This window comes from Nocardia sp. NPDC060259 (assembly GCF_042728775.1).
Taxonomy (GTDB): Bacteria; Actinomycetota; Actinomycetes; order Mycobacteriales; family Mycobacteriaceae; genus Nocardia.
In genome coordinates this window covers 1-42,680 of the sequence record NZ_JBHXAY010000061.1, presented here as the reverse complement: position 1 = coordinate 42,680, position 42,680 = coordinate 1, and the positions used below count along the sequence as shown (strand labels likewise).

Annotated in this window: 39 protein-coding genes; 19 read left to right on the top strand and 20 right to left on the bottom strand. The window is 69.0% G+C overall.

Translation table 11 applies throughout. The features are described 5' to 3' along the window. Positions 1 to 2: 2 nt before the first annotated feature. The 4 genes from ACFWF2_RS21590 to ACFWF2_RS21575 all read right to left on the bottom strand — a co-directional run bounded on the left by ACFWF2_RS21590 (position 3) and on the right by ACFWF2_RS21575 (position 3,161). The gene (locus ACFWF2_RS21590) at positions 3 to 923 is read right to left on the bottom strand and encodes a DUF5926 family protein (protein ID WP_379309227.1); all 921 of its coding nucleotides are present in this window, start codon (positions 921 to 923) and stop codon (positions 3 to 5) included. Positions 924 to 977: 54 nt separating this feature from the next. Beyond that, positions 978 to 1,745 (bottom strand): glycerophosphodiester phosphodiesterase, encoded by a 768-nt coding sequence (locus ACFWF2_RS21585; RefSeq protein ID WP_378848681.1) that lies wholly within the window; start codon positions 1,743 to 1,745, stop codon positions 978 to 980. After that, the gene (locus tag ACFWF2_RS21580) at positions 1,742 to 2,719 is read right to left on the bottom strand and encodes a DUF4328 domain-containing protein (RefSeq protein WP_379309226.1); all 978 of its coding nucleotides are present in this window, start codon (positions 2,717 to 2,719) and stop codon (positions 1,742 to 1,744) included. Before ACFWF2_RS21580 ends, ACFWF2_RS21585 begins: the two co-directional genes overlap by 4 nt. Positions 2,720 to 2,801: 82 nt before the next feature. Continuing rightward, complete coding sequence (locus ACFWF2_RS21575; protein WP_379309225.1) at positions 2,802 to 3,161, bottom strand: rhodanese-like domain-containing protein; 360 nt, start codon at positions 3,159 to 3,161, stop codon at positions 2,802 to 2,804. Between the two features lie 368 nt (positions 3,162 to 3,529). On the opposite strand from ACFWF2_RS21575, the gene ACFWF2_RS21570 reads away from it, so the two are divergent. The 4 genes from ACFWF2_RS21570 to ACFWF2_RS21555 all read left to right on the top strand — a co-directional run bounded on the left by ACFWF2_RS21570 (position 3,530) and on the right by ACFWF2_RS21555 (position 6,682). Beyond that, positions 3,530 to 4,141, top strand: a complete 612-nt coding sequence (locus ACFWF2_RS21570) for a hypothetical protein (protein ID WP_379309224.1) — start codon at positions 3,530 to 3,532, stop codon at positions 4,139 to 4,141. Between the two features lie 141 nt (positions 4,142 to 4,282). After that, positions 4,283 to 4,906 carry a superoxide dismutase gene (locus ACFWF2_RS21565; protein ID WP_189031919.1) on the top strand — a complete coding sequence of 208 codons (624 nt, stop codon included), beginning with the start codon at positions 4,283 to 4,285 and terminating at the stop codon, positions 4,904 to 4,906. Between the two features lie 177 nt (positions 4,907 to 5,083). After that, positions 5,084 to 5,611: a peptidase gene (locus tag ACFWF2_RS21560; RefSeq protein WP_379309223.1), complete on the top strand. Its 528-nt coding sequence runs from the start codon at positions 5,084 to 5,086 to the stop codon at positions 5,609 to 5,611. A gap of 360 nt (positions 5,612 to 5,971) precedes the next feature. Continuing rightward, on the top strand, positions 5,972 to 6,682 hold the full coding sequence (locus ACFWF2_RS21555) for a TMEM165/GDT1 family protein (protein WP_379309222.1): 711 nt from the start codon (positions 5,972 to 5,974) through the stop codon (positions 6,680 to 6,682). Here ACFWF2_RS21555 and ACFWF2_RS21550 read toward each other — a convergent pair. Together ACFWF2_RS21550 and ACFWF2_RS21545 are read right to left on the bottom strand one after the other, a co-directional pair. Further along, a complete protein-coding gene (locus ACFWF2_RS21550; RefSeq protein WP_379309221.1) occupies positions 6,658 to 7,302 on the bottom strand; it encodes a TetR/AcrR family transcriptional regulator in 645 nt (214 codons plus the stop codon). The two genes, ACFWF2_RS21555 and ACFWF2_RS21550, sit on opposite strands and share 25 nt — an antisense overlap. Positions 7,303 to 7,323: 21 nt before the next feature. Further along, positions 7,324 to 8,202, bottom strand: a complete 879-nt coding sequence (locus tag ACFWF2_RS21545; RefSeq protein ID WP_379309220.1) for an SDR family NAD(P)-dependent oxidoreductase — start codon at positions 8,200 to 8,202, stop codon at positions 7,324 to 7,326. A 151-nt stretch (positions 8,203 to 8,353) separates the two neighbouring features. On the opposite strand from ACFWF2_RS21545, the gene ACFWF2_RS21540 reads away from it, so the two are divergent. Then, a complete protein-coding gene (locus ACFWF2_RS21540; protein ID WP_379087222.1) occupies positions 8,354 to 9,121 on the top strand; it encodes an SDR family NAD(P)-dependent oxidoreductase in 768 nt (255 codons plus the stop codon). Positions 9,122 to 9,180: 59 nt separating this feature from the next. On the opposite strand, the gene ACFWF2_RS21535 is transcribed toward ACFWF2_RS21540, so the two are convergent. The 4 genes from ACFWF2_RS21535 to ACFWF2_RS21520 all read right to left on the bottom strand — a co-directional run bounded on the left by ACFWF2_RS21535 (position 9,181) and on the right by ACFWF2_RS21520 (position 14,276). Next, a complete protein-coding gene (locus tag ACFWF2_RS21535; RefSeq protein WP_379309218.1) occupies positions 9,181 to 9,999 on the bottom strand; it encodes a class I SAM-dependent methyltransferase in 819 nt (272 codons plus the stop codon). A 67-nt stretch (positions 10,000 to 10,066) separates the two neighbouring features. After that, entirely contained in the window at positions 10,067 to 10,516 is a 450-nt protein-coding gene (locus tag ACFWF2_RS21530) for a GNAT family N-acetyltransferase (protein WP_379309217.1), read from the bottom strand. Positions 10,517 to 10,633: 117 nt separating this feature from the next. Continuing rightward, complete coding sequence (gene htpG / locus ACFWF2_RS21525; protein ID WP_379309216.1) at positions 10,634 to 12,592, bottom strand: molecular chaperone HtpG; 1,959 nt, start codon at positions 12,590 to 12,592, stop codon at positions 10,634 to 10,636. A 52-nt stretch (positions 12,593 to 12,644) separates the two neighbouring features. Beyond that, positions 12,645 to 14,276: a TM0106 family RecB-like putative nuclease gene (locus ACFWF2_RS21520; protein ID WP_379309229.1), complete on the bottom strand. Its 1,632-nt coding sequence runs from the start codon at positions 14,274 to 14,276 to the stop codon at positions 12,645 to 12,647. A gap of 231 nt (positions 14,277 to 14,507) precedes the next feature. Here ACFWF2_RS21520 and ACFWF2_RS21515 point away from each other — a divergent pair, with 231 nt between their 5' ends. From ACFWF2_RS21515 to rraA, 7 genes are all read left to right on the top strand, one after another. Next, positions 14,508 to 15,182, top strand: a complete 675-nt coding sequence (locus tag ACFWF2_RS21515) for a DUF6474 family protein (RefSeq protein ID WP_379309215.1) — start codon at positions 14,508 to 14,510, stop codon at positions 15,180 to 15,182. Positions 15,183 to 15,190: 8 nt separating this feature from the next. Beyond that, positions 15,191 to 15,895 carry a hypothetical protein gene (locus ACFWF2_RS21510; RefSeq protein ID WP_379309214.1) on the top strand — a complete coding sequence of 235 codons (705 nt, stop codon included), beginning with the start codon at positions 15,191 to 15,193 and terminating at the stop codon, positions 15,893 to 15,895. Between the two features lie 40 nt (positions 15,896 to 15,935). Next, on the top strand, positions 15,936 to 16,586 hold the full coding sequence (locus ACFWF2_RS21505) for a YcnI family protein (RefSeq protein WP_379309213.1): 651 nt from the start codon (positions 15,936 to 15,938) through the stop codon (positions 16,584 to 16,586). A gap of 134 nt (positions 16,587 to 16,720) precedes the next feature. Then, complete coding sequence (locus ACFWF2_RS21500; protein WP_379309228.1) at positions 16,721 to 17,248, top strand: copper resistance protein CopC; 528 nt, start codon at positions 16,721 to 16,723, stop codon at positions 17,246 to 17,248. 6 nt (positions 17,249 to 17,254) lie between these two features. After that, a complete protein-coding gene (locus ACFWF2_RS21495; RefSeq protein WP_379309212.1) occupies positions 17,255 to 18,199 on the top strand; it encodes a copper resistance D family protein in 945 nt (314 codons plus the stop codon). A gap of 56 nt (positions 18,200 to 18,255) precedes the next feature. After that, on the top strand, positions 18,256 to 18,711 hold the full coding sequence (locus ACFWF2_RS21490; RefSeq protein ID WP_379309211.1) for an SRPBCC family protein: 456 nt from the start codon (positions 18,256 to 18,258) through the stop codon (positions 18,709 to 18,711). Positions 18,712 to 18,724: 13 nt separating this feature from the next. Beyond that, the gene (gene rraA, locus ACFWF2_RS21485) at positions 18,725 to 19,213 is read left to right on the top strand and encodes a ribonuclease E activity regulator RraA (protein ID WP_379309210.1); all 489 of its coding nucleotides are present in this window, start codon (positions 18,725 to 18,727) and stop codon (positions 19,211 to 19,213) included. A 23-nt stretch (positions 19,214 to 19,236) separates the two neighbouring features. Here the strand turns inward: rraA and ACFWF2_RS21480 are convergent, their stop codons facing one another. Then, on the bottom strand, positions 19,237 to 19,458 hold the full coding sequence (locus tag ACFWF2_RS21480; protein ID WP_379309209.1) for an RNA-binding S4 domain-containing protein: 222 nt from the start codon (positions 19,456 to 19,458) through the stop codon (positions 19,237 to 19,239). A gap of 120 nt (positions 19,459 to 19,578) precedes the next feature. On the opposite strand from ACFWF2_RS21480, the gene lysX reads away from it, so the two are divergent. The 3 genes from lysX to ACFWF2_RS21465 all read left to right on the top strand — a co-directional run bounded on the left by lysX (position 19,579) and on the right by ACFWF2_RS21465 (position 24,085). Continuing rightward, the gene (gene lysX, locus ACFWF2_RS21475; protein WP_379309208.1) at positions 19,579 to 22,896 is read left to right on the top strand and encodes a bifunctional lysylphosphatidylglycerol synthetase/lysine--tRNA ligase LysX; all 3,318 of its coding nucleotides are present in this window, start codon (positions 19,579 to 19,581) and stop codon (positions 22,894 to 22,896) included. Positions 22,897 to 23,063: 167 nt separating this feature from the next. Then, on the top strand, positions 23,064 to 23,375 hold the full coding sequence (locus ACFWF2_RS21470) for a hypothetical protein (protein ID WP_378849053.1): 312 nt from the start codon (positions 23,064 to 23,066) through the stop codon (positions 23,373 to 23,375). Between the two features lie 89 nt (positions 23,376 to 23,464). Continuing rightward, the gene (locus tag ACFWF2_RS21465) at positions 23,465 to 24,085 is read left to right on the top strand and encodes a histidine phosphatase family protein (RefSeq protein WP_379309207.1); all 621 of its coding nucleotides are present in this window, start codon (positions 23,465 to 23,467) and stop codon (positions 24,083 to 24,085) included. A gap of 52 nt (positions 24,086 to 24,137) precedes the next feature. Here ACFWF2_RS21465 and ACFWF2_RS21460 read toward each other — a convergent pair whose 3' ends face one another. After that, positions 24,138 to 25,037, bottom strand: coding sequence for a cutinase family protein (locus ACFWF2_RS21460; RefSeq protein WP_379309206.1), 900 nt, complete (start codon positions 25,035 to 25,037; stop codon positions 24,138 to 24,140). Between the two features lie 281 nt (positions 25,038 to 25,318). Between ACFWF2_RS21460 and ACFWF2_RS21455 the strand changes: the two genes are divergently transcribed. Beyond that, positions 25,319 to 25,864: a dihydrofolate reductase family protein gene (locus ACFWF2_RS21455; protein WP_379309205.1), complete on the top strand. Its 546-nt coding sequence runs from the start codon at positions 25,319 to 25,321 to the stop codon at positions 25,862 to 25,864. Positions 25,865 to 25,924: 60 nt separating this feature from the next. On the opposite strand, the gene ACFWF2_RS21450 is transcribed toward ACFWF2_RS21455, so the two are convergent. From ACFWF2_RS21450 to gltB, 7 genes are all read right to left on the bottom strand, one after another. Next, positions 25,925 to 26,296, bottom strand: coding sequence for a hypothetical protein (locus ACFWF2_RS21450; protein WP_355283797.1), 372 nt, complete (start codon positions 26,294 to 26,296; stop codon positions 25,925 to 25,927). A 10-nt stretch (positions 26,297 to 26,306) separates the two neighbouring features. After that, positions 26,307 to 26,765, bottom strand: a complete 459-nt coding sequence (locus ACFWF2_RS21445) for a roadblock/LC7 domain-containing protein (RefSeq protein ID WP_379309204.1) — start codon at positions 26,763 to 26,765, stop codon at positions 26,307 to 26,309. Further along, complete coding sequence (locus tag ACFWF2_RS21440) at positions 26,762 to 27,799, bottom strand: hypothetical protein (protein WP_379309203.1); 1,038 nt, start codon at positions 27,797 to 27,799, stop codon at positions 26,762 to 26,764. Before ACFWF2_RS21440 ends, ACFWF2_RS21445 begins: the two co-directional genes overlap by 4 nt. Beyond that, positions 27,796 to 28,116: a hypothetical protein gene (locus ACFWF2_RS21435; RefSeq protein ID WP_379309202.1), complete on the bottom strand. Its 321-nt coding sequence runs from the start codon at positions 28,114 to 28,116 to the stop codon at positions 27,796 to 27,798. The genes ACFWF2_RS21440 and ACFWF2_RS21435 overlap by 4 nt, the downstream gene beginning before the upstream one ends. A 363-nt stretch (positions 28,117 to 28,479) precedes the next feature. Continuing rightward, on the bottom strand, positions 28,480 to 29,085 hold the full coding sequence (locus tag ACFWF2_RS21430) for a tetratricopeptide repeat protein (RefSeq protein WP_379309201.1): 606 nt from the start codon (positions 29,083 to 29,085) through the stop codon (positions 28,480 to 28,482). 217 nt (positions 29,086 to 29,302) lie between these two features. Continuing rightward, positions 29,303 to 30,772, bottom strand: coding sequence for a glutamate synthase subunit beta (locus ACFWF2_RS21425; RefSeq protein WP_379309200.1), 1,470 nt, complete (start codon positions 30,770 to 30,772; stop codon positions 29,303 to 29,305). Beyond that, the gene (gene gltB / locus ACFWF2_RS21420) at positions 30,765 to 35,417 is read right to left on the bottom strand and encodes a glutamate synthase large subunit (protein WP_379309199.1); all 4,653 of its coding nucleotides are present in this window, start codon (positions 35,415 to 35,417) and stop codon (positions 30,765 to 30,767) included. Before gltB ends, ACFWF2_RS21425 begins: the two co-directional genes overlap by 8 nt. Positions 35,418 to 36,372: 955 nt before the next feature. Here gltB and ACFWF2_RS21415 point away from each other — a divergent pair. Next, a complete protein-coding gene (locus tag ACFWF2_RS21415; protein WP_379309198.1) occupies positions 36,373 to 38,223 on the top strand; it encodes a DUF4407 domain-containing protein in 1,851 nt (616 codons plus the stop codon). Between the two features lie 261 nt (positions 38,224 to 38,484). On the opposite strand, the gene ACFWF2_RS21410 is transcribed toward ACFWF2_RS21415, so the two are convergent. Then, a complete protein-coding gene (locus tag ACFWF2_RS21410; protein WP_379309197.1) occupies positions 38,485 to 39,993 on the bottom strand; it encodes an MFS transporter in 1,509 nt (502 codons plus the stop codon). Positions 39,994 to 40,075: 82 nt separating this feature from the next. On the opposite strand from ACFWF2_RS21410, the gene ACFWF2_RS21405 reads away from it, so the two are divergent. Then, positions 40,076 to 40,621, top strand: a complete 546-nt coding sequence (locus ACFWF2_RS21405; protein ID WP_379309196.1) for a TetR/AcrR family transcriptional regulator — start codon at positions 40,076 to 40,078, stop codon at positions 40,619 to 40,621. A 177-nt stretch (positions 40,622 to 40,798) separates the two neighbouring features. Then, positions 40,799 to 42,412 carry an adenylate/guanylate cyclase domain-containing protein gene (locus tag ACFWF2_RS21400; RefSeq protein WP_379309195.1) on the top strand — a complete coding sequence of 538 codons (1,614 nt, stop codon included), beginning with the start codon at positions 40,799 to 40,801 and terminating at the stop codon, positions 42,410 to 42,412. Positions 42,413 to 42,680 lie beyond the last annotated feature (268 nt).

The window sequence follows — 42,680 nt, the reverse complement described above, 5'->3', positions numbered from 1 at the left end:
GTTCAGCGCAGGGTGACCTGACGCGAACGCAGGCCGTCGCGCGAACGGCGCTCCTCGCCCGTCATCGGGGCGTCCGAGGCCAGCGCCTCGGCCAGCCGCGCACCGAACTCGCGGGCGGGGGCCTCCCACTCGGTGGGGTGCCGCTCGGGATCGAGGTCGAACACCGGCACCAGCAGGCCGTGCGTACGGAACGAACCGGCGAAGCGCGAGCCCTCGCCCATGTGCAGGCCGCCCGCGGCGTGCACGCGAGCCAGCGCCAGCATCAGCGTGTCCTCGTCCTCGGGACGCACCCAGCGCACATGCGCCTTCTCGCCCGCGTCGACCCACCAGGCCGCGCCGACACCGTCGCCGCCCAGGTTCAGTCGCGCCGACGGCATGATGGCCTGCTTGGCCTGCTCGATCGTCGCCGCCACCTGCGGATCGGGGGTCACGCCCTCGGGCACCCACCAGTCGAAGTCCTGGTGCACGGTGAGCTCGAGGTCGGCGCCGGGATCGATGACGTCGGCCAGGCGCGGACCGCCGTCGACGGACTCGGCCGAGTTCAGCGACTCGCCGGGCTCGGCGGACTGCGTCCACAGGATCGCCGCGGCGATATCGGCCGACGGGTCGGTGCCCTGGTGCTGCATCTGGGTGCCGACGTAGCCGACCGGCTCGTCGCCGGCGCGGACCAGCGCGGCCACCGCACCGGGTAGCACCGTCGCCAGCGTCACCGAGCGCTCGGCGGCGACGCCGGGCACCAGCTTCAAGGTCGCGGTCGCCGACGGCACGAACTCCCGCAGCGCCACCAGATCACATTCGGCAGCAAGCCCCTCGAACGGCCGCGTCGGGGCCGCAGATGCCTGCTCCTGCGCCGCACGCCGCTCGGCGAGACGCTGAGCCCGATTACTGTCGGGCTTCGGACTGTTCCGCTTGCTTTTACCCACGGCGAGAGTTTATGGCCGGGTGGCGATGTCGTTGCGCGCGACCCGGCGGAAAACTCACACGCCGGCGAGCAGTGCCTTGGTGCGGCCGGGGTGATTGGTGGCGACCCAGCTGACGCCGAGGTCGGCGCACAATGTCACGTCGTCGGGATCGTCGACGGTCCAGCAGTAGGTGGCGCGGCCCGCGGCGGCGGCCTTGTCGACGAGTTCGGGATGCTCGCGCAGCGTCTTCACCGAAGGGCCGACCGCGGTCGCGCCGACGGTGGTCGCCGCGCCGCCACCGAGGAAGCGCGAGGATTCGCCGAGCAGCACGGTCGGCAGCAGCGGGGCGGCGCGGCGGATCCGCCAGACCGCGGTCGCGGCGAACGACATCACCACCGCACGGGAGTGGTCGGCCGAGGCGGGCGTTGCGATCCCGAAACGCTGGAGTTCGGCGAGCACCTTGTTCTCCACCAGCGCGCCGTAGCGCACGGGGTGCTTGGTCTCGATGAACAGTTTGGTCGGCCTGCTGCGCCAGTCGAGCACGAGACCGATCAGATCGCTGAGGGCGAGGACACCGGACGGCGCGTCGTCGGTGCCGAAGTTCATGTCGCGTAGTTCGGCCAGGGTCAGTTCGCTGACCAGGCCGGTGGCGTCGGAGGTGCGGTCGACGGTGCGGTCGTGCACGCAGACCAGGTGCCCGTCGCGGGTCAAGCGCACGTCGCATTCGACGCCGTCGGCACCCTGTTCGAGCGCCAGCTCGTAGGCGGCGAGGGTGTGCTCGGGGCGCGCCGCAGACGCACCACGGTGCGCGACAACGAATGGCGCGCGATTGCCCTGGCTCACTTGGCCACAACCTCCTCCTGCGTATTCTCGCCTGTTTCGGCGGGATGCGCGCGTTCAACCTCATCCTGCCCGGTCGCAGGTACACCGGGCTGGACGGGGGCGATGACGACCTCGGCGGGATCGGCGGCCATCACCCAGCGGTGTGCCGCGCGCGGCGCGCCACGCAGGTCGCGGCCTTCGAGCTGACGGACCGTCCACAGCGTGAGCACCGCGAAACCGGCCGCGCACAGATCGCTGAACGCGGTGAACGAGACACCGTCGGCCTCGGCCTGCAGGGTCGACGCGTCACGCCACAGCGTCGCGCCGACGAGGATCAGGCCGCTGAGCACCCAGGCCGCCCACCAGATCCGCACGGCCCGCAGGGCTCGCGGATCGGCTGCGGGCCCGAGCAGCTCGGTGAGGAAGACGCCCGGCCAGATCAGGTTCACACCGGGCACCAGGCAGCCGAGGATCAGCGACCACCGGCGCCGCGGATCGCGCCTGCCCTGCGCGGCGAACCGCGCGCGACGCGCTTCGATCAGCCACGCGACCAGCGCGAGCGCCGCGGCGAGGGCACACAGCGGCGCGATGGCGCCGAACACCCACACCGACATGTCCGAGATCCACAGCAGCCAGCTGGGGATGAGGGTGGTCCGGTTGCGCAGCAGGATCAGGTACCTGCCGTATTCGGCGAAGGCCGCGACCAGGAACGCCAGCGCGGTGACGACAAGCAGCAGATCGCGGTTGGCCGCGATGCCACGCAACGGCCGCTCCGGCGCGCGACCTGGCGCGGGCGGCGGATCGAGCAGGCCCCAGCGCGGAATCTCGGTGTAGCGCGGGGTCGGGCCGAGCGGTGCGGACGTGGTCGACGCCCCGGCCTTGCGGATGCGGTGATCCGGCCTGCGCGCGACCCAGCGGTAGTTGCGCTGGGAGGCGGGCGCGTCGACCTTGCCCGGCGAAAGCAGCACGCCACGGCAGCGGGGGCACCAGTGCATCGGCGCGCCCTGCACGGCCCACCGCGCGCCACAGCGTGCACATGGTTGCACCACCGAACTCACCCGCGCACCCCGTTCCGGACTAGTAGATCTTGGCTTCGTGCTCGCCGTCGGCGACCACCGGGCGGCCCGTCTGCTGCCAGGCCACCATTCCCCCCGCGACGTTCACTGCCTCGTACCCGACGTGGGCCAGGTACTTGACGACCTCGATCGAGCGCCCGCCCTGCCTGCACACGACGTACACCTCGGCGTCGATGTCGATCTCGTCGATCCTGGCGGGCACGTCGACCATCGGGATGTGGATCGCGCCCGGCGCGTGGCCGAGCTCCCACTCGTCGGGTTCGCGCACGTCGAGCAGCTGGGCGCCTGCCACCGGCTCGGCGTTGTCGAACGCGGCGGGTACCGCACCCACCGGCACCGTGGGGACATCGGAGCTCGTCACGCCTCGATCCTGCCATGTCGGAAGCGACGGGGGGCGAGGCTGTGCGCGGTCTGTGGATGGATGGGGGTTATCCACAGAATCCACAACTTGATCCACAGGTCTCAGCTATCGGTCAGCACACAATCGTGAGGCGTGGGCTATCAACCGACGTGGAGCCGGGGAAGCCAGTCGGCGAAACGGCCGATCCGGGACTCCCCTCCATGTCATCCCGGAGCGGCCGCTCGCCGCTGACGTCGGGATTCCGCGGTTGCATCGGTCCCGACATCTACTTGGACGCGAGCCGGGCCGTTTCGGTTCCATAAAAACGACATCACTAGAGAAAATCCTAAATCCTGGGATCTGGGCGGCCAGATCGGTAGCCTGAGCGCATGAACGTGAGCAGGGGGCTACTCGACAGTTTCGACATCAACGGCCTGAATACCGCTTTGTCCGAATCAACCTGTCTCGGAGTAGAGGTGGACGCCACGGCGGGGCGGCTGCAACTCGCTCTCGAGGTGCTGACGCTACCCGCCGAAGGACCAGCGCCGACCGAGGCGAAAGTCCTGCTCACCTTCACCGGAGTCACCCGGGTCGCCGCTTCCCTGCGCATCCAGCGCTGGGACGACATCGAGGCCAGGGTTCTCCCGCTGACCCTCGACCAACTCGACGAAGCCATCGAGAGTTTCGGCGGCGGTGGGCTGCACGGCTGGGAATTCATCGATCTCGACGACAGCGGCTGGACACTGTGGAGCGAGCTGCTCAGCTTCGACACGGTGCTCGACCAGCGCATCGCCGCGCACGTCATCGAGTTCTCCCAGGAAGAGGGCATCGATCCGCGGGAACTCGATGTCCGCGTCTGGTTCGACAAGATCACCGTCACCGACTTCGGTGGCAAGGAAATCCCCATCGCGGAGTTCATCGATGGCGGTCGCCGCTGGTGGGCCGCACACGATTCCGGCGACACCAGGGCTTCCAAGGCCGACGTCGCCCCTCCGCTGTAATCCGGGCCGATTCGGCACCACCCGCCCCGTCCCGGGAATGAGGGACCACACGCCTGCGGTTGCAGCGAGCGGGTGTACGAATGATGGTTGGTGTGCTCGACCGAATGGGCGCACACAGCCCGACACACGGAAAGGGACATCGTGGCCGTCTACACACTGCCCGAACTCGATTGGGACTTCAGCGCGCTGGAGCCGCACATCTCCGGACAGATCAACGAGATCCACTTCACCAAGCACCACGCCGCCTACGTCGCCGGCGCCAACGCGGCACTGGAGAAGCTGGAAGCCGCCCGTGAGGCCGGCGACCACGCCGCCATCTTCCTGAACGAGAAGAACCTGGCGTTCCACCTGGGTGGCCACACCAACCACTCCATCTGGTGGAAGAACCTCTCGCCCAACGGTGGCGACAAGCCGGTCGGTGACCTGGCCGCCGCGCTCGACGACCAGTTCGGTTCGTTCGACAAGTTCCGCGCGCAGTTCACCGCTGCCGCGAACGGCCTGCAGGGCTCCGGCTGGGCCGTCCTGGGTTACGACACCCTCGGCCAGAAGCTGCTGACCTTCCAGCTGTACGACCAGCAGGCCAATGTGCCGATCGGCATCATCCCGCTGCTGCAGGTCGACATGTGGGAGCACGCCTTCTACCTGCAGTACAAGAACGTCAAGGCCGACTACGTGACCGCGTTCTGGAACGTCGTCAACTGGGCCGACGTGCAGGAGCGCTTCGCCCGCGCCGTGACCCAGGGCAAGGGCCTCATCTTCGGCTGAGTGCCTGAGCCAGACGCAAGGCCCCTCGACGCTGTCGGGGGGCCTTCGCTGTTCCAGCAGGGTCTTTTGGGCGGATTGACCGGATTCCTGGCACTCAGTGGTACTTGTGTGCCAGATGGGTTCGGGGCTATTCCTGTTGTATACGGGCATCGCCGCCCCGGATATCGGGAGGCCATCATGACGACGCACGGTCCGATCGGGATCACGCCGTTTCAGGCGCGCGGTCATCTGCAGGGATTCGTGGTGTCGGGCCGGTGGCCGGATACCACCAAGGAGTGGGCGCAGGTGCTTGTCCTCGCGGTCCGGGTGGCCTCGATGCCCGGCCTGCTGGTGACCTCGACCGTGTTCGGCGTGCGCGAGGAGCTGCCCGACGATCCGGAGCCGGGCACCGTCGGCCTGGTGCTGGCGGAGGGGCCGGTGCTGGGCGAGGCGGCGGTCGAGCCGGGCCGGTTCGCCGATCACGTACCGGCCGCCCTGCTGATGCTGCATCCGCCGTCGGAGACCCGGCCGTCGCTGCCCGAATGCGTGGGCGCGGCCTCGGGCTGCGTGCTGCTGCCCGGCGTGCCGCATCTGGGTCTCGAGCATCGCGCGGCGTGGGCCGAGGCCGAGCTCGACGGGACCGTCACCTCGTTGGTGAGCCGGGTCGGGATGGATCTGATCAGCGATCCCGACACCGCCGTCCTGGCAATGTTGCTGGCGGCCTGAGACTTTCGCAGACCAGGCCTGGCGAATACCCGGCAACGGACGTCCGGCGCCCGTAAATCAGGGAAACCGAACTATCGCGGCCGCATCGCCAAACTTATTGCGCCCATTGCGATTTCGATTACACGGAGTTGGCATACCGGTAGCAATCGGGCTAGGGTGGACAGCAGCGAAGGGGAGTAGCCCGCAATCGCCCAGTCGACATACTGATCGGCGCCACATTCGGCGCGGTCCGGCTGCGCGAACCGGTCACCACCGGTGGGCGAGACCTTCGGCCACAAACCGATCCGTTGACCGGTGTGGCTGGAGGCGCACCCGTTTCTTCAGCCGCAGGCCGGAGTATCCACCTGGGAGCTGACTTTCATGATCGCCACGATCCTGCTGAGCTTCGGCGTGCTGTTCCTCGCCGAGCTGGGCGACAAATCGCAGCTGATGGCGCTGACGTTCTCGCTGCGCTATCGCTGGTGGGTGGTGCTGGCCGGAATCAGCGTCGCCAGCGTGGCCGTCAACCTCATCGCCGCCGGTGTCGGCCATTTCCTCGGTACCGCGCTGCCCGCGAACGCCATCGCCGTCGTCACCGCGCTCACGCTGCTGGTCGTCGGCCTGTGGACGCTGCGCGACGCGCTCGGCTCCGCCGATGAGGCCGAGGACGCGCCGCCGCCGAGCACCCGCAACGCCTTCCTCGTCGTGATCTCCGCCTTCATGCTCGCCGAACTCGGCGACCGCACCATGTTCGCCGCGGCCGCGCTGGCCTCGAAGAACGGCTGGCTCGCCGTCTGGATCGGTTCGACCGCCGGCATGGTCGCCGCCGGTGGCCTGGCGATCCTGGTCGGCAAGCTCGCGGGTAAGCACCTGCCCGAACGCGGCATCGCCTTCGCCTCCGGCCTGCTCTTCCTGTTCTTCGCCACGAAGACGGTGCTCGACGCGTTCGTCTCCGGCCTCGGCGGCTGGGGTTCGACCGGCCTGGCGCTGCTCGTCCCGGTCGCGGTCGGGCTCGGTATCGGCGCGTGGCGGTTCTACCGGCCGCGCGGGGACATGGCCGTGCCGGATCAGCCGGCGAACGCGGTGCCGTAGACCGGACCAGAACGGCGGGCCAGGTCGATCAGCGGTTCCTTCAGCGCGCGCAGGCCGTCCAGATCGTCGCCGGCGATCTTGCCGGTGACCATGGCGCCGATCGCGGCGGCCAGGGTCGCGCAGGCGAACTGCTGCTCGGCGGTCTGGGCGCCGAGCATCGCCGCCACCACCGCGACGAACCGGCTCTGCAATTCCATCCGCGCCTCGATCGCCGACGGCCCGACCGCGTACACCTCAACCAGGAACAACCGGGCCGAGGCAGGGTCGTCGACCATGTGGTCGAAGTAGGCGGTGAGGATGCGATCCATCCTGGTGAACGCGTCGGCATCGGCGGTTTCGGCGATCACGCCCTGTAGCCGCTCGGCCAGCAGGGCCGAGACCCGGTCGAAGGCGGCGGCGAAGCAGTCCTCCTTGGAGCGGAACAGCTCGTAGAACGTCTCGCGCGACACCCCGGCCCGTTTGAGCACGGCGGCCACCGGCGTTCCGACATAGCCGCCCTCGGTCATCGCCTCCCCCATCGCGACGAGGATGCGTTCCCGCTGGGAGGCCACCACTTCTTCGCGCGAGAGATGATGCCGTCCGCGCGGGAGCTGGCGCAGGGTGGATGCCGAATCGCTCATCGTCGAACTCCGTGCTCGAGGTCAGGCTTGCCGTTCCATTCTGCGTGGTCGGGCAGGCTGGGTGGTGGTGAAGGGGACGTCCTCGGTGCGCGCGATCTCGATCGCACGGGCGACCCGCTTGCCGAGCAACCGCTGCACCAGCAGCTGCGCCAAGGGTCGCACCGGCAGGACGAGCGAGACCCACCAGGGTGAGACGACGGACCTGCGCCTGCGCGCGATCGCCCGTTCCAGCGCGTCGACGGCGGGACCGATCGGAGACACGCCGGTCAGGCTGGTCTCGCCGAGGCCGGTGTGCGCGGCGGCCGTGCCGAAGCCGCGGCTGGTCATGTCCGTGTCGATCTCGGCGAAGTAGCTGATGCCGACGCGGGCGCCGGTCTGGCGCAGCTCACAGCGCAGGGTGCCTGCCAGCGACTCGACGGCCGCCGCCGACGCGCTGTACGCGCCTGCCAGTGGCAACTGCACGGCCGTGGAGATCGACGACATCATCAGGACATACCCACCGGGGCGGGCGAGATGCGGCCCGGCGGCCTGCACGGCGTAGGCGACGCCGAGCACGTTCACGGCGAGGGTCTCCTCCAGCACCGAGGGATCGCCGCCGATCATCGCCATCTGCTTGGCGATGCCCGCGTTGGCGACGAGCACGTCCAGGCCGCCGAGTTCGGCGACCAGCGCCTCGACCACCCGGTCGACCTGGGCGCGGTCGGCGACGTCGCAGTAGCGCCAGGGCGCGTCACCGCATTCGGCGGCCACCTCGGCCAGCAGTTCCGGCTCCAGGCCGAGCAGGGCGACGTGAGCGCCCCGCGCGGCCAGCCTCCTGGCCAATGCGGCGCCCATCCCGCGAGCGGCCCCGGTGATCAGGACCTTGCGTCCGGCCACCGACGGACCGGAGAACGATCTCATGAAGGCACGTTACCACCGGAAAACATGGGTGTTCGCTGGTATTTTCGCAGCGCATCCGAACGCGGCGGTAGGGGTGATGTGCGCCTCACCGGAACCCGCTAGGGTGCAATTGACGAAGTGCCAACTGGCTGTCACGAACGAGAGGACCATCGTGGAGATTTCGGGTTCCGCCGCCATCGTCACCGGAGGCGCATCCGGCCTCGGTGCCGCCACCGCCAAGCGTCTCGCCGACGCGGGCGCCACCGTCTTCGGCCTTGACGTCCCGGCGTCCATCGAGCGCGCAGGCGACAACGTCCCGGCCGGGGTCACCCTGATCGCGGCCGATGTGACCAGCAACGACGAGGTCGCGGCCGCCATCGCCCAGATCACCGAGGGCCCGGCGCCGCTGCGCATCGTGGTCAACTGCGCCGGTGTCGGCTGGGCGGGTCGCATCCTGTCCAAGAACGGCCCGCACGACCTGGAGCTGTTCCGCACCGTCATCACCGTGAACCTGCTCGGCACGTTCAACGTGATGCGCCTGGCCGCCGACGCCATCGCCAAGACCGAGCCGGTCGACGAGTACGGCCAGCGCGGCGTCGTCATCAACACCGCGTCCGTCGCCGCCTTCGAGGGCCAGATCGGCCAGATCGCCTACTCGGCGTCCAAGGGCGGCGTGCACGGCATGACCGTTCCGGCCGCGCGCGACCTGGCGCAGTTCGGCATCCGCGTGAACACCATCGCCCCCGGCATCATCGACACCCCGATGCTGGCCGGCGTCACCGAGGAGTACCGCAAGGGCCTCGAGGCCGGTGTGCCCTTCCCGTCGCGCCTGGGCCGCCCGGACGAGTACGCCCAGCTGGTCGAGTACATCGCCGGCCACGACTACCTCAACGGCGAGACCATCCGCATGGACGGCGCCCTGCGCATGGCGCCGCGGTAAGACGCACGCACCGGTCGACGGCGCCCTGTTCCCCGCGTGGACAGGGCGCCGTCGCCGTGTCAGGACGCGGGTACCGCGCCGACGCCGAAGAGGGCGGTGGTGTGCAGTGGGGTGTTCGGGCGGTAGGTGACGGTGAGGCGTTCGACGGCCGCGTCGGTGCGGCGCTGCCATTCCTCCTCGCCCACTTCGTGTCTGAGCACGGTCAGCGGGGCGCTGCTGCGGGTCATGGTGTCCCACAGGGCTTCCGCGCTCGGGAAACACACTTCGACCGTGTGGCTGCGGATTGTCACCTCGTCGAACCCCGCGGCGCGCATCTCGGCTTCGAAGACAGCGGGGTTTTCCAGGCTGCGCGCATCCGGCTGTGGCAGTGCGGCGTTCGGGTCGCCCGCCGTCAGGGCGCCGAAGAGCGCGCGCATGAGCGAGGAGTCGACGGCGGGCGCCCAGGAGGTGACCACGGCCGTGGCGCCCGGGCGCAGTACGCGCCGGAGTTCGGCGAAGCCTTTCGGGCGGTCGGCGAAGAACATGAGGCCGAACAGGGAAAAACCGGCGTCGAATCGCGCGTCTTCGTAGGGCAGGTCCTGGCCATCGCCCACCTGCGCGGTAATCGTGGTGTGCCCGGCGAGTTCGGCTGCTGCCGTGAGGTGTTTGATCATCGGCGCCGAGAGGTCGATGGCGTGTACTCGCGCACCCTGTTCGGCGGCCGCGAGGCCGAGCAGGCCGGTGCCCGCGGCGACGTCGACGATCTCGGAATCCTTTTCGAGACCGACGTATTCGAGGGCGTGCGCCGCGAATGGGCCGAGAACCGTCGCCCCCGCTTCGGCGTAGCCCTCGGCCACCAGATCCCACGGTTGTGCCGTGACCGGCGTCCCCTCCGACATACGCGGTCGTTCCTCTCACCCAGTCGTCGATATCGTGACCAGACTACGGAATTCGTGCCGAGTGGGGTCAGAGCGTCCGTTCGAAGGTGATCAGCGCGCGGCCGGGGCCGTTGTAGTCGGCGACCGGGCCCGCGACGGTGAAGCCCAGGCTGCGGTGGAAATCGATCGAGGTGAAATTGGCCGGGGAGGTGATCGCGGTGACCACTTTTCGGCCGTCGGCCCTGACTATCTCGAAGAACTCGTCGTAGAGGGTGCGGCCGAGCCCGACCTTGCGCGCGTCGGGGCGGACGGCGACGAAGTGGATGTAGGCGGCGTCGGCATCCGAGGGTGAGCCGAAACCCACCAGGAAGCCGGAGATTCCGTCCTCGTCGGTCGCGATCAGGCTGGTGCGGTGGAAATGGTCGAGGAACAGCCGGGGCAGGTTGTGCACGACTGTCCTGCCCCACCAATAGTCGACCACGGCGATCAGATCGTCGTAGTCGTCGGGACGTGCCCGCCGGATCTCGTGCCCATCCATATCTCTATGGTGACCGCAACCCGCCTCGTCGGCACGGGAAATGCCGGTGAACAGAAACTGCCCGCTGCCGAAATCGACAACGGGCAGTTCTGTGGACGACCGGGTAGTGGCCCGGGATCAGACCGTGCGGGTCAGCCGCTCGGTCAGCAGCTGGGCGAAGCGGGCCGGGTCCTTCAGTTCGCCGCCCTCGGCGAGAACCGCGGTGCCGTAGAGCAGTTCGGCGGTCTCGGCGAGCTCGGGCACCTTGCCCTCGTCGGCATCGGGCTTGCGGGCGTCGTAGGCGTCGCGCAGGCCGGTGACCAGCGGGTGGGTCGGGTTGAGCTCGAGGATGCGCTTGGATTCCGGCAGCGCCTGGCCCGAGGCGCGGTACATGCGCTCGAGCATCGGGGTGAAGTCGAAGACGTCACCGACCAGGCAGGCCGGGGAGGTGGTGAGCCGGTTGGTGAGGCGCACCTCCTTGGCGACCTCGTCGAGGGTCTTGCCGAGCCAGGTGAGCAGGTCTGCGAAGTCCTTGTCCTGCTGCTCGCGCAGCGCCTCGGTCTCCTTCTTCTCGTCCTCGGTCTCCAGGTCGACCTCGCCCTTGGCGATGGACTGGAACTTCTTGCCGTCGAACTCCGGCACCGAGCCGACCCACATCTCGTCGACCGGATCGGTGAGCACCAGCACCTCGCGGCCCTTGGCCTTGAACGCCTCCAGGTGCGGCGAGTTCTCCACCTGCGCACGGCTTTCGCCGGTCATGTAGTAGATCGCGTCCTGACCGTCCCGCATCCGCTCGACGTACTGCGCGAGCGTGGTGAGCTCGGAGTCCGAGGCGGTGGAGGCGAAAGACGAGACGGTGAGCAGGGTTTCGCGGTTGTCGGTGTCGGAGAGCAGGCCCTCCTTGAGAACCCGGCCGAACTGCGCCCAGAAGGTCTGGTACCTGGTCTGATCCTCGGCGCCCTGCATGTCCTTGACGGTGGACAGCACCTTCTTGACCAGACGCTTGCGGATCATCTGGATCTGGCGGTCCTGCTGCAGGATCTCGCGGGAGACATTGAGCGAGAGGTCCTGGGCGTCCACCACACCCTTGACGAAGCGCAGGTACTCCGGCATCAGCTCTTCGCAGTTGTCCATGATGAACACCCGGCGCACGTAGAGCTGCACGCCGCGCTTGTGCTCACGGGTGAACAGGTCGAACGGCGCGATCGACGGGATGAACAGCAGCGCCTGGTACTCGAAGGTGCCCTCGGCCTTCATCGGGATGATCTCGAGCGGCTCGTCCCAGGCGTGGCTGACGTGGTGGTAGAACTCCTTGTACTCCTCGTCGGAGACCTCGCTGCGCGGGCGCGTCCACAGCGCCTTCTGCGAGTTGAGGGTCTGGTCCTCGACGACGGTCTTCTCGACCTTGTCCTCGCCCTCCCCCTCCATCACGGTGCGCTCGACCTGCATACGGATCGGCCAGGCGATGAAGTCGGAGTACTTGCGGACGATCTCGCGCAGCTTCCATTCCTGCGTGTAATCGAAGAGGTGATCGTCCTCGTCGGCGGGCTTGAGCTCGAGGGTCACCGCGGTGCCCTGCGGCGCGTCGGCGACGGTGTCGATCGTGTAGCTGGAGCTGCCCGCCGCGGCCTCCCAGCGGGTGCCCTCGGTCTCGCCCGCCTTGCGGGTGGTGAGGACGACGCGGTCGGCGACCATGAAGGTGGAGTAGAAACCGATGCCGAACTGGCCGATCAGCTCCTCGGCGGCGGCATCGGACTTGACCTCGATCAGCTTGCGGCGCAGTTCGGCGGTACCGGACTTGGCGAGGGTGCCGATCAGGTCGATCACCTCGGCGCGGGACATGCCGATGCCGTTGTCGCGGACGGTCAGGACGCGCTTGTCCCCGTCGACCTCCAGCTCGATGTGCAGGTCGGAGGTGTCGGCGACCAGATCCTTGTCCTGGAACGAGGCCAGCTTCAGCTTGTCCAGTGCGTCGGAAGCGTTCGAGATCAGCTCCCGCAGGAACGTGTCTTTGTTGGAGTAGACCGAGTGGATCATCAGCTCCAGGAGCTGGTGTGTTTCGGCCTGGAACTCGAGAGTTTCGACGTGCTGAGTCACAGCACGATCGTATTACTGTGCACGCTGCGGTGCTCCCGAGGACCCTACGTGGTTACGCTCCGCTACCGCCTCCGAGCCCGCCGGTCGCACCGCGCCCGAAGTCGGACAGCGAGGGAACCTCGTCGACGGCCCGGTGCGTCATCCACTCGCGCAGCACCTGGGTGGCCCGGACGTCGTCCTCGTTGTATTCGAACAGGCGGGTGCGCTGGGACAGGTCCGGGTCGGCGTCGTAGCCGACGGCGCGGCGGTACCAGCCCATCGATGCCTCGCCGCCCGCTTCCGGGTCGCGCCAGCCGAAGCCGGCGACCGGGGCGATCTTCTTGAGGCCCTTGCCGTTCGGGCAGATGAACTGATCGGTGACGGCCTGGAACATGTCGACCCATTCGGATGAGTCGACGAAGGCGCGGACCTGCTCGGTGGTCGGCACGCCGGGCTTGCCCGCGAAGCGGCGGGCCGACTCGTAGAGCCACTTGTCCTCGGCGGTGCGTGAATAGCAGTAGGCCGCGAAGGTCTTGCCCGCGGCGTGCGCGTCGGCCCGCATCCGCATCAGCCAGGTCCAGAACTCGCCGAAGGAGCGGCCCTCGTCCTCGGTGGGCAGCGGGTCCCAGGTGACGAACGGGCGGTAGACGCCGTCGAGCAGGGTGCCCCACAGGTAGGCGCCGTCCTCCTGGTAGCTCTCCAGGTCGACGTCGACCTCGACGTCGGCGCGGCGCACGCTCACCGTGTCGAAGCGGCGCACCAGCGGGGCGCCCGCGATCCAGGCGCGGGCGGTGACCACCGTCTCGGAGAACGGGCCGTGCTGCCAGTCGTCGGGTTCGTCGCCTTCCCAGGCCGCCAGCTCGTCGACCGTCTGCACGCCGTGCACGCGCAGCACCTCGGCCCGCGAACCCGGCGCGACCAGGCTGACGTCACGCATCAGCGCCAGCTGACCCTCACAACTGGGATTACCGTCGGCCCCGCGCACCCACCACGGGCACTGCCTGCACTCGGGCACCTTCGACGGCTGGGTCGGCAGCTCGCCGCGCACCACCGCGATGCGGTCGCCGTAGCGCTGGTCGTAGTCGGCGAGGACATTGGTCAGGTCGTGCACGAGGATGCGGTCGAAGGCCAGGCCGATCGCGCCGCCGACCAGGGCGGGGCTGGCCATACCGTGGCGCTGCAGCATCCGGTACAGATGCGCCAGACGCTGCTGGTCGCGCGGCTGCGGGCGCAGCTTCACGTGCTTGTCGCGGCGGGGCTGCCAGCGGAACAGGTCCGAGGTCAGCGGGTGGAAATCGGCCGGATCGGGACGGCGCGGGTCGGTGACCTTGTGGTTGACCACGATGATCGGGATGTAGCCGCCGCGGTCGTCGTCACGCAGCAGGAACTCGGCGCCGCCGCGACGGCCGGTGTCGGGCTCCTGGGGCAGCAGGCCGCCCCAGATCCGCGATGCGCCCGCCTCCATCGCGGCCATGGTCGCCGCCGCCTTCTCCCCCGCGCGCAGCGCCGGGTCGATCACCACCCAGTCGGCGGGGGCCGCGGCGACGAGTTCGTCGCGCACCCTGGTGCGATGCGCGGTCGCGGCCTCCCTGCGCTGCTGTACCCCGGGATCTTCCCTGACCTCGGCGATGACCCCGGGATGCTCGGCGTCCAGGTGCAGGCGATGCCTGCAGCCGATCAGCGAGCGCGCGTCCAGGAAAGCGATCCGTGAAACGGTGGAATCGGCACCTCGATCGAGCGCAGCGGAAGCGGGGACCGGGCGAAGCACCGGCCCACCGTCGAAGTCGTCCTCGGCTGCACGCACGCAAGCAGTATGGTCCCTCCCCCCGACACAATGCCCAATCGCTACCCTGATCCCACTACGCTACGAAGTACGGCAGGCCGCTACTCCGGCACTGCCTCATGACTTGGCGAGCATGACGGAGGGCCTGATCTCATGGGGTTGTTCAGCAAGCGCAAGCGGCGCCCGAGCCGACGCGCTGAGGCGAAGGCACTCAAGCACAAAGCCGCGGTGGAGGCGAAGCTCGGCGCCAAGAACGAGCGCAAGGCGGCCAAGGCGAGCGAGCGCACCACCCGTCGCGCGGTGAAAGCACAGGCCAAGACCGAGGCCAAGGTGGCCAAGGCGCAGATCGCGACCCTGCACGCCGAGGAGAAGGCCGCCGAGAAGCTGGCGGCGAAGGCCGACCGCGAACTGTTCAGCGCGAGCCAGATCCGCAAGTACATCGGCGTCGCCCGCGTGCTGGTCCCGGTGCTCACGCCGCTGGCCTACCGCGGCGCGACCTACGTACGCGGCCAGCTCGACGCCCGCAAGGCACAGCAGCTCGGCATCGGCCTCGACCAGCTCGGCGAGTTCAGCGGCCACGGCGCCCGCCTGCAGGCCCGCATCACCAACACCGAGACCGCGCTGAACAAGGTCGCGGCCGACGCTCCCGGCGACGCCGACACCAAGAAGTTCGTCGACGCGGCCAGGTCCCGGCTGACCGACCTGACCGTCGCGGTGAACACCGCCGAGCAGATGCCCGCCGCGCGCCGCAAGGCCGTGCACGCCTCCATCTCTTCGGAGCTGTCCGTGCTCGAGACCGACGCGCTCGCCCGCCTGGGCGTGCGCTGAACCGTGCCGTGACCACGCCGCAGCTCACCGCCCGCCTACGCGGTGGTGGCTGCGGCGTACTCGTCGGTGCGCTGGCGGTCGCCGCGCACGGACTCGGCGGTGGTGGGGTGCCGCGGTCCGCGGAAATCGCTCTGCTGCTGGTGGTTTCGCTGGCGGCTGGGGCCTTCGCCACTGGCCACAGCACCGAACGTGCTGCGGCGCGACCGGGTTTCCGGTCCGGCCGCCAGGTAGTGCCCGGCGCGGAATACGCCCGCCGTGGATACTCCGATCGCACTGTGGCGCAACCTGGTTCGTTGCTGCGCCAAATCCCGGCGCCAACGGACCCACAGCGTGGGCGGGTTACTCGTGCCGTACGAACCTTCGCGGCCGTCCCGGCGGTGCGCGCGGCATCGGCGCTGATCGGCGGCCAGTGGGCAGGACATTTCGCCCTCACCGGCACGCTGGATCATCACGGCCGCGCCTTCGATCTGCTGCATCTGCCCAGCGCCCCGATGATCACCGCGCACTTCGTCGCGGCCTTCGTGTGTGCCGCACTGATTCTCGTAGCCGAGCGGCTCTATCTCGTTGCGTCGAGCGTGATTCGGGCGGTGCTCACCGCGCCCTCGCTCCCGATCCAGCAGCGCGCTGTCCGCTGGTCCGCCGCCGTCTCCACGGCCCGTGGCGACCGTCCGGAGGGTGTGCGCCGCCCGCGCGCACCGCCGCTGTTCGCCTGATTCCAGACGACTCAGAACTCTTCGGACAGAAGGCAATTCCATGCAGAACTTCATCACCCGCGGTACCGGCACCGCCGCACTCGCGGCCGGGCTGGTGCTCGCCGCCTGCGGTTCGGCGGCCGCGCACGTGACCGTCGACGCTCCCGGCGCCGCGCAGGGCAAGTACACCGTCGCCACGTTCAAGGTGCCGACCGAATCCGAGACCGCGTCGACCACCGGGCTGCGCGTCACCGTGCCGAACCTGAAAAGCGTGCGCACCGAACCGATGCCGGGCTGGACCGCGAAGGTCGAGCGCAACGACAAGGGCGAGACGGTCGCCGTCGCCTGGACCGCCGACCCGGGCAACGCGGGCGTCGGGCCGGGCCAGTTCCAGCGCTTCGTGCTCTCGCTCGGACCGCTGCCCGCCGAGGACACGGTGAACTTCCCCGCCCAGCAGACCTACAGCGACGGCAAGGTCGTCGCCTGGGATCAGCCGAGCACCGGCGGCGCCGAACCCGAACACCCGGCCCCCTCGCTCACCCTGAGCGCCAAGGGCGGCGCCGAGGGCGGCGACCACCAGGTCGCTTCCGCCGAAACCGCCGAGGCGGGCACCGATTCGGTGGCCCGCTGGCTGGGCGGCATCGGGCTCGCGCTCGGCCTGTTCGCGGCCGCGCTCGGCCTCGGCCTCGTCTTCCGTTCGCGGCGGTCGTGATGCGCGTCGATCACTGCAGGCAGGCGAACACGATCATCAACTCCGCAGGGCCCGCGCTGCCCTCGGACGCGCCGCACGGCGATGCTCCGGGCGATCGACTGGTCGCCGACATCAACAGGTCATCGCGTCGGCGCATGGCGCGCCGGGTGCTCGCCGTCCTGATCGCCGGACTGCTCGCCGTGTTCGCGGCGGCCGGTGTCGCGAGCGCGCACTCCGGTGCCGTGAGCAGCGTGCCCGAGGACGGGTCGACCATCGAGGTCGGGCCGGCGCGCGCCAGCATCACCTTCAACGAGGAACTGCAGCAGAACTTTCCGTCGCTGACCGTGGTCGGCCCGGACGGCAGGCTGTGGTCGAAGAGCAAGGCGCTCGTCGAAGGCCGCACCGTCAGTGTGGAATTGGGCGAACTCGGTCCGGTCGGTGAGTACACCCTCGCGTTCCGGGTGACCTCCGCGGACGGCCATCCCGTCAGCGGGACACGGCATTTCACGCTGAGCAAGGCCGGCACCGGGACGCCGGGCCCGCGTCCTGGTGAGGACAAGGCCGACGGCGGCGGCGACTCCGGCGGGGTGCCCGTGTGGGTGTTCATCGCCGGTGGCGTCGTGCTGTTCGGCGGCGGCCTCGCGGTGGCGCTGCTCGGCGGCCGCACCGGCCGCAAGAAGTAGCCATCCATGACGACCGGTCGCCGGGTACCCGGTACGACGCTGCGGCAGTGGCGGGTCCTGGTGCCGGTCGTGGTGGCCGCCCTGGCCGGGGTGGCGCTGGCGTGGGCGTTGCGCAGCGGGGGTGGTTTCCCGGGAGCGGCGTGCGCGCGCGTCGTCGCCGACGGTGCGGGCGCGGCGGTCTTCGGGCTGGCGGCACTCCCCCGGCTCAACGAGCGGCTGCACGTCGCCTGGCGGCCGCTGGCCGCGCTGGCGGGCGCCTGGTTCGCCGCCGAGTTCACCGTGCTGGTGTGTGAGGCGGCCGAGATCGTCGGCGTGCCGGTGACCGAGCTCGGCGCGGACGAGTTCGCCACGTTCCTCGGCAAGCTCAGCGGCGGCCAGATCGGCATCGCGATCCTGTTCTGCACCGGCGCGATCGCCTGCTACGCGGCGCTGGCCTTCCGCAGGCCCGACGCGGCGTCGGCCGATCTGGTGCTGGTGTTCGCCGCCGTCGCGCTGGCCCTGCGCCCGATCACCGGGCACATGTCCCAGCAGATGCTCGGTTCGGTGCTCGCCGCGGCGCACGCGCTGGCCGCCGCGTGCTGGTTCGGGCTGCTGCTCGCGATGGCGCTGGTCCTGCGCACCAGGGGCGACTGGGCGGCGACGCTGCCGCGCTATTCGGCGCTGGCCGCGCCGCTGGTGCTCGTGATCGCGGTGACCGGCCTGATCGACGGGCTGGTCCGGATCGGCGGCATCGAGCCGCTGTGGACGAGCGGATACGGGCGGATCTTGCTGGCGAAGTTCACCATCCTGTGCGCGCTGACCGGCCTGGGCTGGTGGTGGCGGCGCAGCTGGGTGCACCGGGCGGGCGAGCATCGGGTCACCGCCGACGTCTCGCTGCGCAATGCCGCGATCGAGGTGACGGTGATGAGCGTGGCGCTCGGCTTGGCGGCGACGCTGGCCGTCACCGCGTAGCCAGATCGGTCACAGCGTAGTCGGATCGGTCGCCGGGGCCCATTAAAGTGGCCGATATGACCGAAGTGAGGATTGTCGAAGACTGCGCCGCATCCGCCGACACGGCGTTCGAGTACGTCAACGACTACCGCAATCTGCCGCATTTCCTGTACGGCATCGAATCCTTCGTCCCGGTCACCGACCAGACCGACGGGCTCGGCGCGACTTTCGACGGCCACATGAAGCTCGGCCCCGCGGCGCTCAAGTCCAGGGTCGAGGTCGTGAAGTGGGAGAAGGGGCGCGTGATCGGCATCAAGTCGATCAAGGGATTCGAGATCATCTCGACGTTCCACTTCTATCCCAAGGGCGAGGCGCTGTGCACCGTCGACGCGACCATCGAGTACTTCGTGCCCGGCGGCATCGCGGGCAAGATGCTAGGTAAGACGATCGAGCCGTTCGTGAAGATCGCGGTGAAGCACACCACAGACAGCCTGGTCAGGGAGATCGCCAAGGCGCACGCCCAGGGCGCCTGACAGAATGCAGGCCATGACCGAATCAGCGAATGTTGTGGCCACCGCCGATCTGGCCGATGAGATCGGCCCCGAGATCCGCAGCTGCGACACCCAGTTCATCCAGTTCGGTGGCCGGGCCGCGTTCGCCGGACGGATCACCACGATCCGTTGCTTCCAGGACAACCTGCTGGTCAAGCAGACCCTGAGCGAGCCGGGCGAGGGCAAGGTCCTCGTCGTCGACGGCGGCGCGAGCGTGCACACCGCCCTGGTCGGCGACATCATCGCAGGCCGTGGCGTCGACAACGGCTGGGCGGGCGTGGTCGTCAACGGCGCGGTGCGCGACTCGGCGATCCTGAGCACCCTCGACATCGGGGTGAAGGCGCTGGGCACCAACCCGCGCAAGAGCACTCAGACCGGCAGCGGCGAGAAGGACGTCACCATCGAATTCGGCGGCGTCACCTTCGTGCCCGGCGAGATGCTCTACAGCGACCACGACGGTGTCGTAGTCCGCGCCGAGGACTGAGGCACGCCTCGCGGGTGTTCGGGCTAGTTCCCGGACACCCGCACCTTGTGCCCGGCCAGCACGACGACATCACCGATCTGTAGCTGCCTGCCGCGGCGCAGCTCCACCTCGTCGTTGACCCGGACCAGGCCCTGGGCGATCACCGTCTTGGCCTCGGAACCCGAATCGATCAGGTTGGCCAGTTTCAAGAATTGCCCGAGCTTGATGACATCGTCATCGATCGGCACATCGACTGGTTCCGACATGGGCAAATTATTACCCGTCCAGGAAATTCGGGTCGCCACCGGCCCCGTCGCGGCCGCGGTGACGAACACGCCGCAGCGACCGCGACACCGATCCGGCCCGGATGGACGCACACTGGATTGGTGACCCTCACGCAGGCCGAGCAGAACCCCACCGTCGAGGCCCCGCCGGACCGCGCCGCCGTCCCGCATCGCGGGCGGGGCAGATTGGCCGAGGTACCGCACATCACCGGGCTGGTCCTCGGCGTCTTCGCGGTCCTGTGCTTTCTGTGGAGTCTCTCGCCCGCGCTGCGCCATCTGACGCAGGCGCCACGGCACTACGTCGACACCTACTACTTCGACGCACCGGACACCAGCCTCGTGTGGGCACTGGTCGTCGGTCTGCTTGCCGGGGCGCTCGCCGCGCGCAAACGTGTCGCGTGGTGGCTGCTCATCGTGTACCTGCTGCTCTTCGCGGTGACCAACATCCTGGATTTCGTCTCCGCGGACGACATCGACGCGCTGGTCGCCTTCGTGGTGCACGTCGTCGTGCTCGGGATCCTGGTCGCGGCGCGGTTGGAGTTCTACACGCGGGTGCGGCCGGGTGCGCTGTGGAAGGCGCTCGGCGTGCTGGTCGGGGGCCTGGCACTGGGCTGCCTGCTCGGCTGGGGGCTGGTCGAGCTCGCGCCCGGCTCGCTGCCCGCCGGTGCGCAGCGGCCGCTGTGGGCGGTCTACCGGGTCACCGCGGCGGTGCTGGTCGACAACGAGCACTTCGACGGGCACCCGCCTTCGTGGGTGAACTTCCTGCTCGGCCTGTTCGGCGCGATCGCGCTGCTGGCCGCGGTGGCGGTGCTGTTGCGCTCCCAGCGCGCCGACAACGCGATGACCGGCCTGGACGAGTCGGCGATCCGCGGGCTGCTCGCCGCGAGCGATGTCGAGGACTCGCTCGGCTACTTCGCCACCCGCCGGGACAAGGCCGTCGTGTTCGCGCCGAACGGCAAGGCGGCCATCACCTATCGCGTCGAGCTGGGCGTCTGCCTGGCCAGCGGCGATCCGATCGGGCCCAAACAGGCGTGGCCGCAGGCGATCAAGGCGTGGCTCGAGCAGGCCGACCGGTTCGGCTGGGCACCCGCGGCGATGGGCGCGAGCGAGCTCGGCGCGACCGCGTACCGCAATGCCGGGCTCTCGGCGCTGCGCCTCGGCGACGAGGCGATCCTCGACACCCGCACGTTCTCACTGGCCGGACCGGAGATGAAGCAGGTGCGCCAGGCCGCGAACCGGCTGCGCAAAAACGGTTTCGGCGTGCGCGTGCGCAGGCACCGCGACATCCCCGCCGCCGAGTTCGCCGATGTCGTCGCCCGCGCCGACGCCTGGCGCGACACCGAGACCGAACGCGGCTTCTCGATGGCGCTCGGCCGCCTCGGCGACCCGCTCGACGGCGACTGCCTGCTGGTGGAGGCCGTCGATCACGACGAGCGGGTGCACGCCATGCTGTCGTTCGTCCCGTGGGGCCGCAGCGGCGTCTCGCTGGAACTGATGCGCCGCGACCCACAGAGCCCCAACGGCGTGATGGAGCTGATGATCTCGCAGCTCGCGCTGAACTCCGATCAGTACGGCATCACCAAGATCTCGCTGAACTTCGCGGTGTTCCGTTCGGTGTTCGAGGAGGGCGGCCGGATCGGCGCCGGCCCGATCCTGCGGGCGTGGCGCGGTGTGCTGCTGTTCTTCTCGCGCTGGTGGCAGCTCGAGGCGCTGTACCGGTCGAACGTGAAGTACCACCCGCGCTGGGTGCCGCGGTTCTTCCTGTACGAGGAGCGCAGGCAGCTGCCGCGGGTGGCGACGGCCAGCGGCCTCGCCGAGGGCTTCCTGCCGCGCCTCGGCAAGGAACCCGACGCGACCGTGCACACCGGCACCCACCCGGCCGTGCCCGCGGGCATCACGGGTCTGCACGCCGACGGCAGCCCGCCCGAGGCGCCGGAAGGCGAAGAGGCCGAGCAGGGTCCGCGCAGGCCGGAGCAGGTCCGGGTGCGCATGGACAAACTGAACCGGCTTACCGCCGCCGGCGTCGACTCCTACCCCGTCGCCTATCCGCCGACGCACACCATCGCCGCGGCCAGGGAATGCCCAAGGGGAACGACGGTCCGGATCGCGGGCAGGATCCTGCGCATCCGCGACTTCGGCGGCGTGATCTTCGCCGTCGTCCGTGATTGGACGGGCGAGATCCAGCTCGTCGTCGACCGCGAACGGGTCGGCGCCGATCGCAGCGCCGAATTCACCGAGTCCTTCGATCTGGGCGATCTCATCGAGGTCAGCGGCCAGCTCGGGACCAGCCGCAGCGGTGAGCTGTCACTGCTCGCCCAGGACTGGCGGATGAACGGCAAGTGCCTGCACCCGCTGCCCGACAAGTGGCGCGGGCTCGCCGATTCCGAGGCCAAGGTCAGGCAGCGCTACGTCGACATGGCGATCAACCCGGAGACCCGCGAGGTGATGGGCAAGCGCAGCGCGGTCCTGCATTCGCTGCGCGACTCGCTGTTCACCTGGGGCTTCCTCGAAGTCGAGACGCCGATCCTGCAGCAGGTGCACGGCGGCGCCAACGCGACACCGTTCCGCACCCACATCAACGCCTACGACCTGGACCTGTACCTGCGCATCGCCCCCGAGCTCTACCTCAAGCGGCTGTGCGTCGGCGGCATGGAGAAGGTGTTCGAGCTCGGCCGGACCTTCCGCAACGAGGGCGTCGACTTCAGTCACAATCCCGAGTTCACGATCCTGGAAGCCTATGAGGCACACAGTGATTACCTGCGGATGATGCACCTGTGCCGCAGGCTGATCCAGGACGCGGCGGTGGCGGCCAACGGCGCAGAGGTGGCGCTGCGCCCGAACGACGACGGCGGTTTCGACGCGGTCGACATCTCCGGCGAATGGCGGGTCAAGACGGTGCACGGCGCGGTCTCGGAGGCGATCGGCACCGAGATCACCCCGCGCACCGAGCTGTCGCGCCTGCGCGAGCTGTGCGACGAGGCCGGCATCGCCTACCAGCACGGCTGGGACGAGGGCGCGGTGGTGCTGGAGATGTACGAGCACCTGGTGGAGTCGCAGACCACCGACCCGACGTTCTACCTCGACTTCCCCACCTCGGTCTCGCCGCTGACCCGCTCGCACCGCAGCATCGACGGCGTCACCGAGCGCTGGGATCTCGTGGCCTGGGGCGTCGAACTCGGCACCGCCTACAGCGAACTCACCGACCCGGTCGAACAGCGGCGCAGGCTCACCGAGCAGTCGATGCTCGCCGCGGGCGGTGACCCGGAGGCGATGGAACTCGACGAGGACTTCCTGCAGGCGCTCGAGCACGCGATGCCGCCCACCGGTGGTCTCGGCATGGGCGTCGACCGGGTGGTCATGTTGATCACCGGGCGCAGCATCCGCGAGACGCTGCCCTTCCCGTTGGTGAAACCACGCTGAAAGCGGGTATACGGACCGTGGTGTAAACGAAATCCGGCGCCGCCGCGATCAACCACTGCTCCGCGTCTTCGCGAGGCTTTCTTACCGAAAGTCGCACCGACAGCGCTAGTCTCGGAGTTCCGGCACCGGGAGGATGTCGGGCCAACAACACATCGGGATGGGATTACATGTATCTGGACCTGCTGACCACGGCCGCTCTAGTCGATCCGCACATGCTCACGAGCAGCTTCGACACCTTGGCGAGCTCGGACGCTGTCAACACCGCCGCGGACCTCTTGGCGAAGAAAAAGAAGAAGAGCAACACCGGCCTGATCATCGGCGGCATCTGCTGCCTGATCATCGTGGTACTCATCGTCGGTGGCATCTTCCTGCTCAAGAACAAGAAGAAGGACGGCGGTCAGCCGCCTGCCCAGCCGCCGTACGGCGGTCCGCAGGGTGGTCAGCCGCCGTACGGTCAGCCGCCCTACGGCCAGCCCTGATCTGAGCTGAGGGACTCGCGGCGGTGCCCTCGCCTCGATGACGAGGTATCCCGCGAGTCCTCGGGGCCGATACGGCAGAGTGTGTGAGCGTGCAGCTCATTCTCGTGCGTCATGCCCAGCCGGAACGCGTCGTCGGGGCCACCACCGCGGCCGACCCCGGTCTCACCGGCATCGGCCTCCAGCAGGCCGAGCGTGTTCCCGCGGCCCTGGCCGCCCACGAGATCGCCCGGATCGTCAGCAGCCCGCAGCGGCGGGCCCGCGACACCGCGGCCCCCACCGCGGCGGCGCGCGAACTCCCCGTCGAGGTGATCGACGATCTGGCCGAGTACGACCGCGACCTGCCCGCCTACATCCCCATCGAAGACGCCAAGACCGACTTCGCCGACGCCTACAACCGGATCAAGGCCGGGTATCTCCCCGAGCAGATCGACGGCCCCGCCTTCACCGCCCGCGTCCTCACCGCGATCGACGCCCTGGTCGCCGCGGCGGCACCGACGGACACCGTCGTCGCCTTCGCCCACGGCGGCGTCGTGAATGTGCTACTGGCCGACATCCTCGGCCTGTCCCGGCCGCTCACCTTCCCGATCGACTACTGCTCGGTCACGCGGATCCTCTACTCCCGCACCGGCACCCGCACCGCGGCCACGATCAACGAGAACGGCCACATCTGGGATCTCCTCCCACGCAACCTCGCCCGCACCACCCCGTGACGCGACAGGGCCCGGTGTCGGTCGACGACACCGGGCCCCGCTACGCGCTGACTCAGGCCTGCTGAGCGATCCAGTTGTGCATCCAGGTGATGGCGGTCTGGCCGCCGCCGACGGAGTAGCTGCCGTACAGCGTGTGCGCCTGCGAACGGTAGAACCGCTCCAGGTCCTTGGCCCGCTGCTGGTTCGCCGTGTCCGAGAGCTGCGCCTGCAGTGTCGGGACGCCACCGTGCGCCATCAGGTCGTTCATGATGGCGCCCGCCTCGATCTGGTAGCGCCACAGGTTCGCCGGGTTGGCGTCCGAGCTCTGCGCAAGGAAGCCGGCGAAACGGGTGACGAAGTCGTCGGTGGCGGTGGCGCAGTACAGGTCGTCGACCGCGCAGATGGTCCGCACCCGGTCACTGATCCAGCCGAAACCACCGGGACGGGCACCGCCCGCACCCGCGCCCTGGGCGATCGGGCCGACCTGCACGTCGGTGGGCGAGCGCCGCGGATCGGAGATCAGGCCGACGGCCTTGACCTTGCCCGGCGCGATCTTGCTGACGCCGGTTCCGATCTCGGCGGCGAGGTCGCCCGCCGCGTCGGCGCCCTGGCTGTAGCCGACCAGCGCGATATCGGTGTCGCCGCACGCGGCGAGCTTGGCGGTGATCAGTCCGCGGGCCGTGTCGACGGCCTGCTTCTTGGACTGGCCGTAGACATCGCCTTCCCACGGGAACGCGGTGGCGGCGTAGGTGACGTAGTCGACGTCGGTGTTGCGAGGTAGGCCCTTGGTGACACCGGCGAGCATGCCGGGGCCAGGGGCCTTGTCGTGGCCGGTTTCCCAGGTACCCGGGATCGCCACGACGTACAAACTCGGGCAGCCCGGCGCCGCCGCGGCGCTCGTGCTGCCTGCCATGATGCCGGTGGTCATCGCCGCGGCAGCACCCAGCGCCGCGACAACTTTCTTCAACTGCATACCGCTCCAGTCCACGTTGCTCGATGCAGAGCAAACCCCGTCAAGTTGCTGTCAAGATGGGTGAACTCGGCAGATGGGCCGTCGCGTGCAACGACCTGACGCTCCTCACCCAGACCTCGCCGCGAATCACAATAGAGGCACACGCGCGCTGATGCCACACAACTTGGCGAGCGTGTCTGTTTTCCGACAGTCCGCCGACGATCTCATGACGCGGCACCGATTAATCCCGCGTGGCAGTCTCGTCTACACAGACAACCGAGAACGAGAGAAAAGAGAGAATCATGGGCAAGATCGTTGTGGCAGAGTTTATTTCGGCCGACGGCATCATCGAGAACCCGGCCTGGACCGCGCCGTACTGGAACGATCGGATCGGCGATTTCAAGAATCCCGAGATCTTCGACGCCGACGCGCTGCTGCTCGGCCGCACCACCTACGAGGGCTTCGCGGCGGCCTGGCCCGAGCACCCCGAGGTCGGCGAGTACAAGGACCGGATCAACGCCATGCCCAAGTACGTGGCCACCACGACGGCGACCGAGCTGGAATGGAACGCTACCCGCATCGAGGGCGACCTCGCGGAGGCGATCGGAAAGCTGCGCGCCGAGCAGGATCTGGTGGTCTTCGGCAGCGGCACCCTGGTCGACTTCCTGCGCGCCAACAACCTCGTCGACGAGTACCGCCTCGTCGTCTACCCCGTGCACCTCGGCAAGGGGCTGCGCCTGTTCAACGATGTCGACACCAAGGCGACGCTCGAACTGACCAGCTCGGCGACGCTCGACAACGGTGTGCAGCTCAACGTCCTCACCGTCACCGCCAACGAACTGGCGTGACGGGCGCGGTGGGATGTCGGCGGCCACACGAGTCGCCGACATATCCACGGCAGTGTGATCTCACACCTCCAGGTCTTCTTCGATGCCCTTGAGCCGGTGGCGGGCCAGGGCCAGATTGGACCTGCCCCGGTCGAGGGCCAGGTAGAGGAACAGGCCCTTGGACTTGCGCCCGGTCATCGGCCGGATGACGTGATACTGGCTGCCCAGGGTGATGAGGACGTCCTCGATGTCCTCGTTGATGCCGAGCTGCTCGATGGTGCGCATCTTCGCGCGCACCACCTCGGTGTTGCCCGCCGCGGCGACCTGCAGGTCCAATGCCTTGCTGCTGCTCAGCATGCCGAGCGCCATGCCGCTGCTGTAGTCGACGACCGCGGCGCCGATCGCGCCGTCTATCACCATCATGTCTTTCAGAGCCAGATCCATATTCGACATCTCGTGCCTTTCATTCGGATTCTTGTTGGGTGTGCGCCGCCGCCAGATGTTCGGCGATGGCGCGAGCCACCGGCCGCGACTCCAGATGGAGCCGGCCGACGTTCACTTCCGGGCCGGCGAGCACGGTCAGCGAGGTGTAGCCGGCGGCGTAGATCACCACCTGCCCCTCGGTGCCGAGCACGACGACCTCGTTGAACCCGCCGCCGTGGGCGGTGGTCGCCAGCCGATACGACAGCGACAGCTGCGCGGCCGCCATCGCGGCCATGCTCGCGGGTTCGATATGCGGGGGTAGGTCGTGTTCGATGAGCAGCCCGTCGCTGGACGCCACCACCGAGCCGGTGAGGCGGGGCACCCGCTCCCGCAACGACTTCAGTTCGGCCAGCACGACCGTGTTGCGTTCGGGCACGGGCATCGCCACCTTCGTCAACTTTCCCCTCCATTCACCGAGCAGCTTCTTCCGCACGGTCACGCAAGCTCCTCCAACGCCGCCCTGAGCCGGATGAGTAGTTCGCGGTCCACCTGCTGCCAGCGCTCGGGCTCGTAGGGTGCTGTGCCGGGGTGGTTTCCGCGGCGCCGGGCGGACGCGGTCGCTTCCTCGTCGACCGCGTGCCGACCGGATCTTTCGTTCGCGCCCTGCGCCAAGTGCGGGGAACGAACGGTCCCCGCGGCGAGGGCGGACGGGATCCGCCTCGGTAACGCGGGCACGCCTGTTGTCTGCGCCGCCGGTGCCGGGCGCCGGTGTCGCGCGGTGTCGTCGGCCGGGTGCGGCGCCAGGGCGAGGTGACGGCCTGCCTGCCGGGTCTGCGGCGCTTCGACCGCGAGGTCGGGGGTCCGGAGCAGATCGGCTGTGGCGAGGTCGGGTTCCTGGGGCAGATCCGCTGCGGTGCGGTCGGGTTCCTGGATCAGGCCCGCCTTGGTGAGATCGCGGACCGCGACCAGGCAGCCGTACGTGGTGCGGCCAAGGTCGCGGGCGATCTCGGCGATGCTGCGGCGTTCGTCGGCGGCGGCGAGGACCTCGGCCTGGCCGCCGGTGAGGACCACGCGATTGCGGCGCACCCGGCGTGCGGGCACCACCGGTACCGCGGCGACCAGGTCGGCGGGCCACGGTCCCTGGCCGTTGCGGCGGGCGCATTCGTGGACCAGTGCGCGAGGTGCGATGCGGCAGACCGGGGCGAGCCAGTGTTCGGGCGCCGGCCGGAATTCCGGCTCGGCCGACGACGCGAGCAGGAAGTACGCGGCGTCGAAAACCGACAGCAGCGCAAGGGTTTCCAGTCGAGGCTTCCGCAGCAACCGGCCGGGATCGCCGGCGCCGGCCCTGCGCCAGTCCTCGGCCGTCGCCACGCCCGCCTCGACGACGAGCCGGTCCAGACCGATGGTGCGACGGCAGCCCGCCGAGGCGATCGCGCCGCGCGCCAGATGGAATTCCCCGTCCCCGGCCCGCAGCACCCCGGTCGAGCCCTGTTCCTCGAGCCTGTGCAGTTCCTCGGCGAGTGCCACGCTCATCGCTGCCCGCCCGTCAGTTCCTCGAGCGCGGCCCGCAGCTGATACCGCGCCATCCCGAGATTGCCGGTGTCACCGTCGAAGACGACGTGCACGAACAGCCTGCCTTCGAAATCACCGTCGACCAGGCGCAACAGGTGGAATCCGCCGTTGCGGCAGATGACGATCTCGGTGATGTCGTCGTCTTCGCGCCCGGTAGCCAGCGCCGAACAGCTCAGCGCCGCGCGCACGACATCCGTCGTGCCAGCGGCATCCTCGTGTTCGTCGACGATGTCGTGCACTCCAGCGGCGGCAATCGCCAACCCGCTGGCCCCATCCACCAGTGTCACGCTGCACGCACCGGGAATATCCATGATGCGTTTCAGGCAGCCGTCGAGAGAATTCACACGCCCCGGCCTGTCATCGAGAGGGTTATCGAAACGAGACGTTATACCCACCCGCAAATCCCCGCATCTCGAACGCCGGAAAATTGCTGTGCCCCACCATGTTTGCTGAGGGTTGCTGGAAAACCGCTCGGTATCAATACTTTTGGGTAACTTGAGCCGGATTCGCTGTCGACTCGAGAAACCCCGTGCTCAACCGCCTTTTATCACCCGGCGACCATCTCGCGAACATAACGAACGGGACGTGAACGAGCCGCGAACCTGAACTCGGTCCGCCCGAACACCCGCCCGGCGTGTCGCTCAGCCCGCCGCGCGGCGGTACCAGGATTCGGCTTCGCGGTGGGCGCCTTGGGAATCGAGGAGGGCGGCGAGGTTGGACATGGCTCGGGGGTGGCCGAGGTCGGCGGCGCGGCGGAAGCAGCGGCGGGCTTCGGTGAGGGCGCCGCGGCGGCGCAGGAGCATGCCCAGGTTGTTGATGGCGTCGATATCGCCGTTGTCGGCGGCGTCGCGGTACCAGGCTTCGGCGTCGTCGAGGCGGTGCTGGTCCTCGAAGAGGCGCGCGAGGTTGTACATCGCGTCGACGTTGCCCGCGAAAGCCGCGTGGTGGTACCAGGCTTCGGCGTCGCGGCGCTCGCCGCACTGGTAGAGCAGGGTCGCCAGGTTGTACATGGCGTTGGCGTTGCCACCGGCAGCCGCACGGCGGTACCAGGATTCGGCCTCGTCGACCTCGCCGAGCTTGTCGAGCAGGACCGCGAGGTTGTTCATCGCGCGGGTGTGCCCGGCGGCGGCCGCCCGGCGGAACCAATGCTCGGCGGCGTCGAAATCGCTGTGGTCGTAGTAGATGTTGGCGAGATTGTGCATGGCGGTACCGTCACCGCGCTCCGCGGCGCGATGCAGGCTCGCCATCGTTCCCGGCGGTAACGGCACAGCTCCCCCTCGGATCATCACCGGTTACACATCGATAACGGAAAGTCTATGTGCTGCACCGTAGATCAGCCACGTCGTTTGCTTCCACACCGAAAATCTTTGGCGTGTAGCACGTTCAGCCCCCTACTCGGCAACCCCCTGGGAACAAAAAAGCGCCCGTGGACCGAAGTCCACGGGCGCCTTGGGTATTCGCGTGTCAGCGCTGGGCGACAGCGGTCGGCGGGATCGGCGCGGGCAGCGCGGTCTCGCCTTCCAGGAACTTGTCGACCGCCGAGGCCGCGGCACGGCCTTCGGCGATGGCCCACACGATCAGCGACTGGCCACGGCCCATGTCGCCCGCGACGAAGACGCCGGGGATGTTGGTGGCCCAGTTCTTGTCGCGCTGGACGTTGCCGCGGCCGTCGTAGCCGACGCCGAGGTCGGTCAGCAGGCCCGGCTTCTGCGGGCCGACGAAGCCCATGGCCAGCAGCACCAGGTCGGCTTCGAGGGTGAAGTCGGTGCCCTCGACCTTCTCGAAACGGCCGTTGGACATCTTGACCTCGTGGGCATCGAGACCGGTGACCTTGCCGTCCTTGCCGACGAAACGCTCGGTGTTCACGGAGAACACGCGCTCGCCGCCCTCCTCGTGCGCCGAGGAGACCCGGTACATGAGGGGGTAGGTCGGCCACGGGGTGGAGCCGGCGCGCTCCTCCGGCGGACGCGGCATGATCTCGAACTGGTGGACGCTCTCGGCGCCGTGGCGGTGCGAGGTGCCGAGGCAGTCGGCGCCGGTGTCGCCACCACCGATGATGACGACCTTCTTGCCCTTCGCGTGGATGGGCGGCAGGCCGTTCTCGTCGGTGATGTCGTCGCCGAGCTGGACGCGGTTGGCCAGCGGCAGGAACTCCATCGCCTGGTGGATGCCGTCGAGCTCGCGGCCGGGGATCGGCAGGTCGCGGGCGATGGTGGCGCCACCGGCCAGCACGATCGCGTCGAAACGCTCACGCAGCTGCTCGGCGGTGATGTCGACACCGACGTTCACGCCCGCCTTGAAGATGGTGCCTTCGGCCTCCATCTGTGCCAGGCGGCGGTCGATGATGGACTTCTCCATCTTGAATTCCGGGATGCCGTAGCGCATCAGGCCGCCGATGCGGTCGTCACGCTCGAACACGGTCACGGTGTGACCGGCGCGAGTGAGCTGCTGGGCGGCGGCCAGACCGGCCGGGCCCGAGCCGACGACGGCGATCTTCTTGCCGGTCAGGCGGGTCGGGTAGACCGGGGTGACCCAGCCCTCGTCGAAGGCGTTCTCGATGAGCTCGACCTCGACCTGCTTGATGGTGACCGGCTGCTGGTTGATGCCGAGCACGCACGACGCCTCACACGGAGCCGGGCACAGGCGGCCGGTGAACTCCGGGAAGTTGTTGGTGGCGTGCAGGCGATCGATGCCCTCGCGCCACGCGCCCTTGTACACCAGGTCGTTCCACTCGGGAATCAGGTTCCCCAGCGGACAGCCGTTGTGACAGAAGGGGATACCGCAGTCCATGCAGCGGCTGGCCTGCTTCTGCAGGGTGTCGTGCGAGAACTTGTCCTCGTAGACCTCTTTCCAGTCGAGCAGTCGCAGCTCGACCGGTCGGCGGGTGGGCAGTTCCCGTGAGGTGTGCTTCAAAAATCCCTGTGGGTCAGCCACGAGCCGCCTCCATGATCGCTTCGTCCACGTCCTTGCCGCTCTTCTCAGCTTCGGAGATGGCGAGCAAAACCTTCTTGTATTCGCGGGGCATGACCTTCACGAAGTGGTTCACCTGCTGGGACCAATCGCTCAGGATGCGTTCGGCGACAGCCGAACCCGTTTCGTCGCGGTGCACGGTGATGATGTCGCGCAGCCAGGTGAAGTCGTCACCGGAGAGCTGCTCGATCGCCTCGGCCTGATCCGGGCTGACGCGCGCTCCGAGCGTGCCCTCCGGGTCGTAGACGAACGCGACACCACCGGACATACCGGCGCCGAGGTTGCGGCCGGTGCCACCGAGGATGACCACCCGGCCACCGGTCATGTACTCGAGCGCGTGGTCGCCCACACCCTCGACGACCGCGGTGGCGCCGGAGTTACGCACGGCGAACCGCTCGCCGGCGACACCGTTGATCAGGATCCGGCCGCTGGTGGCGCCGAACATGATCACGTTGCCCGCGATGATGTTGTCCTCGGCGACGAAGCTCTCCGGCGCGTTGAGCGCGGGGCGGACCACGATGTGGCCACCCGAGAGACCCTTGCCGACATAGTCGTTGGCGTCACCCTGCACGCGCAGCGTGATACCGGCCGGGACGAACGCGCCGAAGCTGTTGCCCGCCGAACCGTTGAAGGTGATGTCGATGGTGTTGTCGGGCAGGCCCGCGCCACCGTAGAGCTTGGTCACCTCGTGGCCGAGCATGGTGCCGACCGTGCGGTTCACGTTGGTGATCTTGGTTTCGATCTTGACCGCCTGGCCACGCTCGAGCGCGTCGGCGCTCTGCGCGATCAGCTCGTTGTCCAGCGCCTTGTCCAGGCCGTGGTCCTGGGTGCCGGTGCAGCGGGTGTCCTGGTTCATGAACGCCGTCTCCGGCATGTCCAGAATCGGCGACAGGTCCAGCTTGGCGGCCTTGAAGTGCGCCTTGGCCGCGGCGGTGTCGAGCAGGTCGACCCGGCCGACGGCCTCGTCGAGCGAGCGGAAGCCCAGCTCGGCGAGCAGCTCGCGCACCTCCTCGGCGACGAACAGCATGAAGTTCTCGACGAACTCCGGCTTGCCGGTGAAACGCTCACGCAGCACCGGGTTCTGGGTGGCGATACCCACCGGGCAGGTGTCGAGGTGGCACACGCGCATCATGATGCAGCCCGAGACAACCAGCGGAGCGGTCGCGAAACCGAACTCCTCGGCGCCGAGCAGGGCGGCGATCATGACGTCGCGGCCGGTCTTCATCTGGCCGTCGACCTGGACGACGATGCGGTCGCGCAGGCCGTTGAGCAGCAGGGTCTGCTGGGTCTCGGCCAGGCCGAGCTCCCAGGGACCACCCGCGTGCTTGAGCGAGGTCAGCGGCGAGGCGCCGGTGCCGCCGTCGTGGCCCGAGATGAGCACGACGTCGGCGTGCGCCTTGGACACACCGGTGGCGACGGTGCCGACACCCGGCTCCGCGACAAGTTTCACGTGAATCCGCGCCTGCGGGTTCGCGTTCTTCAGATCGTGGATCAGCTGCGCCAGGTCCTCGATCGAGTAGATGTCGTGGTGCGGCGGCGGCGAGATCAGACCGACGCCCGGCGTGGAGTGCCGCACCTCGGCGACCCACGGGTACACCTTGTGCGCGGGCAGCTGGCCGCCCTCGCCCGGCTTGGCGCCCTGGGCCATCTTGATCTGGATGTCGGTGGCGTTGGTCAGGTAGTGCGCGGTGACACCGAAGCGACCCGAGGCGACCTGCTTGATCGCCGATCGGCGCCAGTCGCCGTTCTCCTCGACCTCGAAGCGGGCCGGGCTCTCGCCGCCCTCACCCGAGTTCGAGCGGGCGCCGAGGCGGTTCATCGCGATCGCGAGGGTCTCGTGCGCCTCGGCCGAGATGGAGCCGTAGCTCATCGCGCCGGTGGAGAAGCGCTTGACGATCTCGCTCGCGGACTCGACCTCGTCGATGGAGATCGGCGCGCGCTGACCGGTCTTGAACTTGAAAAGGCCACGCAGCGCGGCAAGCCGCTCGGACTGGTCGTCGACCAGCTTGGTGTACTCCTTGAAGATCGAGTACTGACCCGAGCGGGTCGCGTGCTGCAGCTTGAACACCGTGTCCGGGTTGAACAGGTGGTACTCGCCCTCGCGACGCCACTGGTACTCGCCGCCGACCTCGAGCTCGCGGTGCGCGCGCTCGTTGCGGTTCTCCAGGAACGCGACGCGGTGGCGGGTGGCGACCTCGGCGGCGATCTCGTCGAGACCGATGCCGTCCAGGTGCGAACGCAGACCGGTGAAGTACTCGTCGACCAGGTCCTGCGCCAGGCCGATGACCTGGAACAGCTGGGCGCCGTTGTAGGAGGCGAGGGTGGAGATGCCCATCTTCGACATCACCTTGAGCACGCCGTTGCTGGCCGCGGTGCAGTAGTTCGCGACGGCCTTGCGGAAGTCGGCGGCCAGGTCACCGGTGGAACCGGGGATCTGCAGCGAACCGCGCTCGAGCATGTCCTCGATCGACTCGAAGGCCATGTACGGGTTGATCGCGGCCGCGCCGAAGCCGACCAGCATCGCCATGTGGTGCACCTCGCGGGCGTCACCGGCCTCGACGACAAGGCCGACCATGGTGCGGGTGCGCTCGCGCACCAGGTGGTGGTGCACCGAGGAGGTGAGCAGCAGCGACGGGATCGGCGCCAGCTTCTCGTTGGACTCGCGGTCGGACAGCACGATGATGCGCGCGCCGCCGTCGATGGCCGCCGACACCTGGGTGTTGATGGCCGCGAGCGCCTTGCGGATGCCCTCGCCGCCCTCGGCGACCGGGTACAGACCGCGCACGACCACCGAGCGCAGCTCGGGGTGGCTGCCGTCGTCGTTGATGTGCACGAGCTTGGCCAGCTCGTCGTTGTCGAGGATCGGCTGCTCGAGCGCGATCTGCTTGCACGACTCGGGGCCGGGGTGCAGCAGGTCGGCCTCGGGGCCGATGTTGCGCTTGAGGCTGGTGACGACCTTCTCCCGGATGGCGTCCAGCGGCGGGTTGGTGACCTGCGCGAACAGCTGGGAGAAGTAGTCGAACAGCAGGCGCGACCGGTTCGACAGCACCGCGATCGGGGTGTCGGTACCCATCGAGCCCAGTGCCTCGCCGCCGGTCTTGGCCATCGGCGTGATCAGCAGGTTCAGGTCCTCGGTGGTGTATCCGAAGATCTGCTGACGGATCAGCACGCGGTCGTGCGACATGTGCACGTGCGGGCGGTCGGGCAGGTCGGCGAGGCGGCTGACGCCGGCGTCGAGCCACTCCTGGTACGGCTGCGCCGCGGCCAGCTCGGACTTGATCTCGGCGTCGGTGACGATGCGACCGGCCTCGGTGTCGACCAGGAACATCTTGCCCGGCTGCAGGCGGATCTTCTGGACGACGGTGGACGGGTCGATGTCGAGGACGCCGACCTCGGAGGCGAGCACGACGAGGCCGTCCTCGGTCACCCAGATGCGACCGGGGCGCAGGCCGTTGCGGTCGAGCACGGCGCCGATCTTCTTGCCGTCGGAGAAGCAGACGGCGGCGGGGCCGTCCCACGGCTCCATCAGCATCGAGTGGTACTCGTAGAACGCCCGCAGCTGCGGGTCCATGTTCTCGTTACGTTCCCAGGCCTCGGGAATCATCATCATGATGGCGTGGTGCAAGTCGCGGCCACCGAGGTGCAGCAGTTCCAGCACCTCGTCGAAGCGCGCGGTGTCACTCGCACCCGGCGTACAGACGGGGAAGATCTTCTGCAGGCGGTTCTTGCCCGCCTCGTCCTTGCCGAACACGTCCGAACGCAGCAGCGCCTCACGCGCGCGCATCCAGTTCTCGTTACCGGTGACGGTGTTGATCTCACCGTTGTGGGCGACCCGGCGGAACGGGTGCGCCAGCGGCCACGAGGGGAAGGTGTTGGTGGAGAAGCGCGAGTGCACGATGCCGATGGCCGACTCGACGCGCTCGTCCTGCAGGTCCAGGTAGAACGCGCGCAGCTGCGGCGTGGTGAACATGCCCTTGTAGATGAAGGTCTCGCCGGACAGGCTCGGGAAGTACACCGACTCCTTGCCGACAGAGCCCTCGCCCGGGCCGGACTTGCCAAGCTCGTGCTCGATCCGCTTGCGGATCACGTAGGCACGGCGCTCCAGATCCAGGCCGGAGAGCTGCTCCGCGGAGTTCTTGGGCGAGCCGATGAACAGCTGGCGGAAGGTCGGCATCGCGTCGCGAGCCAGCGCGCCGAGCGAGGACTCCTCGATCGGCACCTCGCGCCAGCCGAGCACGGCGAGGCCCTCTTCGACGACGATCTTCTCGACACCGTAGGCGGCACGCGAGGCCTCGCGGCGGGACTGCGGCAGGAAGGCGATACCGGAGGCGTAGGAGCCGACCGGGGGCAGCTCGAAGTCGACCACAGCGCGGAAGAACTTGTCCGGAAGCTGGATCAGGATGCCAGCACCGTCGCCGGAGTTCGGCTCGGCACCCGCGGCACCGCGGTGCTCCAGGTTCAGAAGGGCCGTGATGGCCTTGTCGACGATGTCTCGACTGCGTCGTCCGTGCATGTCTGCGACGAACGCGACGCCGCAGGCGTCGTGCTCGAATGCCGGATCGTAGAGCCCGGTGGCACCGGGTGACCTGTGGCCAGGAAGTTGCGTCATGCCTCTGCCTTCAAGAAAGTCGGCTGTCGATGAGATCGGCCGCTCAGCGATGCTGAGTTGGGCCCTTCGTCGTTTCGCCTCCGTCAAGACTGCGTCCGTACGATCCGAAACCAGCGGCGGTGATGGTTTGCGGCGTGCAGTCACGTCTCCAGTTGTCCACCCGCTTCGTTGACGTAGTGGGTGCTCAGAGGTAACGGAACGCTTACGCATCCCATACCTCCGCGCGGGGGTTCACCCGCTAGTCTTGGTCCGGTTTCACCGGCCCTCGAAACAGGTGGTTGTGCCGAACTGGGTGCGTTCGGCGTAAGAGCAAACGATAAGTCAGACCGCAGACCCAACCAACTAAGGTCGGGCTAAGAAACCTGTCTAGCTGGGGTTTGTAACGGCGGCATGCTTCGTCGCGCGCGTCGTCCAGTGTAAAGCAGAGCTGGCACGGGATCGATCCCGAACAACCCGCGCCGACCTGCGCGAACACTGTGAACGAGCGAGCTGGAATCAGCCGTCGGCACAGCGCCGAAAGCTGAACTCACCTGCACCGCAGCAGAATTCCCAGACAATGCGCAGGTCAAACCTGCCTGCTCCGCTAACCGGGGTGGAAACGGTGAGATATTCCCGACAGCGGCTCCGACGTGCCTTGGTAGTGATCCGACCGTACGGTCTGTCCGCCGATTGTGCGTGACAGCACACTCCCGGCAAATTGTGGAACAGTGTCATTCGCCACAAAATGGCCTCCACCGACCGGTAGGTACGGATCGCCGGGGACGACACGCCGAGGTGGGTGGCGGTGCCCGCCCACGCGGCCGCGTCGCGCCGATGCCGGGTTCGCTCGACTGTGAGGCTGACCACACGAGGGGCCGCGCCACTCGGTGTGTCGGCTCGACGCCTGTCACGCTGGCACAACGAATCCATGACAGTTTCGCCATGCCCAGTGGAGCGCAAGAACCGGGGAGAACAGATGACCCGCACACTCACCTGGCTCGGCGGAGGCCTCGCCTCGCCCAGGCACAAGGATCCCGAAACCGGCGCCGACCTGGCCTTCAACCATGAACAGGGCGGCTATGTCGTCACCGGTGCCGCCGTCGCGCTGTTCGCCGCGATCGCCGGGATCGTCACCGCCGCCGCCCTCGCCGCCGCCGATGGCATCGGTGTCTTCGCCGTCGTCGCGCTCGCGCTCGTCGCCGGGGTAGCCGCCGGTGCGCTCGGCCGCGCGCTGGCCACCACCCGGCCCGGCGCTGGTGCCGATCGGGTCGGTCTCGCGGCCAGGATCGGCGTCGGCGTGCTGGCGGGCGTCATCGTCGCCGAGCTGGCCTCGACCGTGCTGCTCGGCGGCACCGTCGACCGGGAACTGGACGTGCGGGCGCAGGCGAGCGCCGAGAACGCGCCGGGCGTCGTCGCCGCGCGCACCGAATTCGACCGGGCGGCCGCCGACCGGGCCGCCCTCGACGTGTCGATCGCCAAAGCGCAGGCCGATATCGACCGCGCGCTGGTCATCGCCCGCTGTGAGTACAACCCGACGTCCGAGTGCCCGCAGACGCGGATCACCGGCGTGCCGGGCCGCGGGCCGGAGACCCAGACCGCCAACGACATGCTCGACGACGCGCGCAAGCGGCTCGCCGCCGAGCAAGCCCGCACCGAGCAGCTCGACCAGCAGGTTCGCACCAAGACCGCCGAACTCGCCACGGCGCGGGCGACCGCGATCGCCGAGGCCGACCGTGGGCTCGGCGCCCGCTGGCTGGCCATGAACGGCTACACCGCCGCGCACGCGGGCGCCGCCGCGCTGCGGGTGCTCATCCTGCTCGCCGGCGTCGCGCTGGCCCTGCTGCCGCTGCTGCTGCGCTGGTGGCGCGGCGAGACCTCCCTCGACCGCAGGGTCGACGCCGCGGAGATCGCCGACCGGGCCCAGCGCGAGGCCGACGCCGCCATCGCGGTGAAGCGGGCCGAGGTCCGCACCGAGACGGCCGCGCTGCGCGCCGACCACGAACTCACCGCAGCACGGCTGGCGATCGAAGCCGATACCGTCATCGACCGAGAACGTCAGCGCACCAGGATCATCGCCGCGATCGGCGGTTTCGAGCTCGGTTTCACCGAGCCGCATCGAAAGGACGACTCCGTGGCTCTGGAGCCGAACGTGACACCGCAGCTGCCCGCCGGGTATTTCCCCAACGCGCTGCCCGCCGCCGCGCCGCAGGCGGGCGCCCTGGTGCCCGTGCAGCAGCCGGTGAGCGCGCCCGCCGCGCCCGCGCAGGCCCCCACCGGTGGCGGCGGGCTCGAGCTGCCGATCATCGGCACGGTGCCGTTCACCGACACCGCCGCCCGCTGGATCCGCCCGCTGGTGCCCTCCTTCGTCGCCAACGCGATCGACTCGGCGACCCACCCGCTGCGCACCGCGCGGCAGGCCTTCGAGGAGGTCGAGGAGGTCACCTTCACCCTGCGCCGCACCCGCAAGGTCACCGTCGACACCCAGGATTCGCAGGCCCAGCAGATGGCGCCCGCGGGCTACCAGCTGCAGGGCGGCCAGCCGGCGCAGGGCTACCTGCCCCCTGGCGGCTACCAGCAGCAGGCGCCGCAGTACCCGCAGCCGCAGTACCCCTACGCCCAGCAGATCGCCTCGACCGTCGTCGACGCACCCTCGACCCGCTACCACCCGGACCCGCGCCAGTACCAGGCCGCGCCGACGTACACCGCGCTGCCCGCGGGCCAGGGCAACGGCCTGCCTGAAGCGGGCGCCTACGGCGAGATTTCCGGCGGCAACGTCAACGAACTGCCCGGCCACCGCGGACCGCGCGAACTGCCACCCGCCCGCTGATCCACCCGACGGCCTGGGCGACAGCCTGCCTGTGCCGGTCGGCTACGGCGAGTTCGCCGACGGCGACGTCACCGAGCTGCCCGGCCACCGTGGGCCGCGCAGCTGCCGCTAGCCCGCTGACCAGACGAAACGGTTACCTCCGGCCCCGCGGTATGCCGTGAACCCGCTGACCGGCCGTCGTGACCACCGCGGGCTCCGCGAATTTCCCCAACCCACTGACCAGACGATGCGGGGCCGGATCCCTCCGGCCCCGCATCGTCGTCACGCTTGCGTGGTCTTGGTGCGCACCGCGCTGTAGGCCGCGAACAGGAGTACCGCGACGATGCCGAGCACCGTCAGGTGGATGCCGCTGACGAACGCCTGGTTCGCCGAGGACAGGAATTCCTGTGCCACCGCGGTGGGTAGTTCGCTCGCGACCTCTATCGCGCCGCTGAGCGAGCCCGATGCGGTCGCCACCGCGTCGTCCGGCAGCAGCGACAGGTCGAGGCCGCGCCGGAAGATCGCCATGACGGTGCTGCCGAGCAGGGCGACACCGAGGGCGAGACCGGTTTCGTAGGCGGTCTCCGAAATGGCGGCGGCCGCACCGGCGCGTTCCTCGGGCGCCGAGCCGACGACCAGGTCGGCGGCCACGGTCATGGCCACGCCGGCGCCGAGGCCGATGCCGACGAAACCGAGGACGAACGCCTGTGCGCCGGTGGTCGCGTCGACCGCGAGGAAAGCCGCCGCACCGACCGCCGTGACGACCAGCGCACCGGCCAGCACGACCGCCGCGCGCCAGCGCCGGACGAGCCAGGCCGCCGCGAGCGAGCCGAACACACTGGCCGCGAGGCCGGGCAGCATCAGCAGACCCGCCTGCAGGGGCGAGCGGCCGAGGACGAGCTGCAGATACTGCGAGCCGAAGAACAGCACGCCGGCCAGCGCGAAGACCGCGAGCAGGTTGGTGAACACCGCCACCCGGAACCTCGGCAGCGCGAACAGCCGCAGATCGAGCATCGGATCGGTCAGCCGACGCTGCCTGCGCACGAACAGCACCGCGGCGAGCACACCGGCCAGGCCGACCAGCAGCGCGCCTGCCGTCGGGCCGTGTGCCGCGGTCTCCTTCACCGCGTAGACCACCGGGACCAGCGCGAGCATCGACAGCAGCGCGCTGAGCGCGTCGAACCGGCCGGGGTTCGGGTCACGCGATTCGGGGATGAGCAGCGGCGCGAGCGCCAGCAGCACCAGCATGACCGGCAGGTTCACCAGGAACACCGAGCCCCACCAGAAGTGCTCGAGCAGCCAGCCGCCGACCAGCGGACCGGCCGCGGCGCCACCACCGGCCATCGCGCTCCACACGCCGATCGCCAGGGTGCGCTGTCGCGCGTCCTGGAACATCGAGCGGATCAGGCCGAGCGTGGCGGGCATGAGGGTGGCACCGGCGACGCCCTGCAACACACGCGCCGCGATCAGCATCTCGGGCGAGACCGCCCAGGCGGCCAGCGCCGAGGCGATACCGAAGCCGACGGCGCCGAGCAGCAGCAGCCTGCGCCTGCCGATCCGGTCGCCGAGGTTGCCCATCACGACCAGCAGGCCGGCGAGCACGAACGAGTACACGTCGATGATCCAGAGCAGCTGGGGTGTGCTCGGGGCGAGATCGGCGCTGATGGCGGGCACGGCCAGGTCGAGCACGGTCGCGTCGACGGCGAGCAGCAGCAGGGCAAGGGCGAGTACGCCCAAACCGGCCCATTCGCGCGGGGTGGCGCGCGGCGGGGTGGTGACGGGGGTGTTCATCGGTCTCTCGACTTTCGGGGTTTGGTAAACCGTCCAGCCGGTACAGTAACAGGAAAACCGTCCAGACGGTACAGTGATCGACGTGAGCCCCGGCACCCGCGATCGCATCCTCGACGCCCTGGAGACCCTGCTGCTCGAACGCGGCGCTGCCCAGATGACCCTCGACAACGTCGCCGCGGCCGCCGGCGTGTCCAAGGGCGGGCTGCTCTACCACTTCAAGAGCAAGGACGCCCTGCTCGTCGGGCTGGTCGAACGACTCGGCGGACGCGCCCGCGCCCAGCTCGACGAGACGCGGGCGAACGGGACCCCGGTCGCCGAGTGGTACCTGCAGACGCCCGACCCCACCACGCAGGCCGACGCCGTCGAACTCGCGCTGTACCGCTCGCTGCTGGCGACCATGCGCACCATCGACGCCTCGGCGGGCAGCGAACCCGACGAGGTGCAGCTCGCCCTCGACGGGGTGATGACCGCCTGGTCGGACGGCCTCGACGCCGAGGTGGACGACCCTGTCCGCGCCGACACCATCCGCCTGGTCGGCGACGGGGTATACCTGCGCGCGCTACTCGGCCTGCCACAGATCGAGCCCGAGCGCTATCGCGCCGTCGTCGACCGACTGCTCGAGCGCTGAGCACAACATTTTCAGTGGACATGTGTACTCCGAACCCATATTCCGCCGTCCCGCGCAGCCGCACTGACATCCATCGCCGGAAAACAGATCACTGACTGGTCATATAGCGTTGCTGCCGAAATAGTGACCCGGGATACACATTGGGGCACAACGCGATACTCGGTTTACAGTGCGAGGGTGATCCACAGCGACGGGCCGAAGGGCGCGGCGAGCTCCGCGCCATGGGGTTCGCCGCTGCTCGGACCGGTCGAGGAGAAGTCGTCCATCCGGCGGGTCCGCGTGCAACTGCTGCTCACCCTGCCGTTGCTCGTCGCCAACCTGACCGGCGCCACGATGATCGTGGTGCTGGTCGGGTTCGTGCTACCCGGCCCGGCCGTCTTCACCAGGGAACTCCTGCCGCTCAACGCCATCCTCACGCCGCTGTGCGCGTTCGTGGCGTTGGTGATCGGCGTCGTCTGGGGCACGGTGTCCGGTCTGCGTTCCCTGCGCTGGGCCACCGACCCCGACCATGTGCCGACCCCCGCCGAACAGCGTGTCTCGGTGTCGGCGCCGCGCGGACTGGTGCTGCAGCAGGCGGTGCTGTGGTCGCTGGCGCTGATCACGCTGACCATCGCCTACGGGGTGGCCGATCCAGCGCTGATCCCCAAGATCATGCTGTCCATCGGCTCGGCGGCGATCGTGGTGTGCGCGAACAGCTATCTGATCGTGGAGTTCGCCCTTCGGCCGGTGACAGCGCGGGTGCTCCAGGCCGATCCATCTCGGCGCCGTGGCATCGGCGTCTTCGGCCGGACCATGCTGTCGTGGCTGGTCGGGGTCGGGGTTCCGGTGGCGCTGTCGATGACCGTCGCGGTCTGGGCGCTGGCCGATCCCGCGGTGAGCAAGGCCAGGCTGGCCGTGTGCATGCTCAGCCTCGGCGGTTCGGCACTGCTGTTCGGGATGCTGTTGATGGCCCAGGTGGTCGCGGCGACGGTCGCCCCGATCAAGGGCGTGCGCCAGGCGCTGCGCCGCGTGGAGGACGGCGATCTCGACGCCGAGGTCACCCTCTACGACGGCACCGAACTCGGTGACCTGCAGAGCGGCTTCAACCGGATGGTGCACGGCCTGCGCGAGCGCGCCATGATCGAGGACTTGTTCGGCAAGCACGTCGGCCACGATGTCGCGATGGCGGCGATCGCCTCCCAGCCGGTCCTCGGCGGCACCGAGACCGAGGCCGCCGCCCTGTTCATCGACATCATCGGCTCGACGAGGATGGCCGCTACCCTGCCCGCCCCGGAGATCGTCGGCATCCTCAACCGGTTCTTCGACATCGTCGTCGACGAGGTGGAACGCCACGGCGGCCTGCTCAACAAGTTCGAAGGCGACGCCGCCCTCGCCGTCTTCGGTACCCCCGCCCCACTGCACGACCTGGCAGGCTCGGCCCTCTCGTGCGGCCGCGCCATCCAGCGCAGACTCCGCGAAGCCTCCGACCTGAACGCCGGAATCGGCGTCGCCGCCGGCCGAGTCGTCGCGGGCAATGTCGGCACCCACAACCGCTACGAGTTCACCGTCATCGGCGACGCGGTCAACGAGGCGGCCCGCCTGTGCGAGCTGTCGAAGAACTACGACGAGCGCCTGCTCAGCTCCGCGACAACACTGGCCGCCGCAGCCCACACCGAGTCCGCACACTGGGATCTCGGCGAGACAGTCACCCTCCGCGGCAGATTGAAGCCAACCCAACTAGCCATCCCCCGGCTGTCTGACCCGACCCTGAATTCAGCCGCCCCGACCTCGAAGGCAACCGAGGCGCGCTGACACCCGGCCCGCAATCCGCCGCTGACCACCACACCCACCCGAACTCGGCGAAAAGCCTGCGCAGCAGGCTGACACCCACACAGCTGTCCTTGCCCCGGCAGTCGGCGCGAAACCTGAATCCAGGTGCCCCGGAGCAATCCGACACCCGCAACCACTCCCAGCCCCGCACGACCCGACCTCGAGGAGGGTCCCGCCGCGCAGCGGCGGGTCGCGGCCGTCCCGCCGATCAGCGGCAGTTGCGTAGGCGACGAAGGAGCAAGCAACTGCC

Bases quoted from the DNA above. Each gene is read 5' to 3' on its own strand.
- ACFWF2_RS21560 (WP_379309223.1), top strand. From the start codon at position 5,084: ATGACGACGCACGGTCCGATCGGGATCACGCCGTTTCAGGCGCGCGGT.
- ACFWF2_RS21460 (WP_379309206.1), bottom strand. From the start codon at position 25,037: ATGCAGTTGAAGAAAGTTGTCGCGGCGCTGGGTGCTGCCGCGGCGATG.
- ACFWF2_RS21570 (WP_379309224.1), top strand. From the start codon at position 3,530: ATGAACGTGAGCAGGGGGCTACTCGACAGTTTCGACATCAACGGCCTG.
- ACFWF2_RS21495 (WP_379309212.1), top strand. From the start codon at position 17,255: ATGACGACCGGTCGCCGGGTACCCGGTACGACGCTGCGGCAGTGGCGG.
- ACFWF2_RS21530 (WP_379309217.1), bottom strand. From the start codon at position 10,516: ATGGATGGGCACGAGATCCGGCGGGCACGTCCCGACGACTACGACGAT.
- ACFWF2_RS21490 (WP_379309211.1), top strand. From the start codon at position 18,256: ATGACCGAAGTGAGGATTGTCGAAGACTGCGCCGCATCCGCCGACACG.
- ACFWF2_RS21535 (WP_379309218.1), bottom strand. From the start codon at position 9,999: ATGTCGGAGGGGACGCCGGTCACGGCACAACCGTGGGATCTGGTGGCC.
- ACFWF2_RS21550 (WP_379309221.1), bottom strand. From the start codon at position 7,302: ATGAGCGATTCGGCATCCACCCTGCGCCAGCTCCCGCGCGGACGGCAT.
- gltB (WP_379309199.1), bottom strand. From the start codon at position 35,417: ATGACGCAACTTCCTGGCCACAGGTCACCCGGTGCCACCGGGCTCTAC.
- ACFWF2_RS21450 (WP_355283797.1), bottom strand. From the start codon at position 26,296: ATGTCGAATATGGATCTGGCTCTGAAAGACATGATGGTGATAGACGGC.
- ACFWF2_RS21440 (WP_379309203.1), bottom strand. From the start codon at position 27,799: ATGAGCGTGGCACTCGCCGAGGAACTGCACAGGCTCGAGGAACAGGGC.
- ACFWF2_RS21455 (WP_379309205.1), top strand. From the start codon at position 25,319: ATGGGCAAGATCGTTGTGGCAGAGTTTATTTCGGCCGACGGCATCATC.
- rraA (WP_379309210.1), top strand. From the start codon at position 18,725: ATGACCGAATCAGCGAATGTTGTGGCCACCGCCGATCTGGCCGATGAG.
- ACFWF2_RS21470 (WP_378849053.1), top strand. From the start codon at position 23,064: ATGTATCTGGACCTGCTGACCACGGCCGCTCTAGTCGATCCGCACATG.
- ACFWF2_RS21480 (WP_379309209.1), bottom strand. From the start codon at position 19,458: ATGTCGGAACCAGTCGATGTGCCGATCGATGACGATGTCATCAAGCTC.
- ACFWF2_RS21545 (WP_379309220.1), bottom strand. From the start codon at position 8,202: ATGAGATCGTTCTCCGGTCCGTCGGTGGCCGGACGCAAGGTCCTGATC.
- ACFWF2_RS21515 (WP_379309215.1), top strand. From the start codon at position 14,508: ATGGGGTTGTTCAGCAAGCGCAAGCGGCGCCCGAGCCGACGCGCTGAG.
- ACFWF2_RS21430 (WP_379309201.1), bottom strand. From the start codon at position 29,085: ATGGCGAGCCTGCATCGCGCCGCGGAGCGCGGTGACGGTACCGCCATG.
- ACFWF2_RS21500 (WP_379309228.1), top strand. From the start codon at position 16,721: ATGGCGCGCCGGGTGCTCGCCGTCCTGATCGCCGGACTGCTCGCCGTG.
- ACFWF2_RS21580 (WP_379309226.1), bottom strand. From the start codon at position 2,719: ATGCACTGGTGCCCCCGCTGCCGTGGCGTGCTGCTTTCGCCGGGCAAG.
- ACFWF2_RS21555 (WP_379309222.1), top strand. From the start codon at position 5,972: ATGATCGCCACGATCCTGCTGAGCTTCGGCGTGCTGTTCCTCGCCGAG.
- ACFWF2_RS21410 (WP_379309197.1), bottom strand. From the start codon at position 39,993: ATGAACACCCCCGTCACCACCCCGCCGCGCGCCACCCCGCGCGAATGG.
- ACFWF2_RS21505 (WP_379309213.1), top strand. From the start codon at position 15,936: ATGCAGAACTTCATCACCCGCGGTACCGGCACCGCCGCACTCGCGGCC.
- ACFWF2_RS21415 (WP_379309198.1), top strand. From the start codon at position 36,373: ATGACCCGCACACTCACCTGGCTCGGCGGAGGCCTCGCCTCGCCCAGG.